Source organism: Pseudomonas sp. SK (assembly GCF_012975065.1).
GTDB classification, from domain to species: Bacteria; Pseudomonadota; Gammaproteobacteria; order Pseudomonadales; family Pseudomonadaceae; genus Aquipseudomonas; species Aquipseudomonas anuradhapurensis.
This window is the reverse complement of sequence record NZ_CP051857.1, coordinates 2,671,174-2,728,844: the sequence shown is the minus strand read 5'-3', so window position 1 is coordinate 2,728,844 and position 57,671 is coordinate 2,671,174. Positions and strand designations below refer to the sequence as shown.

Genomic DNA, 57,671 nt, shown 5'->3' with positions numbered 1-57,671 from the left:
GCCCCTGGCTCAAGGACTCATGATCGAGCGCTCTAATCACGCGTTCTGGTTTTTCAACCTTGGTATTAAAACCAGCCATTTCATCACGACCGAGCGCAAGAATGAGGTTCTTATCCGATTGGGTCAGCGAGCCTTCGTAGAAATAGCCGAGGTAATCGACAAAATCGGTGTCGAGATAGCCCTTGAGCACCAGGAAGATCACCATCTTGAAGTCAGTTAGCCTCTCCCTGACCACACCACCATAGGTTTTTCTGACAGCAACCCTGAAAGGTACCGCTTTGAGGTGACGAATCTCACGCTCCAGTTTGGCAATCTGGGCATCAAGCTCGGGCAACGAATCAGCCAGCACCTTGGCGCGTGCCTCGTAATTCACTTCCTTGAGGATCATTTCCGTTTTCTGAGGATTCCATATGACGTCAGGTCGTTTTTGAATCGATGGCCGGGCGTTGTTAGCCGCTTTGAAGCGCGCAAACCCATCATCTTCGGCGATGTCCTTCAGTGAAATGTAGGAGCCGTCATCTAGCTGCAGTGAGGTTGCCTCCCACGCTTGGTCGCGCCTCATTATCTCGTACCAGACGCGGGCGCGCAGTTCTACAACATCCGTCGCCTGTTCGTGCTGACGGGCTATACGGCGCGCCTGAAGGGCAGAAAGCTCATCCTCTTTGGACTGGAACTGGGAAGCCACCCACGCCGGGTATTCTTCGAAAATTGAATAGAGTGTTCCTCGTCGTTTCGCCAGGTCTGCAAAGGCACGGGGGTAGAGATTTCGAATCGCAACCATGGCAAAGAGCTTGTTCAGGTCGAGTTTCACTTCACCGCAGACAAGCAGGCTCTCGTAGATAGAGTATTCGTTGACGAGATTTTTGATCAGACGCATGTCATCAATGTAGTAGCCGACATTGTCTATGAGCCGCTCATGTAGCCGATGGGGCAGCCGATCGCTTGAAACCCTTTCGCCAAGCAGCTTGGAAAGCAGCTCGTTGGCGTTATCCCCATGAACGACTGGGATGATCGGAATGATGAGGTCGAAAAACTTGGTCTTGTCACCCACCCCAAACATTTCATCCCGAATGGCGTACACAAATCGGACAGGCCGCTTCACCTGAGGAGAGTTACGGATGATGAAATTGATTTCCCTCAGCCGGAAAAAGATTTCCTGAACATCGAACCTGTCCAGATCCTCGATCACCACCACATCGACGTCGCTGCGCTCAAAGCAGTAGATGATCTCATCCACATTTTTGTGAAGCACCGAGCCATGCTGGGTAGCCTCAAGCTTGCCCCCCTTGAGCGTTAACCCATCGATGCTGAATAACGACAGGAGCTTCAAAGCGGTGTGAAGCAACCAGATACCTCCAGCAGCCAGGACGAGCAGGGCCAAAGGCTCGGAAATCAACAAGAGCTTTTCAAGCAGCCAGCTTGAAGCGACGCTCGAGTTATTGGCTATCGTAGGGCTGTACAACCTCAATGCGCAGACAGCGATTGCTGTCATCGCACCGGTACGAAGCGACAAGTGAAAGCTCGAAGTCTGTGTGATCCGCTTCAGGCGGGACTTGGGAACCTTGCTGGCAGGCACTGCATAGAGCAACTGCTGAACAATCGTCTCTTCGATGCGATTGATCAGGACGTCCTTGTCCGCTTTTTCAACCGTGATGTCCTTATCCACCTTGGGCCCGGCAGCATCAGCGCCTTTTTCTGCAGGCGTCTGAGATGACGTGTCCACCTTGGGCTTAGTCCCAGATTCACCGACAAGATCGGGCTTGGTGAAAGTCGCCAAGGATATGAAGGTGTGTTTGTAGGATCGGTGGTTCTCAAAAAAAGTCTTCAGAACGCTGCTCTTGCCAGCGCCATAGCTGCCCGTGATGGCTATGTTCAGAATCTCGGGATTTTCCAGAGCGTGCCTCAGCTCACGCTCGTACCTGCTTGAGACATGTTCCTTCAATAGCACGGGGGTCAACGGCTCAAAGAACTTCTCTTTACTCGAAAGCGTCTGAGACGTGTTATACCCCTCGCCCATTTCGCAGATCCGCGCCGCTAGCGCGTCCCATAAACGCTTCACACGGCCTTTCCGATACTCAACCATCTACCTTGATCCCGATCCCGGCCTTCCGTGTCGCGCTGCGAGCGGATTACCTAGCCTCCATCTGCATGCGCACCAGCTCAAGGGTGCTCACGCTCCGATAGCGGCTATATGCCATAGATGAGCCTGGCTAGCTAGGCTAAAACAACTAATGAAGCTGGGCGACAACCGTCCTGGCGGCTTCATACTCACCTTGGCTTAACGTTATGCCACCATGGCGGATGTCGACCAGGCCACTCAGAGTCAGATCTCCATCATGAAATCTGCGGCAAATCCTGTTCGCTCACCAGGATATCCCCTCGGATTTGAGACGAGTCGGCAGCCGGAGACACTTGTATCAACAGCATGGTGCGTGTGACCAAAGATCCATGCATCCGCGAGCTCAAGCAAATCGTGCCATTGGTTGGAGTAAGCCGCCGCTAGGTGGCCTTCATGGCCATCCCCGGCGACCTCAGCTATCGGGCAGTGGTGTGTAACAACTACCGTCTTGCCGTCAAACGGCTTAGCGAGTTCGCAGGCGAGATACTCGCGGGTAGCGATGTTCCGGGCAATGAGGTCGGCGGGTCTGAGCTTGCGATAACCGTCCCCGATGCGGATTCGTTTGAAGTCGTTCATCCATTGCGCACATTCCCTCATCGCTGCTCTGTAGTCCCCGGTCGAGGTGAAGTCTGTCCAACCAGTCGCCACCAGAAACCGAGTGCCCCCGATGACGAGGCTCTGGTTGTCCAGGATGCGCACATGCGGCTCGGCTGCGTCTCGCATCTTGGTAAGCGTTCGATCAATGTGCCCCTTGTAAAACTCGTGGTTGCCGCAGACGTAGATCACCTGGCATTTGAATGTCTGATTTGCCCACGTCACTCCGAGGCTTCGCACCGAAATGTCGCCCGCGAGTACAACCACATCAGCCTCGACCGGAGGAGGCTCGAACTCAGAAAATTCCAGATGCAAATCAGAGTAGATCGCTATCTTCAATTACCCAGGCTCCGTGTCGTTAGTATCAGGTCGTCGCTTTACATTGCGTCCTGGGTCACCCGCCACCCAACGTTATCGAGCGTCAGTACAGCTGTGAGACTGGTGTGATTGCGAAAGCCGGGCCCCGCCAGGTAATACAGCGTGTCTTTGCTTTCGAACACCGACCCTACCTGCGAGTAAAGAAAGCTGGATCTCAGCCCGCCTGGCCGTGAGCACTGGGTGCGACTGTCGAAAATGATTTCCCGTCCCAATAACACGGTAGGTTGAAGACCTTGCGCCTGCAGAGTCTTCTCGTCGGTGTGAGACACCATCACATCAAGCAAAATCCAACTCCTGATCACGCAGTAAGGCTTGTCTCCCGAACGGGTCTTTGCTAATTCAATCAACTGATCGTCCGAAGATGCCAGTCCTTCTACGTGCTCCGCGCCGTGGAGTAAAAAGTACGCCAACTGTGCTGCTTCCACCGTCCCACCTTTCTCATCATCAGGCCCGACGACTGAATGCTTAGTCGCCTCTATCGCAGTCGGCTAACAAGGGTTACCCTCGCCGCCGAGTAAATTTGTTTGCAAGCTTCTCAACGCCCCATCGACGCTCAGGCCAGCAGCTCGTGTCTTGAGAATCTGGTGTGATAGCGAGCGTTGTCAGATTCGCATCATTAAACTGACGCCACCTGCTGTCTGTTGAATCGCTACCCACGCGTGTACGGATGCCGCAGCTGTTTTTGCGGCTCGATAACCAGGCCGGTCGATAACCTCAGATGGCGGCGCCGACACCCTTCCGTCAACGCATGAGACGGTCTTCAACGATTACAGGAATGCCGTCACCTCCCTCTCCTCTTCAGTTGACCTTCTAGCCCCTATGAACCGATTCAAGCACCGCTACGCTCAACAACTGAATGTTGCGAAACGTGAGTTGAGCTCCACAGAGGCCCAGTCACAGACGACATAGAGGCTCCCGTTCACGGTGCGATAAAGCCGAAATCCCTCCTGCTCCCAACCACCCTCTAACCGAGAACTTCGGATGACGGCGCTATCCTCAAAGCGGCCTCGACGCTCGCCGTAAACGATGCCAACCAAGCAGCCTAGATGCAGATCAATCGCGGTGTGGTACAGGTACCCCGTGACCAATGATGCAAATCCGGTAGCGCGCGCCCGAGTAACGCACTCAGGCTCGCCACAGGCTGCGGCTGCGCGCTGCCGACCTGGCTCGTCCCATTGGTCATCCATCTCAATGCACCTCAAAGAACGGATGTAAACCGCCGTTTTCGTAATACCAATGGGCAATCACATACAGCCCGCCGCCCTGTGCTTGCACAACCAGGTAACCTCCCCGATAGAGACGCTCTACCACTGGGGGCGTCCACATCGGCAGCCCCTCTGGGAAGTCATGGCGATAGTCGCAAAAGATCAGGCCGGTCATCTGCGGCGGCTTGTCCAGCGCGCACATCAGATAGCCAACGACTTCGTCATCGGATATCACCTCCCTGGCGGCCTGGATAACTTTAGGAAGCCGATTGAAGGTAACGTCTGCCTTTGTGGCGCCAAACGTCTTGATCAGGTAACCCAGATCGGTGCCTGCAGTCATTAGATCTCAACCTCAAAATCAGAGCGAAACTGCAGTCGCTCCCCCGGATAGCCTCTTGGGTTCGACACCACACGGCAGTCACGCTCCATGAGGTCGACCGGACAATGCGTATGGCCGAAAACCCAAAGATCTGCCTGGTGAACGAGATCCGGCCAGTGATTGGCATACGCCGCATCAAGGTGGTCACGAGGGCCATTCAAAACACCGACCAACGGAGCATGGTGAGTTACCACTGCGGTAAGTCCTGCAAAGGGTTTGCTGAGCTCCTGGGAAAGCCAAGTGCGTGACGCCAGGTTACGTACAGCCACATCTTCAGGTCGCAAGCGGCGATTGTCTGCTCCAGTCCGAATCACCCGAAAATCATTCATCAGTTCAGCAGCCCTGCGCATGGCAATGTCTGTCGAACCCGTCAATGAAAAGTCAGTCCAGGCAGTGGCGCACAGAAACCGGGTTTGATTCCAAATCCAACACTCGTTTTCCAAGACATGTACATGCGACGCTGCGACCGCCTTCATCTCCTCAAGCGTTCTTTCGAGGTGGCCATCGTAAAATTCGTGGTTACCGCAGACGTAAATGACAGGACAACCGAACGCAGCGTTTGCCCACTGCACGCCCCGAGTTTTCACACCGATGTCCCCTGCCAAAATAACCACATCAGCACCCGTCGCCGGCGGCGTGAAATCTTCGAATTCGGTATGTAAATCGGAATACACCAAAATTTTCATGCAGCTACCCGCAGGACTGACTTTCAGTCCCGTAATTTCGATTAAGCGATATATTGAAATCGCCCCTGGCTTGCGTGTGGACAGGCCGATCTGGTCTTCCGCACGCGCAGCAAATCGCGACAGTTCCACTCATTTGACTATACGACATTGAGTGGAACTGCGCAAACCGGGCATACAGTCGGATTTTAGGGATACGCCCGAATGCTCAGGCAAGCGATCGCCGCAGCGCTGACCCACGTTCGCCAGCAACAGCAAATACTGCTGACCGATCTTGAGGAAGGCGTAACCGCCGCCCACCTCAGTCGCGTCGAGCGCAGTGAGCGTGGGGTTACGGTGGAAAAGCTCGATGCGATCGCGCGACAGCTTGGTGTGCATCCCCTCACCCTTCTCGCACTGGCATACGGCGCTGATGAGGTCGTTCGCCCTACGGAACTGTTGAAGCAGGTGTCTAAAGAGGTGGCTACCCTGGGTGGGTCGATAGCCCCGCTCGCGATCAAGCCAGAGTCCAGGACACACTCCCGGGTGGCAGCGGCCAATGAGCGCCGGGAAGAGGTTCAACGCCTGAGGGGCCAAGGGCTGACCAAGGCTGAGGTGGCTCGGGAGCTAGGCGTTTCCAAACAGACGGTGGCGAGGCATTGGTAATTACGGCAAACACCACCCAGCAGTCATTGCTTCTGGACACCAGGGCGGCACAACGGATTGTCAAGCAGCCACACCAGTGCTAGTCTCCGCGGCCAGGTACTCGGTAGGTGCCTGCAGTCCACACCCGCGAAGCTCTAGCACTATCGTGACAGTTGAATTACCCGACCTGACATCAATCAGGTTGCCTCGTAGTGGACGCCAGGCCAGCCCTCCCGAGAGCTGAAAAAATGCAAGTCACCTCCAGCCACATCAAGCAAGTCAAACGTGTCGCCAAGGAATTGAAAGACACCTACCCCTGGCTAAAGCTGGGTCAGCGTCAAGACAAAGCTGCAGTCCAGGAATTAGGCGTCAGAAATTACCATGAGGCGATCCGCCTTTATGACAAGTGGATCATGCTCCATGTGCACGTCTCTCCTGACCCTCATGGCGTTAGCAAGTGTTCCCTCTGCGATTACAGCTTCGCCTTCGACCTCAAAGAAGATCGCGAATCTCACCGTGAAGTGCATGAGCAATTTCATGAGGCAAGCGAGGCGATGGGCTATTGCCCAGCAAATTTTGTGCTGCGCGAGCAGATGAAAGACAGGGGAAGTAAACAGGCTTTCTCGGATCAGGGCTTGGAGGCACGGATCGAAGGCGTGCTACTGCTTGTGCGTGGTTGGTATGACCGCTCCCTCGCCCATGCGATCTATGGTAACTACTGGCGCAAGCACCCGTCTTTCGAAGCTTATGTTTCCATGATCCAGGATACCCTGGGGGGCATGTACCAGGAGCAGAAAGCCGAACTCAGAATCAGATATGGGTACTGCCCAGGCCATATCCGTCCTGGCGACAGTAACTGGTACCCACGCCCTCACTAAACCTCTCCCAATGGTAGGGGGCTTCCCAGACCTCACTCTGTAACCGGAGTGGGGTCAACAGATCCCACCCTGCCTGAACCTTCACGATCGACGCCTCAGCTATCCAGACGATGCGCCTGCATTCAGTCGCATGTGAAGCCAGTCAGCGGCCAAGCAGCCGGTGCTGTCCACGCAGCGCTCGCGCTACCTTCTTCGCTTGTGCAGTGATCGCTACTACCAATGCGCAGCAGACAATGTAGGGAAGTGTTTCAGCAACCCCCTGCTCAACCGTCAGGCCGTACGTTATGCGTATGAGGTTACGAGATTCGTCTCCCGCCTGGATGAGACATAGCGGAATCAAGGCCCAGGCCACAAGTCGCTTGGCCAGACGGTTTTCGATAATGCGGTTATGGATGGCTTTCATGGTCATGCTGCTCCTGTTAGCGATGCTAGGGTTTGTACGAAAAGTCGCCGAGCGGCGATCAGGCAAGGCGAAAACAGGCGAGGAACGGTCGGAGTCGCGCTCGACTTTGCTGGTGGCAAATGAGCATTCCGAGCCTGTTTTCAACGCAGCATGATCGGCGCGCAGGCACTTTTCGTACAAAGCCGAGGGGCATTCATACTCACACGCTAAATCCTGCTATGCACGCCAAAACAGGCCCTCCAAAATCACGGTACAGAGCAATGCTCTCATTGCCTGTTACGTAGGCTTGGCCAGACATCAAACCGTCACAGTGGTAATCGTTTGTGTCTGCGACTTGAATACCAGCAGATAGCCACCACGTCTGGCTTACCGGATGCGATAAGGATTTCCCAGGATCGCCCGGCTCAGGAACGTAAGACATGGCCAAGGCTAAGACCATCAGCGACATCAACGCCAAATACAGCTACAAGGATGAGAACCCAGGCGGTAAGCGAGACGCCTCACTGGTGTCGTGCGCTCAGTGTGAGGATTACAACGAGTTGAGCTACATCTACAAGACGAAGCTCAAGCCTTTGATCGATGATGACGAGATCACCCACGACGAGGCAATTCAGGCGCTGGACGAAGCCTGTGCCGAACTCAAAAATCCTCGTAGTCGCGAGAAGTTCTACGAGCTGTTAACCAGCAAGCTTGGCCAGACCATCGGCGAATAACCCATGCACTAACGCCTTCAAACTGGGGGCTGCCGCAAGGATCTGCTCCCAGTCTCGTCCACGCAAATCTCTTCCCTGCATAGCACTTTTGCGCGCCATATAGCGGCTCGCTCCTTCTCCATTAGAGACCCGCTTGCCTGCGGACTCAGGCTGTCGGATCATGCCAAACAGCCACCATCCCTTAACACATTGGAAAATGAGAGCGTCACATGGAATACGACGAAGGCCGGGAGATCACTCGCCTGATCGCTGAAGAAATGCTTAACGTAGGACGTAGCTTCCCAAACATTTCATCAGAGAAAATCAATCTCCTCGCCGCGTTGCACCTGACGAAGGGGCTGATCCTGGAAGACAGGTACCGAAGCAGTTTTGAGGATGCCAGGGTACATGTAACCGAGCTGATGAAGCTAAACGAATTCGATGATACAGACGTCAGGGCAGCGTTCAACGAAAAGCTGCTGCACATCCGAGCGGTGTCTAGTGACACGATGGATCGGGAGGTCAGGGTAAAAACGGCGACACATCTCATTGATCTCTTCATCTTTGAGTTCTACAAGATTGCCCCGAGCCATCCAATGGTGGTCGCAGCCTTGGTCGGAAGTATTCATTCCACCTTGTACTCGCCTATTGTCGAGATTGCGCCGACGACGGCTGAGCTGTCTATTGGAAAGTCCTCTGAAATAGACAGCAGTTCTTTCCCGATGCTGTCCCCGACCTCTGCTGGTTTGAAGGCGCTGATTTCCTTAAAACTCATCATCAACCAGATCTACCCTGACTTTATTCATCGTCACGTTCCTGACAGGGTCGCCGACAGTCAGCCGAGCTACCTCGTTGACGCTGGCCCGCAATTCAAATTCACTGCCGTGACGGGACTCATCAACCTCGCCGCATTTGCCTTACAGTACCCTCAACCTGCGCGATTCATGCTTGTACTGCCAGCCAGCAAAGCGAAGTACGGCGGACTACGTAAAGAGCTTGCACCGGCGATCTTCAACGGTCTGCGGTTAGACGCTGCTATCTGTTTTAGCTCCAGCGAAGCGACAGCCGCCGCGCATGACCAAGTCCTGCTGATTTTTAGCCAGCATATTCACTTGATGCGCAAGCCAGCGCTGTACATCGACGTCTCAAACGCTAATAAATCCCTGGAGCGGCTGGATCTTGAAGAACGCGCGATCCTAGCCGGTCATATCTTTAACATCCATGAATCACGCAACATCGACGACCTGCCCAGGAGCATTCCTCCGAAGGTCGAAACTATCTTGAATGCACAGTTTTCAGATGGTTTCAAGGATGTAAAGGGGCTGTGTATCGAGGACAAAAGCGAGCATCAGGAAGCCTGGAAAATCTATTCGCCCAAAAACTTCATCCGAACCAATCAGCTTCAGGGAAGTGTTTTCAACCTTGCGGCCAACCCACAAGACATTCTCAAGCTTTTGAGCGATCCGACTGAGCCTGCCTGCATCTATATCATTGGTAACAACGGTGCAGGGAAGACCCAGTTGCTGTGTGAACTCATCGACAGGGTCGGTGAGCTTGATCGCAGAACTGTTGGCATCTCGACAGGGGTACATGATCGTTTCCCGCTCGGACGCAGCCAACAATACAAACGTTTTGAGTATCGCGGTGCCCGCACCAGTGCAGATGCCATCTCACCCTCCAGGTTGACCAAAGCCGTAACCGCCTTGGCGGCCAGGGTCTTCGTCGATCAGCACATGCTTGAGGCCTTGAAAGAGTGCCAAACGTGCCTGGGCTTCGCCCCACGCTTCTACTTCATGCTTCGGCCAGAAATGGCACTGGACAATGCCCCTAATGAAATTCGCACCTTGAGGATGTCAGATCACGCTGCGGATAACCATGTTCCTGACGAGCTGGCCAAATACGAGTTCGGCGTCGTGCGCCCAGCGATTGACGATCAAAAGGAGCGGATTGTCTCCTACTCATCGCTGAGTTCTGGAGAGCAAAACATCAACCAGTTGCTGCTCAACATCATCACGTCAGCCGAACCAGGGACGGTCTTTCTGGTAGACGAGCCAGAAATCAGCTTGCATCTGAAATGGCAGCAGACACTTCCAAGGGTGTTCCACCTGCTCTCCCGCCGCTTCGGTTGCTCATTCGTCGTCGCAACCCATGCTCCGACCCTCATCACCAATGCGAACGACCAAGGCAGTCACAGCTTCTTGCTCGACACGGGCAAATTGCCGAAGCTGACTGACAAGGAGCGGTACTCCGTTGAGTCGATCATTCTGGAAGGCTTCGGTACCTACACCCCTCACAACCGCGCGGTGCATGAGGCCTGCGCTCGTATCGTTGCCAAAACGATTGAAACAAAAGGCAAGCTTCGAGCTGACCAGCCTTCACCTCTCAAAGAGCTGAATGACATGCTCAAGAAGATGCCGACTCAACCTGGAGCATACGTACCTCCAGGTCAGGAAGAGGACATCGACCTGATCAAGAAGGCCTACACCGCGATTGAGTTGCTACTGGTCGACCAGGAAGCGGCAAGCAAACGTACCGACGAGGCTCAGGTGTAGCATGGCGGATTACTATGTGCTGAAAGATGCCGACATGAAGCCTGCCTACGACGAGTACAAGGCGCAGTGCCATGCCGAGGAGCGCTTCCATAAGGTCGTAATGTTCAACATTCACCGTTTCCACGTGATGGCTCTGCAGCGATTCAAGGCAAGACAGGCTGGCGAAGCAATCAAGAAGCGAAACCTCTGGAACGAATTTTCGAATCCTAAAAAGCCGGTGCCTGCAGCTACAGTGGCCGCAGCGCCTGGCGCGATCGCCGCCCCTGGCACGGTCGCTGCACCCGGCACGATCGCTGCACCTGGCTCACCTGAGGCGGGAGCTGCAGGTTCCCCTGCACCTGCTGAGACGCCCAAGCGCAAGCGAGGCCCAGCGAAGCCGACCGTCAGTGACATCAAGGGAGCTTTCAGGCAGTACATCGCTAAGCAGCAAGGTAACCGTTGCTGCTACTGCCGGCGGTGGTTATTCAACAGCGGTTACTCGAAGCCAATCGAGCACATCCTTCCACGCGAAAGCTACGAACAATATTCCTTCCACTTCTGGAACCTGTCGGTCGCCTGCGTTGACTGCAACAGTTTGAAGACTGACGACGACTGGGCCAGCCCCACCAAACAGGGCTTGGAGGCGTACCCTGCGCCCAATTCTTTCACGGAAATGTTCCACCCTCGCTTCCATCGCTTCGACGATCATGTTCGCTTCATTCGGGTGCAAACCAATGATCACAGCGTCACGCTATACCGAGGCATCACGCCGCAAGGGCAGAAGCTGTGTGAGGATCTGCTGAACAAAATCGCGGGTAAGGAAGTGATTGTGAACGCGAACGCCGACCTCAAAAGCTCGCTGGAAACCATTGAGCAGTTCGAGGTTGAGGAAGGCAGTGAACTGGAGAGCGCCTTGAAAAGCCTGCATGGTGCCCTATCGGGTCGCACGTTCGAGCTGGTGCAGAGCTAATAGGCCAGACGAAGCGAAACGGGTGGGAATTTTTCCACCCGATCGCTTCACCATGCCTTCCCGTGAGATCAACGATGATGACAATGTCTCCGGGTTTTACCGGGCATATCAACCGTGGGTCAGCTTGCCGCTCTCGCATCCAACTCATTGATCACCCAGCCCTGTGCCTGCAGGGCCGCCCTTCGCTCAACTCTCGCCTCCCCCTCACCCAGCGCGCTGCTTCGAATCGCCAGACAAAGCAGATGCGTAGGCCGAGTCATGCCGACATACATGAGCATCCTGTTTTTCCGGTAAGTCACCTGATGTTCTTTCTTAACCAAGGGCTTTCCTTCAAGCCAGGGCAACATCATTTCCAGAAAGTGCTGTCCACTGAACGTTTCCAAGATCAGCGTCGCCGAATGCGTCTTCCCTTTGACGGAGTGCATGGACGCCAGCTGAACGTCGACAGGCTCGTGCCCCCCGGCCTCCCATCGGTATGTGTTAATGGTTTTGCGGGGCACCTGCGACTCGACCTCGACCGTATCGCCTGGTTCTGCCCACGCCAGATAGGCTTCCACATCGGTAGTCATTGAAACCTCCTCCCCAGGATGCAGCTCCTGGATCAGCCGCTTGAGGAGCCCAACGTGGGTCTCAACCCACCGCTTCTCTCGTAGTGGATGCGGATAGAACAAGTAGAGGTAGATACCTCGCTGGTAGGCATTGAGAAGCTTCGCGTTAGCTGCCAAGCTTCGCTCGATGTAGCGGTGTAGCCTTGTTCTGATCTGGACTCGCTTCCTCAACCCAGCACGCTCAGCGAGATGGAGCAGGCACCTCGCGATCATCTCAACGCTTTCGTGCGCGTGACCGCTGATCGCCAGGTGGGCTCTGGCCCTGCGAACACCGTCAATGAATGTCTTGGGCGCATACGTCGAGCCATTAGCGTCTGAGCGGTAGGCGCTCCAATAGTGCTCCAGGGCCTTCGGGAATTGGTTGTCCTTGTACTTCCTCAGTCGGTGAACAGCACCGAGCGCATGCACCCCATCCTTGCGCTGGGTGATGGGTACATGCCGTGACACAAGCTCTGCAAATGCGCCAAGCACACCGCTCGTATCGTCGTCTGGAAAGACAAAAAGGGTGTTGGGACAGTCTTCACCCGTTCTGGCCCGACCGACCAATCCGCCCGTAATGGGAGCGACTGCAAAGCTGTTTGCCAGCGTGGCAATGGCCTGGTTGAATCGAAAGCTTGTGGAGATCTCGATTGTCCCGCCATGCGGGAATGCCCCATCAGACTCTCCGTCACCCTCGAATATCTGCTGATTGGGATCGCCCACCCTGATCACCACTGTATTCGCTGCATCGCGCGGAAATACGTGGTTCAAAAGGCGATTCTGCTCCAAGTCCGTGTCTTGCATTTCGTCGATGAGTACACAGGGGAACCGGGCTTGCAGCGATTGAGCAACATTCGGTTCTTGCTCAATCATGGCCTGGCCAAGCGTGAAAACCTCGTCATAGCAGAAGTAGCCTTCCGAAGCGGCAGCGCCCATGGCTCTGCATAACTTTCCATGAGTAGGTGCATCTGGCGAGCAAATGTAATGCTTACCTTGAAGAGGGGTAGAAAAATCGACCGAGGGCAGTCGAAGATCAGCGAGCGTCTTTTCTTTTTGATCGAGAAAGTACTCTACACCCCAACGATCTTTTCCCAGCGCCCTTCCCCTTGCTCGCCCGGTTGCCTCGTCATCCACCACCGTCAGCGGGTGGCCATTCGAGCGCAGCCAGGGCGACGCAAGAAACCGCATGACAAAACCGTGGATGGTATCGATGAAATGTGGGTAGCGCAGCAGCCTCTGGCCAATCTCTGTGGCGCCCAGCCGGCTCTCAATTTCCTCACGCGCTGCATTGGTGTGCGATAGCACGCAGATCCCCTGCGTTCGACTACGCCAATGACGACCAAGAATGGCCAGCTTGGCAACCACGAGGGTGGTCTTACCGCTCCCCGGGCAGGCCGCTACATCGAGCGTATCGAGACGCTTGAGGAACTCCCTCCGAGGTTCATCCAGGTCGCGCAACGACATAAGCGCGCTCACCCACTCGATGTCTGCATCCGTGACTGGAGGCACAAGATCCTGGAGCCGCATTACGCCAACTCCCCTGCTTCAAGCGCCTCTAGCGGCGTCTCCGCGGTGTTTGTGGCCGGCTGCTCCGGCGCCGAAGGCATGATCCGGCCTCTTGTGGCGTATTCGATCGCTTCAACCACGTAGGCCGGTAACGCTGCACGCAAGCTTGCCCGGTCGAGTTCACCTTCATCAAATGCCGACTGCAGCAGGTCGACCAGATGCTGTGCAGTAATCGACTTGGAGCCCGAATCAACCTGCCGGTAAACCTCGGTGGCACGCTCTTCATTGGTGAGATACTGAGACTTAAGTGCCGCCAGCGCCTTCGTCGCCCTCTCGAGGACTTTCTGTCGCGTCAGCTTTTTTTCGTTCATTTTTACATCATGTAAGGCCAACGTGGCGGCACGGTGTACCCAGTCCATAAGCCCTTCGACAGCCAGGTCATACTCGAGCGTCCAATGATCGGCCACGAAGGTCTTCACGTTTTGGCCATCGCCACGTGTCCGTTTCTGACGATGAGCCGCAAGCTTCGGTTCGCGCTCAATCTCGGTAGCGCCAAAGTCACTGAGCATCCGCCATTGACGACGCGCCGGTTTACCCTTGGCGTTGAGCTTGTGCGGATCCAGCCCCATGATGGCCGGCGCGCAATCCGGCATCACATCCATGTCGGTGATGCAGGCCGTTGGGATCTGGATTATTCCCTCTGTCGCATCAGCTCGCTGCATGATGTGTGCGTAACGGCGTAAGCCAACGCCACCCACATTGACGATTGACACACCATGCTCGGTCAAGTCACACCCAAGCAGCCTGGCCAGTGCCGGCAGCAGGATCGCCTCTGCATCCCCTTCAACGATGAGCAGCCCTTTCGCAAAGAACAGGCTGGCCTTGGTGACATCCAGAAAACGACTCAGGAAGCGATAGTCGTCAGCGGACAGCCTGGTTCGCCCCTGTGCCATGGAGAAGGCACGCTGGCCATGAATGAGCACCAGATTCTCCAAGGCAATCTTAGAGCTCAGGTTGGAACTGTGTGTGGTGAGGATCACCTGCACGGGACGTGTATGCGCTGGTTCCGCTTGGGCTTGATCTGGCTGTTGTGTTTGATCTTGCTGTTGTGTTTGATCTTGCTGCTGGGTTTGATCTTGCTGTTGGGTTTGATTTTGCTGTTGGGGGCGAGGCTGCGATGCGCGCTCGAGGAACTCCATCAGTCTAAGTTGGCGCTGCGGGTGAAGATGCGCCTCCGGCTCCTCGATCAGCAGCAGCGGCAGCCCATCCGGTTCCTTGCCGAGCAGTAAGAGCTCGCAGGCCATGAACAGCAGGTTATTCGAGCCCAGACCATAGCTCCCCCTCGCATTCCCCGATCCCTTGTCCAGCAAACCCAACTCCAGGCGCTCAAGGATCTGCTTGAGCTTTGTGGTTTCACTGCCGGTATCGCCGAAGCCAAGATGGCTATGAAGCGGCTGTCCTGCTAAAGAGAGAGGCTCCAGATATCGGTCGTTGATTGTCGCCTGGGCAACCTTGATGGCTTGATGTCCTCTGACCAGCTCGCGCATGTAATCACCCATGCCCGCAATGCTCAGGCCAGTGGCTTCAGCTGCCGACGCCGGTGGAGCGATATCGACATAGGACTCACCGGCGTCTATACCCGGGAAGCTCGACAGGACTTGGGACAAGCGCGAATTGCGACCCGGTGACATCTCCCGTTCGGCATCTCGCAATGGCTTCAGGTATGCGGTTGCCAGCAACTGGCGCGCGCCGACGTCCAAGGCAGGCCCTTCTCCCCGCTCACCACAGCGAACCTGGATGTCCACCCAGCGACGCGACGCTGTCGGCATCGCGAGTCGACGCGCCGACCAGTGCACATGAAGCAGCCCCTCCCCGCGTGAAAACGTGACGTATTCGGCGAAGGCTCCAAGTTCCAGTGTGGATAGCCCTGCCAGCGTGCAAACCATAGTAATGTCGGTCGCAGGCTCGCCGTCACTCCCGACATGGAAGTCCTCGAGCTCTAGTCGCAGGAAGTCTGAATCCCGGGTTTGCAGGACATGCCGGATGGCGTCGATCACCGCAGTCTTTCCGGCATCATTCTCGCCTACAAGCGCAGTGACGCCCTCGTTGAAGTGGATGGTGAAACCCGGAGTCAGATCGCCAAACTGGCGGAAATTACGGATCGACAGCGCTGAAAGGTACATCCCCACTTCTCCCTAAGCCTGGCTTCTGTCGGCGCTATTGGCCACTTCTCGCTTCTTCTGGCCTCTTTTGGCCAGTGTTGGCTTGGTGGAGTCCTGGCCAAACGCAATGTTACTGGCTATATGCCACAGACTGGGGGCGAGACGCTATCTCTCGCGATAAACGTCTGTTCGACTGGAATGTGTGGAATCAAAGCGTGTGACCGCCAAACGCTGGTCTCGTAAGTCTACCCGCTGTTGCGCACTGGGATGTTGCTTGAAGCCAAGTGATTGATTAATCGATTGACACTATGCTCTAACTAGCTCCCATTCGGATACCATGAGATTTCGCGAGAGCCGCAGCGACCCTCAGGTGAATTTTATGTATGCTTGCCTGATAGAACGCTGCGCGAGAGCCAAACATACCTGGCCCCCATTGATAGAACTCAAAGAGAATGAAATCCGAAAATTCTCTTATTGAACGATATGCTTCACCGGCTGGCCAGGGTGAGTAGATATCCTGACGATTCAATAGCCAGTTTGAACCGCTATGTTTAACTGCTGGGATCAACCCAATAGCTGTACATGCTTTGTGAAGGACTTCAGCCCGCGCAGCCTTTGAGCCCCAATGTATCGAGTACTGGAAGACGTGTATCGTTGGCAGGGAAATGGTACACGAAAGCCAAGCCTCATGATTCAAACCACCAACTCCAACACCGACAACACCCAAAGGTAGTGTCACATTCCCTATATAGGAGTATTTTACTGGCATGACAGCTCCCAAACATTCTATACTCACGACCGAATAGATACCTCAGAAAATCCTTCGATGAATTGTTGCAACAGAGCAGGACTAGGATTTGGCATCCACTCGCGCAGTCGTCTAGCTATAACGTCACTGTGCAGGCTATTGAACACATTACATGCTGCTCCCAAGCTGCGTGCATCATGAAATCCTGCTATAGCACCTGCGCGCTCGATGAACGATTCAACATCAGTGCTCTCGCGGGGTGTAAATAGCTCAAATAGCCATCCGAGCATCAGCATGCCAGCCCATCTTTGAGCTATTCCTGCAACCAATGGCCCAGCGTTAAGAGTCTGTTGAAATAGGGTAGTAATACGATATGAGCTTCGAGGAGCTATAAAACGATTCACCAAGCCAAATCGTGGATACAAAAAAATTGACAGCAAAAGGCGTGGCAGTCCCGTATGCGGCTCACTGCATGACCACATTCCGTTTTGATCAGCTTGCTGCTGAGAAGCTTCCAAGGTTTGAAAAAATAGTTGAGTCTTATAAAGCGCAGTAAATTGTTCGTCAGCATCATGGCTACGAGACGCAGCAACGCATTGAGAAGGATCCTCGGAATATGCCTTGAGGATGCGCATGGCCATACTCGGACTTGAAGCAACAATACCACTTGCATCGAGCAGGGAACACTTGTGAATTTGACATACGACCACACCAACAGAGCACCACTCTTTCCTGTATGAAGGGAGTGAAAAATTCGCAATGTGCTCCTTCATGCAGCTGTAGCAAAAACTGCGTCTGAAGTATCGAGGTATAACCCATTGACTATTCGGCTGGAAGATCTTTGCCTGCTCCTCCCTTGGAATATCCAGCATTTCGCACGCCGCTCGTGAGAATTTGGCATCGTGCGTAAAGTCAGGGTCAAAGTCTTCTGACTGTACGCACGCATGCCAAAGCTCCGCAAGCCTGCTCCTATCGAGCAATGTATGCTGGGAACATAGGCTTTGCCTGTAAACCCAGCAAGAGAAAGCCTCACCATCAAAAATGGGGACATCAGGAGCATTCATTGAAGGGATGACTCCCGTTGACTGCGATAGCCTGGATGGAAGAGCTCCAGCATCGTCCACGCCAAATTGCCGTTTCGTCGATGATAAATGTCATGCAGCAACAGCTTGTCAGCTGCTCGTCCCAGTCCTGACTTCTGATCAATCAATGCTTCAAAAAAGGCTGTAAACTCTGTCCGATCCGCGAATGACCCTAACTCAACAGGCGAGTAGGCACGCTCGTGAGCTCGACACAGTCCGACCATCTCAGCCTGATAGTCAGGACTGCTGACGATGACAAAACTACTATCAGGAAGCGCCTTCAGCAGCCATCCCAGTTGCTTCAATGACTTTTCTTTGGCAAGCGCCGTGAGGGCAAATTTTTCGAAGTCGTGGATGAATATGGTCGGATCTCCTTTCATGGCGCAAAGCTCAGTAACCAATGCAGGAACACCCGACTGTGGCTGAAACTCAAAATCAACGTGTATCTCTTCATAGAACTGACCCAGCAAATCCAGTCCCGCAAGGTCTACGTGATCCCCAACAAAGACTGTAGAGCCAGTAATTTGGCTCAGAACGGCATTGGTGCAGGTGGTCAGACCATTGCCAGGATCAGACATCAAATGGCATACCACGCTACCGTCCTTCAGCGCAGAAACTAAACTTTTCACAGCAACGGCTTGGAAAGGCGCCAGTGTCATTCTGAAACCTCCTTATCCTTGGGATGGTGCAGTTTGTAACCATAGAGCCTGGTCATCGGTTCAAGATTCTGGAACTGACTCGGCGTAATCTGCTCCGTCCCATGCTTGATTGCATCCATAGCAGTGGACTTGATAATTTTGACGATATTGTCAAGGATCCCGTGTGAGTTCACATGAATAAGCGTTCGCAGCTTAGGGCTTGCAAGGTTAGAGGGCAATTTGAGTGGAAGGTAGGTCTCGTATGTAGCAATGAAATCCACAAAATCCTGATCAAGTTTCCAAGGCTTCAGATGCCACGGCACGAATCGCCGATCAATTATTCGATCCAGTGAGATGATTTCACTCGCAACTGAGTTCCCGAACGCAATGACACAGAGCTTACCATCACCCTCTGCGAGTCCACGAAGCAGCGATAATATAGATTTTTTATGGGAATACGCTTCGAGCATGCAATCAGACAACTCATCAACAACGATCGCGCCGATTCCAAGGGCCTTTATCTTCTGTATGATGAGCTTAACACGATTGACCGCAGTGCCACGCTTGCCAATCGGAACATCGAAGACATCGCACAATGCATCGTGTAATTTAAAACGGTTAACGTTTTCGGTAAGTGTAATAAACACGAACCTTTTACCTTCAAGCTCACCGAGAGCCTTAAGCCGGTTGAATAAGGCCGTTTTACCGTCGCCTCCATCCCCATGGATGAAAATGCTAGCGGACTGGATCTGGTTATCGGTATAGAGCATGTTCCTCAAGCTTTCGAAAAGAGGCGCGTAGCGAGGCGTATCAATCCATATATCATGTCGACATATCTTAATTCGCTCCTTCGCAGGCAGATCAGCGTTATTTCTAAGATCGTGCTTGATATGTTCGTAAGCCATCATAGCTCTCCAAGTTAGTCTTTATGCTTATCAACTATAATTACAGGAAGAAAATCAGGCTGATCTGAATGCTCTCTTATGATGCGCGGCACAAAAACATCGTGAGCGTTTTCGTCCTGGGTTAAGATTGTCGGGATAAAGTCTTGCGTGTCTTCGATAAGCCAGTCCTCAACGGGTTCATTGGTTACTGCTTCGGTTGCAGGGATTAGAGTGCTCTGTGGAGCGGGCAGACCTTTAGGCGGTAGATTGGCCATGAAAGCAGTTTTAAGGTCAACGGCCTCTTGAACGATCACTGTCTGATTGGCAAGAGCAGCGTGCGCGAACTCATCGTCGACAGTGCCAGGGGGCAGGTCTTTGAGTAGTGCTTTACGCTTCGAAAGTTGTTTATGGTTCGAGTAGGAATCCCAAGTGTTAGCTAGCCCCACCCGATTATAACTACAAGGAACTTTCAGAAATTTGCCTGGGAGCTTGACCCAGACGTAGCTCAGATCGTGCCGAAGGTACTTGATATCAAAACGCTGACCCACGTAGGGGGCAAGCTCGTAACATGCGTATCTACGGCCAGCAAAATTTATTCCGTAGGGATGCACCTTGTGATCGAAGCTTGTCGGTGAGAAATCAATCAAAAACCTCATTTGATCGTTTGATGCAATGACACGATCATGATCATAAAGACCTTGATTAACGTAATGATTCCAAGCTTCACGCGGAGTGCATTTTAGCGACGAGTGGATTTTGCCATGATAAACAGTTACTTGATTTAGGAACCATACAGCGAACTGCTCATAATCCATCGTTGCATTATATTCGCTATTGAAGTCCTCTCGCTGAACGACGTTACTCCCGGTTGCGCCGGGAAGGAAGTGGACTTCTGTCGTCATAAACGTGCCGATCAAGCGTTCTATAATGCCTCCATACCATTTTTTCCCTATAGGGCGGTGTTCCCAATCCATACCCCACGCCTTGCACTGCTCAATGAACTTTTCACTTGTAAACTCAGCGGCATTGTCGGTAAATATAACAAATGGAATACCAAAGAATGGATACTCATTCGGATTAGTCAAGAAGCGGAATAGATGAAAATCTTTGTTCATCACTGCAAAAGCAAGGGCGGCAGCGACGGTATCAAGGTTAGGGGGATCTAGACTAAGAAAAAAACCTAAGATCACTCTCGACTTATCGCAGATTAACATCGTTACCCATGGCCTACCGATGATAATATTTCTGTTCTGCTCATCGACCAACAAGATGTCGACCATCGTGTGATCCATCGATACTCTGTGCAAAAGCCCATCGATCACAAACTTGTGAGGCTTGAATCCATATTTATGATCCGTCTTTTCTTTCCCGTACCGCTTGAAATAAACCTCTCTTTCCGGCTTGGACATTAAGAATTGCCTGGCCCTATAGCGCGTGACATTTTCACCCTCTCCCTTGAAGTACTCCCGCGCCCACTGGTGGAGCTTACTGAGGGATGCCTTGGGGCCTTCAAATTTCTTCTCGTAGGCTTCTTCAAGAGCAGCGATTTGTGCATCACTGGCCCAGCAACTTCCTATAACCCTGCCTTTCTTGTTTCGCTGGATACTTTCTTCTTTTCTGTGCTTGCGCAGCAAGTTATAAAATTGAGAGTGGCCGAGGCCAAGAACTTCCATGCCTCGCTTGACGGTCATCCCGTTAAACCGCTCAATGACCTGGTCAAAAACGGATGCGCGCTCTTTAGCCACTTCTTGCTCGCGCGCGTCATAAGTTCTTTCCTGGTAGGGAATGTACTCACCTCCAGGAGGTACTCCTGACTCTTTCCAGTCTCTGGGTACTCTTACCTTTGCTTTTTCTTCCGAATCGCTAGGCGCTGCAGGCAGGTTGAGTTCTTTATCCATCTTATCCGGTACTAATCCGATGATTTGACAGGTGAGGATAGTGGAGTGGCAGATGCACGCAAATTTCGGCTAGGCAGCTTCCAAGCGGTGGCAAGGCCAGGAGGAAGTTGAGTATTAGATATATTGACATTTCTTCAGAAATTACAAAAAAACTCCAACTAAAAAAAGCTTATAGAGATCATCAAGTTAAAAATCACGAAATTCACGCACATTCAATATATATTTAACCCGAATGATTAAGTTCTGAACATAAAGCTCGCCTTTTTCATTCCTAAACCGTCTAACCTCCGAACGTAAATATTCGGTCGTTGGAGCAGATCTTGGACGGGAATGGCATTTCCCATACCTGTCGTATTGCGACATACGCATAAAAGTGCGCTTGTGGATCTGCCGTTGGGGCCGGTGTGTTTCTCGGCTTGGGACGACGATTGGTTCCTGGTAGCTACCTGCGGTGGGCGGAACGAGGGAAGAGTTGTGACGAATCTGGTGTAGGTACTGCGTTCTTGTTGTTCATTCTTGAACGCACCGTGCTGGGCGAGTAGAAGGCGCACACCTTGTCATTTCGGTTACGTCCCAGGTTTCAGGGCTTGCGGGCTACCAAGCGCTAACAATCTTCAACGGCTTATCTGGTGTTGGCGCCATACACATCACCACTTTCCTCCCGGTTCACGGGCTTTCGAGTGCAATGGGATCCCCTGAGAAAGACGTCTTGGATCGTAGAGTTTTATCGGTATTGCGCCCATTAGGCTATCCAACCAATCCATGAAACACCTGCGCACCTGGAATCACACTGCGGGCTCAGGAGTACATCGAACCCGTGTGACATAAGACCGGAAGACAGACTCTTATGCGGGATAAGCCCGGAAAAAAGACTTCGTTTTTCCGCCGATATAGCGACAGGAAGGGTTAACATATTGTTTTTAAAAGGGATTGTGGGCGTCCGATTTTATTTCAACGTTTACACCCCACAACCCCCCGTTTCCCAATCTCTGTACATGGCCCTTCACTAAGCTCCGGTTGACCCCACCCGACACTCAACCCCATTCGATCAATGACATCCACCATGGCAATCCTTGAATAGCTACCGTACCCGAATCAAAGATTGCAATCCGGGAATACGGCAACCTGTCATCTGCTTGAGAAACCTCGTTGTATTGCTACAGCGAGGCGTTCAACTCAGAGATGAGCTCTTCCCGATACTTGAGTGCGGCGACTGCGGTCTCGCCCAGGGAGCTGGCGACCGCACTAAGCAGTCCCTGCGCCAGGAGCATGAACGCGCACATGCTGTTGCTGAAGAACAGGCTGTGGTTGGGCACATAAAAGCTGTGCAGCGCGGTCTTGGCCAAAGGCGAACTGGCGGAGTCGGTCAAAGCAACGACCTTCACCCCGTGTCGTTGGGCCACCTCGGCAGTCGCCAGCACGCTCGGGGTATACGGGAAGCAGCTGGCGACAACCAACAGGTCACCGGCATCCAGTTGAGCGAGCGCATCAGCAACGCCTTGGCGACTGGAATCCAGTGCGCTGACATCAGGCCGAAGCATTCCAAGCCCATAAGACATGAACAGCGCCAGGGAATTGAATTGCCTCATTCCATGGATTCGCACGCGCTTGGCGCTGCACAGCAGGCCAACAACATCGTCAAATGCAGCGGGGTCGACCTGCTCGACCATACTGGCGATGTTGGCGCTTTCCTGGCGCCCCAATCGCGCCAACTGGCTAATCGCTCCAGCGCCTTCCGTATTGACCACCAACCGCGAGGCCTGATCGCTGTAGAAGCTTTTGCCCTCTGTCAGCTCTCGTCGGAAGACATCCTGCAATTTGCTGAACCCTGAATACCCAAGACGCCTGGCGAGCCTGGATAGTGTCGAGGCGTTGACTCCGAACTGCGCGGCCAACTCTGTGATTGAAGACACCGCCGCGTGTTGCGGCGATTCAATCATCTGGGTCAGCACTCGCGTCGAACTGCCGCCTAAAGCGATATCCACCTCTTGTCTATCGATGGCAGCCAGCAGCTGTTTCAGCTCAGCCACTGTTTCTGGCAGGTATTCATTGAACTGCGTCATCGGAGCTATCCGCTATTGGATTAACACAACGGCGCCCTGGGCGTCAGGATGATCTGTCACTCGGTGCGCATAAACCCGCCATTCTACAGCGCTGGACGTCAGCGTGAAGATCGACGTGGCAAGCGTATTTTCGTCATCCGGGTCATCTTCCGCACAGCGGTAGACTGGCAAGGTTGCGCTCTCCTCGTCACGCAGGATTTGAAGCGCGAGCGTCAGATCGAGCTTACGGCTTGAGCCGGCTAACAGATGATCGACACGCTGCTGACGAGCACCAGAACTACCTGTCACGATCTGCTTGAAATCCCGGAACGACGAATCGACAAGATGGTTCGAGTGGCCAGTCGATGCTTCAATCTCACGAACGACAACGCCATCGGATGTTGCTTCGACGCTGACGACACGAGCGCTACCAGCTTGCCCGAACGCATGGTGAAAAGCCCCGGCGCGAGGCATCGGGGAGATTGCCGCAATTGCCTCATCCACCGTTCGGGCATCTAGCGAAGCGCGCCCCAGAATCATCCGAGGCACGCCCACGGGGATATCAATCGGGCGGATATTGTTGACCGTCGCAACGACGCCAAACTCGTTGACTGCAAACGTATGACCCGGAATTGAGCCGGGATAGACGAAGCTTATGAACGCCGCACCCTCCTCCGGCTTGGCGTGGACAATCGCACAATCACCGCGCAATTGGGGCAGCCCGTCTTCATTGTGGGCGATCAGTGTTCCCTGCTCTGCCTGACCGAATACGGTGGTACAACCATCCACACTGACCAGCCCAGGAAAATCGCCCCTGCAGTTCCACATGAAGACTTCATCGACGGTCAATTCAAGCCCAGCGGCAAGGCCTTCGATTTCCTGCCAATAACGCGGATACCGTTCACGCACCAGCGCTTTCATTTGCCGCGCCTTATCCGTATCAGCCAACGAAGCGAGGTGTTGCCAGAGCGGCAACCTGCGCAGTTTGCCATGTACGGATTGACGACCGAATTCACCCAGGCGCCGTCCGAGCTCGAACGCATTGCCGGCGATGTGAAGTTGAGTGAGCATCGCATTGCCCCTTATGAAACGTGCTGGAGAAACTCGCGCAAGCGCGGGCTAGGTGGGTTGGCGATCAGCTCTTGTGGCTTGCCGTCTTCGGCGATGCGCCCCTTGTCGATGAAGATCAGTCGGCTGGCTACCTTGCGCGCGAAATCCACTTCATGGGTGACGATGACCATGGTCATGCCCTCCTCTGCCAGCGCCTTCATCACCGTCAGCACCTCATGACGCAGCTCAGGGTCCAGCGCCGAGGTCGGCTCGTCGAACAGCATCATCTTGGGCTTGACCGCCAGTGCCCGAGCAATGGCCACTCGCTGCTGTTGGCCGCCGGACAGCTGCGACGGGTAATGGTCGGCGCGTTCGGCCAGGCCCACCTTGGCCAGCAGCTCGCGACCAAGCGCATGCGCTTCGGCCTTGCTTGCCCCGCGCACCCGGATCGGCCCGAACGCCACGTTTTCCAGCGCCGTCATCTGTGGGAACAGATGGAACTGCTGGAACACCATGCCGGCTTCCTGGCGAATGAGGCGCTCATCGACCCTGGGGTCGTTGACCTTCAAGCCGTCGACGATCAGCTCGCCCTCGGTGACTTCTTCCAGCTTGTTGATGCAGCGCAGCAAGGTGGATTTACCAGAGCCCGACGGCCCGATGATGACCACGACCTCACCGCTGGCAATGCTCAGGTCAATGTTATGGAGCACCTGAGTGCTGCCGAAGTGTTTGGAAACGTTCTTGAATTCGATCACAGGATTTTCAACCTCGCTTCCATACGGCGCAGGATGTAGCTGAGCACCAGGGTAATGATCAGGTAGATCACGGCCACCGCAGACCAGACTTCCATCGCACGGAAATTGCCGGCGATCACTTCCTGGCCCTGGCGAGTCAGTTCGGCCACGCCGATGACGATGAATAACGACGTGTCCTTGATACTGACGATCCACTGGTTGCCCAGGGCCGGAATCATCCGGCGAAACGCCAGCGGTGTGATGACATAGCGAAGGGTGTCGCGGCCAGAGAGACCCAGCGCCAGTCCAGCTTCACGAAAGCCCTTGTTGATAGACAGCACAGCGCCTCGGGTAATCTCGCCGATGTAGGCGCCCGAGTTGATCATGATGGTAAACACAGCGGCCCCGAACGGATCGATGCGCACGGGAATCATCAGGGGCAAGGCGAAATAGATGAACATCACCTGCACCATGATCGGGGTGCCACGAATCAGCTCGATGAATACCAACGCTACCCGACTGCTGAAGAAACCGCCGTAAGCGCGGGCGAAGCCCGCGATCACGCCGATGATTGCGCCGCCGATCAGGCCCAGGATCGAAATCCAGAGCGTGAGTTTGGCGCCTTCCAGCAGAACCGGGAGCGCATCCCAGATGGCACTCCATTGAAAATGCATAACGGTGAACTCTCAGAAAACTTGGGAAGATTTACTGTGGTTGGGTGCCAAACCACTTTTCATAGATTTTGGCGTAGGTGCCATCCTCCCGAAGTTTCTTCAGGGCTGCATTGACTGGCTCACGCAATTCGCTGCCTTTGGGGAAGCCGATGCCGTACTGCTGTGCCATCATCTGTGCGCCCACGGCTTTGACCTGACCTTCGCCGGCGGTCTTGATGTAATAAAGCACGTTCGGCGTATCGTGCATGGCGGCGTCGACGCGCCCTGTGCGCAGTTCCAGGTAGGCGTTGTCGATGTTGGGGAACTGACGCAGATCCTTGGCCTTGAGATTGGCCTTGGCGTAGTCGGCTGCCGACGTTCCGCTCTTCACCGCCAGGCTTTTGCCGGCAATGTCTGCTTCACCCTTGATGGTCTCGTTGTCACTCTTGACCATCAGCAGAAAGCCGCTGTCGTAGTAGCCGTCGGAAAAATCGATGGCCTGTTTGCGCTCTTCCTTGATCGTGATCCCCGCCAGCGCCGCGTCCACGTTATGGGTTTGCAACGCAGGAATGATGCCGTTGAAATCCATCGGCTTGAGCTGGTAGGTCCAACCCAGTTCTTTGGCGATAGCCGCCCACAGATCGATATCGAAGCCCACATACTCATTGCCCTGCTTGAACTCGAAAGGCACGAACGCCGTGTCTGTTGCGATCAGCAGCTCTTTTCCGGCAGCCATGGAGGTGCCTGAAATGGCAAGCGCAAAAGCTGCAAGCGATACCTTAAGAAATGTTTTCATCGTCTTTCCTCTGTAAGGGGGAGGCTCGGTTGCCGTTGGCGGCCCGAGGGAAAGCGGCAGTAGCAAAGTATGGGGCAGGCCCCTGATTGTTATTGGCGGCATTTCCATGCCAGCGGTGCGCGTCACAGCGCAAGGCGAGCCGCGCTCCCTACGGCTAAATGCAAATATCCGTTGCTTATGGTTTATATGCAAGTATTATTTGCATACCCCTTGGAGGTGATCATGAGCCACGTCTTGCATCGAAGCTTCAACCATACCTACCCCACAGCCGTAGCAGGTGATGGGCCCTATCTGATTGATAGCGCCGGCAAGCGCTACCTGGATGCCAGTGGAGGCGCAGCAGTTTCTTGCCTCGGCCACAGCGACCCCGAGGTCATCGAGGCGGTACGTCATCAGATTGGCCAATTGGCCTACGCCCACAGCTCTTTCTTCACGACTGAGGTCATGGAAGAGCTGGCAGACTTTCTCGTCGCTCGCGCCCCGAAGGGTCTGGAGTCTGTCTATTTCGTGTCCGGGGGGTCTGAGGCGGTGGAAACCGCACTCAAACTGGCGCGGCAATACTTCGTGGAAATCGGCCAGCCCAGCCGCAAGCATGTAATTGCGCGTCGTCAGAGCTATCACGGAAACACGCTGGGCGCCCTGGCGGCTGGTGGTAACGAATGGCGACGTCGACAGTTTGAGCCATTGCTGATCAACGTCAGCCACGTAAGCCCGAGCTATGCCTACCGTGATCAGCTACCGACTGAAACCGTTGAGCAATATGCCCAGCGCCTGGGCGAAGAGCTGGAATCGGAAATCTGCCGCCTGGGCCCGGCAAACGTCATGGCTTTCATCGCCGAGCCTGTCGTAGGGGCCACCTTGGGTGCCGTTCCAGCTGTCGCGGGCTACTTCAAACGCGTCCGTGAAATCTGCGATCGCCATGGCGTGCTGCTCATTCTCGACGAAGTCATGTGTGGCATGGGCCGCACGGGTTCATTGTTCGCGGCGGAACAGGAGGGAATCACTGCCGACCTGATCACTATCGCCAAAGGGCTGGGCGCAGGCTACCAGCCGATTGGCGCAACGATGGTCAGCGCGAAGATCCGTGACGCTATCGCCAACGGTTCAGGCTTCTTTCAGCACGGCCACACCTACATAGGCCACGCGACCGCCTGTGCCGCTGCATTGGCAGTGCAGAAAACCATCGAGAAGCGCGGGCTTCTGAGCCGGGTCGTGACGCTGGGAGACACCCTGCAAACACGCTTGACCGAGCGCTTCGGCGAGCACCCTCATGTGGGTGACATCCGGGGGCGCGGGCTATTCCGTGGCATCGAACTGGTCAATGATCGCGCTACGAAAACGCCCTTTGATCCATCGATCAAACTGCATGCACGGGTGAAGAAAGCCGCCATGGCCCACGGCCTCATGTGCTACCCCATGGGCGGTACTGTGGATGGGCAACGAGGCGATCACATTCTGCTGGCACCGCCTTTCATCATCGAATCGAGTCATATCGACGAGATCGTGGACAAGCTGGCGTTGGCGATAGACAGCGCAATCGCGGGGGCCTGAGAGGACACTTATGGACATTCGATCCCGATTGACCTCACTCCGTGAAGACGAGATGAGCCAAGATCAGCGCAAGGTGCTGAGTGACATCCTTAAGGGACCAAGGGGAAATCTTGACGGCCCCTTCCTCGCCTGGATTCATAGCCCGGCACTGGCTGATCACGCCCAGCGGCTTGGCGCTTTCTGCAGATACCACACTCGGCTTGATCTGCGTTTGAGCGAGCTGGCGATCCTGCTCACCGCAGCATGGTGGCAGTCCCAGGCTGAGTGGCAGATTCATGAACCTATTGCTCGCAGCAGCGGGCTGAGCGATGAGGTCATCGAGGCGCTGCGAGTACAACGTGCGCCCACTTTCATCGAGAAAGATGAGGCGATCGTCTACCACCTGGGTGAAGAGCTTTACCGTACGCGCCGAGTCAGCGATGAGCGTTACAAGGAAGCGGTGGATGCGTTCGGCGAGCCAGCCGTAGTCGAACTGGTTGCGATTTTCGGGTACTACGCCCTGGTGGCCATGACGCTTAACGTTTTCGCTGTCCGGCGTCCTACAACCGCACCTTTGCCCTTCCCTGAACCTTGATGACAAGCGCTTGTAGGCAGTGCTCAATTCCTTGATGGCCCAGGCGAGAGCGAGACAGCAGGCCGTTACGGTGGTTTCCATTGAGCATCCCGGTGTCGGTGAGCCTGCGGATCGGTGTTCCAGTCAGCAGGCCGCCTGTACCTGCACTGACTAATTCTGCGCCGGCTCATAAAGGCTTACCGCGCTGGCATCCACCGCTTTTGGCAGTAGCCCCTCGCGATAGAACGCGTCGGCGATGCGCTGCTGCTCGGCCAGGTTCTCCAGCTTCACTGGCTGCACGTCATAACTACGCCGGGCGTTGGCCTGTTGCACCGTGGTGCTGTCCAGGTTGCCCCACAGCGGGCCGAGGATCCGCGCGGCCTGCGCCGGGTTGGCCTTGGTCCAGGCCCCGACCTCGCGCAAGGCCAGGTAGACCTGCTGCAGCACCTCGGGGTGGGCCTTGGCGTAGTCGCTGCTGGCCAGGTAATAACGCTGGTAGCTGGCCAGCTCGCTGCCATCGGCCAGGATGCGCGCGTTCTGCTGGCGCTGGGCACTGGCCACGTAAGGGTCCCAGGTCACCCAGGCATCGACCTTGTGGTTCTCGAAGGCGGCTCTGCCGTCGGCGGGAATCAGGTAGGCCGGGGTAATGTCCTTGAACGTCAGCCCGGCCTTGGCCAGCGCCTGGATCAGCAGGTAGTGGCTGCCCGCCGCCTTGGTCACCGCCACGCGTTTGCCTTTGAGGTCGGCCAGGGTCTTCAGCGGCGAGTCCGCCGGCACCAGGATCGCCTGGGCTGTTGGCGATGGTGTTTCGCGAGCGAAGTAGGTCAGCTTCGCCCCCGCCGCCTGGGTAAACACCGGCACGGTGTCGGCGACGTCCGCCGACAGGTCGACATTGCCCAGGTTCAGTGCCTCCAACAGCGGCAGCCCGCTGGGGAACTCATGCCAGCTGACCCGGATGCCCTCCGCCTGCAGGCGTTGCTCGAGGCTGCCGCGGGCCTTGAGCAGGGTCAGCAGGGTCGAGGACTTCTGGTAACCGATGCGCAGGGTCTGGTCGGCGCTGGCCAGGCTTGGCAGCACGGCGCTGGCCAGCAGCGCCAGAGCCAGCTGGCGTATGGCTTTGAATTGCATGAAGGTATCTCCAGGGTCAGGGTTGCGCGGCCAGCTTGGCGGTTGCAGGAATGGTGAAACCGCTGGCGAAGGTCGGTGCTACATCGAGGCGGTCGTTCATCAGGCCGTGGGCATGATAGAAATCGGCGGTGTCCTGCTGCGTTGCCACGGTCTGTGGATCGATCACTTGCCAGCGCAGATGGCGGCGTTCGAACTGCAGACGGGCGGCGTCCTCGGGGAAGCCGATGATTGCGGCCAGGGTTTTCGAGTAGCTGTCCAGGTGCTGGTTGGCCCACACCTGCGCCTCGGCAAGGCGGTTGAGGTAGTCTTGCAGTGCCGCACGCCGCGCAGGCTCGCCCAGCGCCTTGTCGGTGGCGGCGAGGAAGCTGTTGCCGCTGGACAGACCGCGGCCGTTGACCAGCACCCGGCCCTGCCCGCTCAGCTCGGCCAGCGCGGTGTACGGCTCCCAGGTCGCCCAGGCGTCCACCGCGCCATTGGCCAGGGCGATCTTGGCGTCCACCGGCCCGAGAAAACGGAACTCCACGTCCTTCTCGCCAAGCCCGGCCTGGTCCAGTGCCTTGAGCGCCAGATGATGCCCAATCGAACCTCGGCCAGTGGCAATGCGCTTGCCCTTGAGGTCCGCTGCACCTTGCAGCGGCGCATCAGGCCGGACCAGCAGCGCGGTACCGTAAGGGTCTGACTTGTCCACGGCGACGGCTTTGACCGGCGCCCCCGAAGCCAGCACGAACAACAGCGGCGCATCACCGATGATGCCGGCATCGATCGCCCCGGCATTGAGTGCCTCGGCCAGCGGCGCGGCAGCGGGGAATTCGGCCCAATGGATGTCGTAGGGCAGATCGCGCAAGGCGTCGGCTGCCTCCAGCTGGGCACGCATGTTGCCCTTTTGGTCACCGAAGCGCAGGGTCAGGCGCTCTGCGGCAGTCGCCTGGCCTGTCAGCAACAGGGCCGCGGCAAGGGTCAACAATTTCGTTCGAATGGACATGGCGCTCCTCGCTGCCTGGGCGGGCGGCGTCATGCTGCCCGGTCAGGCGACTCTAGCGAGAACCATCAAATAAACTAAATTGATTTTAGGAATAATCTAATATGCGTTTTAATCACGTCAAACCATGCGGATGGCATTACCCGCCATTGCGATTATGCTAATGCCTTATTTTTCCCGTTCGATCCCGTGAGCGCCGATTATGAAAATCGATGATATGGACGCCTTCGTCGCGGTCATTCGTTGCCAGTCGACCAACCTTGCCGCCGAAGCCTTGCAACTGACGCAACCGGCCATTACCCGCCGGGTGCAGAACTTCGAGGAAGACCTTGGCGCTACCCTCCTCGACCGCAACACCAAACCCCTCAAGCCGACGCCCATGGGGCTGCGGGTGTACGAGCAGTGCAAGGCGATCCTGCGCGAGATCGACTCGCTGCGCGAACTGGTGGCCAATGATGGCGCCCCGTCGGGCACGCTGCGCCTGGGTGTGCCGCAGACCCTGGGCGATGTGGTACTGCTTGACGCCCTGGCACAGATCCGCGAAGCCTACCCACAGCTGCGCACCCAGGTCAGCAGTGGCTGGGGCAGCAGCTTGATCGCGCGCATGGAAAACGGTGAACTGGACGCTGCTGCCGCGTTGTTCCCGCCAGGCAAGATCTTCCCCGAGGGGATCGCCAGCCAGTCCATCGCACGCATGCCGCTGAAAGTGGTGGCGGCCAGGGGTAGCGCAGGCAGGCGCAGCTACAAGCTCAAGGACTGCTATACCCGCGGCTGGGTGCTCAACCCTGACGGCTGCGGTTTCCGCGCAGGGCTGCAGCGAGCGCTGAGCGAACAGGGGCTGAGCCTGTCCATCAACCTGGAGACCTTCGGCACCGAGTTGCAGCTGGGGCTGGTCGCCAATGGCCAGGGCCTGGGGTTGGTCCCGGAACCGTTGCTGCAAGCCAGCCGGCATCGCGATGCCCTGGACGTGCTCAATGTCAGCGATTTCAAGCCGCAGGTAGACCTGTGGCTGTTCCATCCGCGCTACCTGGGCAATTTGCAGGAGCCAGTGGAACTCTTTGGTGAAGTGGCCGGGCATAGACTGCTGGGCTGAGCGTGCCCAGGATCAGCGTGTGCAGCGTCACTAAATGCATTTTTCGCATAACATGATGCTGAATGAATTCTTAAAACAAATAATTAGCATAGAACAAAAAAGACTTTTACAGCCTTCATCCATACGAATACGGTCTTAAGCAACTTACCGTCATTCAGGGATGAAACCTCATGAGTCACCCCTCCGACAGCGCCCTCGCCGAGCTGACGCAGGCCCTCGCCGCCAATGCCGAGCGCTATGATCGCAGCGGCCAGTTTCCGCAGGACAACTTCGAACTGCTGCAACGTCACGGCCTGCTCGGCTTCACCGTGCCCCAGGCCCTCGGCGGCGGCGGTGCCGACCTTGCCAGCGCTCGCCGGGTGATCGGCGCGGTCGGCAAGGGCGACCCGGCCACCGCGTTGATCCTGGTAATGCAGTACCTGCAGCATTTCCGCCTGCAGGACGAAGCGCGCTGGCCCGAGCACCTGCGCCACCGCGTGGCCCGTGAAGCCGTGCAACAGGGCGCGCTGATCAACGCGCTGCGCGTCGAACCCGAACTTGGCACCCCCGCCCGCGGCGGCTTGCCCGCCACCGTCGCCCGGCGCACCGCCGAAGGCTGGCGCCTGAGCGGGCGCAAGATCTATTCCACCGGTAGCCACGGCCTGACCTGGTATCTGGTCTGGGCGCGCAGCGACGATGCCGACCCACTGGTGGGCGGCTTCCTGGTGCACCGCGACACGCCCGGGATCACCATCGTCGACGACTGGGACCACCTGGGCATGCGTGCCACCTGCAGCCATGAGGTGCGGTTCGATGACGTGCTGATCCCTCTTGACCACGCCGTCAGCGCCAGCCCCGCCAGTGCCGCAAGAGCCGAACTCGATGGCCACGGCCTGCTGTGGATGGCCGTGCTGCTGCCAGCGGTGTATGACGGCGTGGCCCGCGCCGCCCGCGACTGGCTGGCGGGCTTCCTCAAGCAGCGCACGCCCTCGAACCTGGGCGCCCCGCTGGCCAGCCTGGCGCGTTTCCAGGATGTGCTGGGCCGCATCGACACGCTGCTGTTCGCCAACCAGAGCCTGCTCGATGCCGCCGTCGCCGGGCAAACGGCGGCTCAGCATGCCGGCCAGCTCAAGCACCTGGTGAGCAGCAATGCCATCCAGGCCGTGGCCCTCGCCGTCGAGGCCGCCGGCAACCCCGGGCTTTCGAGACGCAACCCGCTGGAGCGGCACTACCGCGACGTACTCTGCAGCCGCATTCACACCCCGCAGGACGACGTGGTATTCGGCCAGGTCGGCCGCGCCGCGCTGACGGAGGTTCGCTCATGAGCCATTCGATCATTGCCAGCCAGCTCGACGCCCAGGCCAACCAGCAGCTGCGCGAGCAGTTGCCAGACCATGAAGTGGTCGACATCGCCCCCGGCCAGCTGGCCCTCGAAGCGCCCGCCGATGTGTTCATCCTGCGCCCTGTCAATGTGCGCGGGCAGCGCGTCGACAGCCCGCCGCCAGGTTGGCCCTGGGGTTTGAAATGGGTGCAGCTGGTGTCTTCGGGCATCGACTTCTACCCCGACTGGGTCTTCACTGGCGCGCCGGTGACCAGCGGCAAGGGCGGCAACGCCGAGCAGGTGGCCGAGTTCGCGCTGGCCCTGGTGTTCGCCGCTGCCAAGCACCTGCCAGGGCTTTGGGTCAAGGATGCCGACTGGTGCCTGACCCCGCTGGCGCCGCTGCGTGGCCGCACCCTGGGCATTCTCGGTTTCGGCAGCATCGGCCAGAGCCTGGCGCGCAAGGCCGTGGCACTGGGTATGCGGGTGCTGGCCCTGAGCCGCCCTGGCCAGTCAATCACCGAAGTACCTGGCGTGGAACGTGCCGACGACCTGCGTCAGTTGTTCGCTGGCAGCGACCACCTGGTGCTGGCCGCCCCGCTCACCCCTGCCACCCGCGGCCTGATCGACCGCCAGGTGCTGAGCGGCGCCCGCCCTGGCTTGCATCTGGTCAACATTGCCCGGGGTGGGCTGCTCGACCAGCAGGCCCTGCTGGAGGCCCTCGACAGCGGTTTGATCGGCCGTGCCAGCCTGGATGTCAGCGACCCCGAGCCGCTGCCCGTCGGCCACCCGCTGTATCACCACCCACGGGTATTCCTGTCACCCCATACCTCGGCGATTTCCGAGGAGGGTTACCCCGCCTTCCTCGAAGCCTTCATCGCCAACTTCCACCGCTACCGCGAGCAGGCGCCCCTGGCCAACCTGGTCGACACCACACGCGGCTACTGATTACCGGAGAGCACACCATGAGTTCACTGTCTGCCATCACGCCCCGTTCCGCCAATGTGCGCGAGCGGGTCAGCGCCGAAGAATGGGAGGTACGCGTCAAGCTGGCCGCAGCCTACCGCCTGGCGGCGCTGTTCCGCTGGACCGACCATATCTACACACACTTCTCCGCCCGCGTGCCGGGGCCGGACGAGCACTTCCTGATCAACGCCTTTGGCTTGCTGTTTGACGAGATCAGCGCTTCCAACCTGGTCAAGGTGGATGTAGACGGCACGATCATCGACGACCCACTGGGGCTGGGTATCAACCAGGCCGGCTATGTGATCCACAGCGCCATTCACCGCGCCAGGCCCGACCTCAAGGCCGTGCTGCATACCCACACCCGCGACGGTGCGGCGGTGTCGGCCCAACGCGACGGCCTGCTGCCGATTTCCCAACACGCCCTGGCCTATTACAGCCGGGTGGTTTACCACGATTACGAGGGCGTGGCCCTGGACCTGGACGAGCAGCAGCGGCTGGTGGCCAACCTGGGCGACAGCAACATCCTCATCCTGCGCAACCACGGGCTGCTCACCGGCGGCATCAGCGTGGAGCATGCGTTCCGCGAACTGCATGGGCTGGAGCGGGCGTGCAACATCCAGGTGGCGGCCCAGGCCGGGGGCAATGACCAGCTGTTGCATGCGTCGCAAGCGGCGATTGCCAAGGTGCATGAACAATCCAAGCGGTTTGCCGATGGCCTGGGCGAAGGTATCCAGCGGCATTGGGATGCGTTGATCCGGCTGCTGGATCGCGAGGGCCGCGATTACCAGGACTGACTGCAAGGCAGCCGTCATCTGTGCCGGCCTCTTCGCGGGTACAGATAACCCTCTCTCACCGAAGGACCATCCCATGCCCCCACTGCACCGCCTGTTCGCCACCGGCTGCCTGGCCCTGGCCCTCACCGCCTGCTCGCCCGCCGACGACAGCACCACCAGCAAAACCCTGAGCGTTGCCTTCTGGGGCGACAACACCACCCTGGTCAGCGTCGACCCCTTCCAGGTCTACTGGCTGGAACACCGCGTGTTGCTGCGCAACGTCGCTGAATCCCTCACCGATCAGGACCTGGACAGCGGGCGCATCATCCCGTGGCTGGCAAAAAGCTGGGAGATCAGTGCCGACGCCTTGACCTACACCTTCCACCTGCGCCAGGACGTCACGTTCAGCAATGGCGAGCGCTTCGATGCGCACGCCGTGAAAGCTGCCTTCGACAGCAACAAAGCCTTCGCCAGCCAGTTGCCCGCCACCTTTGGTGCCACCTACCTCGCCGGCTACGACCACGCGGAGGTCATCGACGACTTCACCGTGCGGCTGGTGCTGTCACGGCCCAATGCCGGCTTCCTGCAGGCGACTTCCACCACCAATCTGGCGATCCTCGCCCCGGCCTCGTACCAGCTGACCGCGCAAGAGCGTTCGCTGGGCAAGATCATCGGTACCGGCCCGTTCATCCTCGAGCACTACACCCCCGAGGTCGGCGCACGCCTGGTCAAGCGCCCCGACTACGCCTGGCCGTCGGCCAACATGCGCAACCAGGGCCCGGCCCACGTGGAGGCGGTGGACATCAGTTACATCCCCGAAGAAAGCGTGCGCAATGGCCTGTTCCTGCAGGGCAAGGCCGACATCCTGTGGCCACGCAACCCGTTCTCGGAGGTCGACCTCAAGCTGTTCCAGTCCAAGGGCGCGACCATCCAGAGCCGCTCGTTGCCAGGCCCGGCGCTGAACCTCTACCCCAACACCCGCAACGACCGCCTGCTGGCCGACCGCCAGGTGCGCCTGGCGCTGCAGAAAGCCATCGACCGCACCAGCTACGCGCACACCGTGTACAACGCAGCGTTCCCGGTGGTGAGCGGCGTGTATGACGTCACCACGCCGTATTTCAAGGCACAGGCCAGCAAGCTTGCCTATGACCCCGAAGGCGCCGAGCAACTGCTTGATGCCGCCGGCTGGCGCAAGGGCGAGGATGGCTACCGGCACAAGAACGGCCAGCGCCTGACCCTGCGCTACAACCTCACTCCGGCCGAAAGCGCCGGTGACGTGCTGGTACAGGACCAACTGCGCAAGGTGGGTATCGATCTCAAGCTGAATGTGCTGACCCGTGCCGAATGGGTTGCCGGCAACGCAGCCGGTAACTATGACCTGACCTCCACCTACATGACCCGCGCCGACCCGATCATCCTGCAGACCATCCTCGACCCTCGCTCGGCCAACAGCGCCACGCTGGCCACCAACACCTACGAGCCACACACCCTGGCCAAGGCCCAGGTACTGTTTGACCACGGCATCACAGCCACCGCCGATCCGCAACGGGCTCAGGCCTATGGCCAGCTGCAGGATCTGCTGATCGACGAAGCCTCGGCGTTCCCGCTGTATGAGCGGGTCTGGCAGGCCGCTACCGCGCCGCGGGTCAAGGACTTCCGCTGGACCGCCGAAGGCTTCGCCCTGTTCAGCGACATCCAGGTCGGCCAGCCATGAAGCGCTACCTGACCGGCCGTATCGGCCAGGCGCTGCTGGTGCTGTGGGGTGCCTACACGATCAGCTATTTCATTCTCTACCTGCTGCCCGGCGATACCCTGGCGATCATGCTCAGCGCCTCGGGCCTGGAAGCCGACGGCCTGTCCCCAGAGGACCTGGCCAAGGCCCGCGCCTACTACGGGCTGGACAAAGGGCTGTTCGAGCAGTACTTCGACCTGCTGTGGCGCGCGCTGCACGGCGACCTTGGGCAGTCGCTGTCCCTGGGGCGCCCGGTCACCGCGCTGCTGGCCGAGCGCCTGCCGCAGACCCTGGCGCTGGCTGGCTCTGCCATCGTGCTGTCGTTACTGGCCGGGGTCGGTCTGGCCTACCTGACCGCCTACCTGCAATGGCGGCCGCTGAAGACGGCACTGGCCCGCCTGCCCTCGCTGGGCTTTTCGGTGCCGGTGTTCTGGATGGGCCTGCTGCTGATCCAGGTGTTCGCCTTCGCCCTCGGCTGGTTCCCGGCTACCGGTAGCCAGGGCCTTGCCAGCCTGGTGCTGCCGGCGATCACCTTGGCGATACCGAGCGCCGCCGTCTACGCCCAGGTATTGCAACGCGGCTTCCAGGGGGTGTGGCAGGAACCGTACATCACCACTGCCTTCGCCAAAGGCCTCAGCCGGGCCCAGGTGCAGGCCCGTCACGGCCTGCGCAACGCCGCCTTGCCGTTGCTGACCCTGGTCGGCCTGCAGGTCGGCAATACGGTGTCTGGCGCCGTGCTGGTGGAGACCATCTTCTCGCGTAACGGCGTCGGCCGCCTGGCACAGGAGGCCGTGCTGCGCCAGGACATCCCGGTAGTGCTGGCGATCGTCGCGGTATCGGCTACCGCGTTCGTGGTGGTCAACCTGCTCGTCGACTTGCTCTACCCCTGCCTCGACCCGCGCATCACCCATACGGCCAAGGTGAACTGAGATGACCATCGATATCCCCCTGACTCCGATTGGCACCGCACCCGCCAGCGACGAGGCCCGCCCTGCGGTTACCTGGAAGCGTCGCACACGCTGGCAGCGCGCACGGCAAACCTTGATCCCGTTGCTGCGCCGGCCCGGCTTCAGCCTGGCGCTGCTGATCGTGCTGTTTGCCCTGTGCGCCGCGCTGGCGCCCCACCTGCTGACCAGCTACGACCCTTATGCCACGTCGCCTGCCGACAAGCTCAGCGCCCCCGGCCTGGCGCACTGGTTCGGCACTGACGAGCTGGGCCGCGACCTTTACACCCGGGTGGTGTACGGCGCACGCCTGTCGGTGATGGCCGCCCTGCTGGCGGTGGTCATCGCCCTGTTCGGAGGCCTGGGTGTTGGTGTGCTGGCTGGTTTTGCCGGCGGGCGCATCGACGCTGCGCTGATGCGCCTGATCGATGTGTTGCTGGCCCTGCCCGGCCTGCTGCTGGCGCTGGCCATCGTCACGGCCATCGGCTTCGGCACGGTGCCAGTGGCCGTCGCCGTGGGGGTCGGGATCATCCCGGGTTTCGCCCGCACCACCCGCGCCGAAGTGCTGCGGATCAAGACCCTGCCCTACGTCGAAGCCGCGCGCCTGGGCGGCGCCAGTTGGGCACGCACGCTGCTGCGCCACGTGCTGCCCAACGCCTGGGGCCCGGTGGCGGTGCTCGCCACCCTGGACTTCGGCGCCGCCATCCTGGCCACCGCCGGGCTCAGCTTTCTCGGCTTCGGCGCCGCTCCGCCAGCGGCGGAATGGGGCACGCTGATCGCCAACGGCCGCCACTTCCTCATCACTGCGCCTTGGGTATCCCTGCTGCCGGGGCTGTTCGTGGTGGCCGTGGTGTTCAGCCTCAACCACCTGGCGCGCAGCGCCGAGGAGCATGCCCGATGAGCCCGTCGCCGTTGATCGAGGTACGCGACCTGAGTGTCAGCTACACCTTCGCCGGGCAACGTACCCAGGCCGTGTGCCAGCTGTCGTTCAGCCTGGCCCAGGGGGAAACCTTGGCCATCGTCGGCGAGTCCGGTTCGGGCAAGTCGACCCTGGCCAACGCCTTGCTCGGTCTGCTGCCCGGCAATGCCCATGTCGACCAGGGCCAGCTGTGGGTCGACGGCGTCGATGTGGCCCAGGCCGACGAGCGCACCAAGCGCCAGTTGCGCGGGCGTACCGTCGGGCTGGTGCCACAGGACCCGATGGTCAGCCTCAACCCTACCCAGCGCATTGGCCGGCAGATCGCCGAAGCGCTGGTGCTGGCCCGCGGCCGGCGCTACCCCGAGGTACACAGCGAAGTCCTGGCGTTGCTGGCCCAGGTTGGCCTGGACGAGCCAGCGCTGCGGGCTCGCCAGTACCCCCACGAATTGTCCGGCGGCATGCGCCAGCGGGTACTGATCGCCATCGCCCTGGCTGGCGCGCCACGGCTGATCATTGCCGACGAACCCACCAGCGCACTGGATGTAACGGTGCAGCGGCGCATTCTCGACCACCTGCAACAACTGGTGGCCGAGCGTGGCATCTCGTTGCTGATCATCACCCATGACCTGGGCATGGCATGCGACCGCGCCGACCGCCTGCTGGTGATGAAGCAGGGCAAGCTCATCGATCACGCATCCCCCAGGCGGATACTCTGGAGTGCGCAGCATCCCTATACCCGTGATCTGCTCAATGCAGCGCCGGCCTTCGTGCCGCGGCGCAGGCCTGGCGCGGTGCCAGGCCAGGCGCCGCTGCTGCGCCTGAGTAACGTCGGCAAACGCTTTGCGCTGCCAGGGCAGCATGCCTACTTCACCGCCCTGCATGACCTGAACCTTGAAGTGCACGCCGGGCAGACCCTGGCCATCGTGGGCGAGTCGGGCTCAGGCAAAAGTACAGCGCTGCGCATTGCCCTGGGGCTGGAAAAGCCCAGCCAGGGGCAGGTCGAGTTCGCCGGCGAAGCGGTCAGCACGTTCAGCTGGCGGCAGTTCCGCCCCCTGCGTCGGCACATCCAGCTGGTGCAGCAGAACCCGTTTGCCGCACTCGACCCGCGTTTCACCGTGTTCGACAGCATCGTCGAGCCGCTGGTGTCGTTCGGACTGCTCAAGGGCCAGGCATTGGAACGCAAGGCCCGCGAACTGATCGCCAGGGTGCACCTGCCGGTGCACTTCCTCGACCGCCTGCCGCGGGAATTGTCCGGCGGCCAGCGCCAGCGGGTGGCCATTGCCCGGGCCCTGGCCCTGGAACCGGACGTGTTGCTGCTCGACGAACCGGTCAGCGCACTGGACGTCTCGGTGCAGGCACAGATCCTCGCCCTGCTGGATGAGCTGCAGCGCGAATCGGGCATGGCGTACGTACTGGTCTCCCACGACCTGGCGGTGGTGGCAAGCATGGCCGACCAGGTGCTGGTGCTACGGCGCGGGCAGGTGGTCGAGCAAGGGCCGGCGCTGCAGGTGTTCGGCCAGCCGGCCAGCGCCTATACCCGAGCGCTGATCGAGGCAATACCAGGGCATTCGCGCAGCGTGCTGCCCGTGGCGGTTTGACCGTTGTGCCACGCGGCACGGGCGTGCCGCGCGGATCAGACATTGAGGCCTATCTGGCCAGAGGTAGTGAACGTGAGCAAACGACAGATCCATCTCGGCGCAATGATCCATGGTGTCGGCCACGGCTGGGGCGAATGGCGTCATCCCCAGGCACTGGCCGACGCCAGCGTCAATTTCGGCTATTACCAGCAACAGGCACAACTGGCGGAGTCGGCGAAGTTCGACTTCGCCTTCATCGCCGACAGCCTGCACATCCACGCCCGCTCCAGCCCGCATTACCTCAACCGCTTCGAGCCGCTGACCATTCTCTCGGCGCTGGCAGCCGTCACATCCCGCATCGGCCTGGTGGCCACGGTCACGGTCAGCTACACCGAGCCTTTCCAGGTCGCCCGCCAGTTCGCCTCGCTGGACCTGATCAGCGGCGGTCGTGCCGGCTGGAACGTGGTCACCTCGTGGCTCTCGGGCACCGCTGACAACTTCGGCAAGGATCAACACCCTCCCCATGCCGTGCGCTACCGCATCGCCCGGGAACATGTCGAAGTCGTCCAGGGCCTGTGGGACTCGTGGGAAGACGACGCCTTCACCCGCGACAAACAGACCGGCGAGTTCTTCGACCCGGCCAAGCTGCACACCCTGGGCCACCAAGGCGAGTTCTTCAAGGTCAAGGGCCCGCTGAACATCCAGCGCTCAGCCCAGGGCCAACCGCTGATCTTCCAGGCCGGGGTGTCGGAGGACGGGCGCAATTTCGCCGCGCAGAAGGCCGATGCAATCTTCGTCAACCCTGAGTCGTTCAGTGATGCCCGCGCTTATTACCAGGACCTGAAACAGCGCGCCGCCGGCCATGGCCGCGACCCGCAGCAACTGTTCATCCTGCCGGGTATCCGCCCCATCGTCGGCCGCGATGAAGCCGAGGTCGAGCGCCGCTACCAGCAGGCCGTAGACCTGGTGAGCATCGAAGACGCGCTGGTCGCCCTGGGCCGGCCATTCAACGACTATGACTTCAGCCGGCACGACCTGGATGCACCGTTCCCCGACCTGGGCAGCCTCGGCGACAACAGCCACAAGGGCACCGCCGACCAGCTGAAACAGCTGGCCCGCGACGAGGGCCTGAGCCTGCGCGAAATTGCCTTGCGCTTCTCGCGCCCGCGGCGGGACTTCACCGGTACCCCGGAGCAAGTTGCCGATGCCTTGCAAGGCTGGTTCGAGGGCGCCGCCGCCGATGGCTTCATCATCAACGCGTTGCTGCCTGATGGCCTGCAGTACTTCACCGAACTGGTGGTCCCCCTGCTGCAGGCGCGCGGCCTGGTGCGCAGCGAGTACCCCGGCAGCACATTGCGCGACAGCTTCGGCCTGAGCGTACCGACCAACCGCAATACCCAACGTCGCAACCAGGCCGCCGTTGCCTGACCGCTCTGCCCCTTGAAAAGGAGTTCCAACGCATGACTCTCGAATTCATCGGCCTCATCGGCCCCCAGGAAAGCAGTGAATCCCAGGCTCCGCAGGGCCCGCTGGTTGACCTGGACTTCATCAAGGCGTTCGCCCAGGCCCAGGAATACGCCGGGTTCGACAAGGCCCTGCTGGCAGTCAACACCAGCGCGCCGGATTCGATGATCCTGGCCAGCTACGTCGCTGCACTGACCGAGCGCATCGGCCTGCTGGTGGCACACCGCCCCGGCTTCCAGGCGCCAACCTTCGCCGCCCGCCAGTTCGCCACGCTCGATCAACTCAGCCGTGGCCGAGCCTCGATCAACGTGATCACCGGCGGCGACAGCGGCGACCTGCAACGCGACGGCGACTTCCTCGACAAGGACGCCCGCTACGCCCGCACCGACGAATACCTGGAGGTGCTGCACAATACCTGGACGCAGACCACACCGTTCGACCACCACGGAACGCATTACCGGGTGGAAGACAACCTGACCCTGGTCAAACCCGTGGGCAAGCTGCCCGTGTACTTCTCCGGCGCCTCGGACGCGGCAGTGGAAGTCGCGGCCAGGCACGCCGATGTGTACATGATGTGGGGTGAGCCGCTGGCGCAAGTGCGCGAGCGCATTGCCCAGGTACGCAAGGCCGCTGCCCGATACGGGCGGGAGAACCATATCCGCTTCAGCCTGTCGCTGCGGCCGATCCTCGGTGCAACGGAAGAACAAGCCTGGGCGCGGGCCGAGCGCATCCTGGCCGACGCCCGGCAGCGCATCGGCATTCGCCAGGGCAACCGCCGCGAGAAGAACTTCGGCAAGAGCAACGCCGGCTCCGAACGCCTGGTGCAACTGGCCAGCCAGCGCAAGGTGCATGACACCCGGCTGTGGACCGAAATCGCCGCCCTGGGCGGCGGCGCCGGCAACTCCACCTCGCTGGTGGGCACGCCCGAGCAGGTGGCCGAGGCCGCGCTGGCTTACTACGAACTGGGCGTGAGCACCTTCCTGTTCCGCGGGTTCGAACAATTGCGCGATGCCGTAGAGTACGGGCAGGAGCTGATTCCGCGGATTCGCCAGCGGGTCGAGCAGTACGAGGCGCAGCGCGCGAGCCGCACGGGCTAGAACGCCAGCGCCCGTGCGAGCGCCGCCCAGGCGGCGCTCGCTTCATGCTTCAGCATGAATACCCAACAATATTAAAATCAACATTGCGCATTTATCAGGTGCATAGTTATCAGAGATATACATAATTAAGTTAGAACCAAAAAGACTTTCACATCCATCTGAAAGTCCATTAGGTTCTACATACCGACCCCGACATGGCGGAGGCAAATGGATTCGTGCCAGCCACCGTCGAGCCTTTCACCAGGGCAGCCCAACCGTTGCGCACATCCGGACCCAACCTTTTCGGAGCATGCGACATGGGATTGTCCCGTAGAGACCTGATCACCCGCCTCGCCGCCATTGGCGGCTATTCCGCAGCCCTCGGCGCGCTGGGGCACAATGCCCTGGCCGCCACCTTCCAACCCCTGCAACTGGCTGCCAATGGCGGCAATGGCAAACGCGTAGTGATAGTCGGTGCCGGCATCTCCGGCCTGGTTTGCGCCCACGAACTGCGCAAGGCCGGCTTTTCGGTCACCGTGCTGGAAGCACGCGAACGCGTTGGCGGTCGGGTCTGGACCCTGCGCCAGGGCGACCGCATCGAACACAACGACGGCAGCTCGCAAACCGTCGAGTTCGACCCGGGGTACTTCTTCAACGCCGGCGCCGCACGCCTGCCCAGCCATCACCTGACCATCCTGGGCTACTGCCGTGAGCTGGGCGTGGAGTTGCAGGTGCTGGTCAACAGCAGCCGCAACGCCCTGGCCCAGCCGGACCTGGCCCGCCCGCCCCTGTTGCTGCGTCAGGCGGTCAACGACACCCGCGGGCACTTCAGCGAGCTGCTGGCGCGCAGCATCAACCGCAACAGCCTCGATGCCGACCTCAGCAGCAGCCAGCGCAAGGCCTTGCTGGCGTTCCTCAAGGTCTATGGCGACCTCGACAACCAGCAGCAGTACCGCGGTTCGGTACGCGCCGGCTACACACGCTTTGCCGGTGCCGGCGACCAGACGCCAATCCAGCGCCAGCCGGTGCCGCTGGACCAATTGCTGGACAGCAACCTGCTGCTGCCCCTGGTGTTCGACGAGATCCCCGAGTTCTCCTCGACCATGTTCCAGCCAGTTGGCGGCATGGACCAGATCCCCAAGGCGTTCTACCGCCAGGTCAAGGACAGCGTACGCCTGGGCGCTGAAGTGCTGGCGCTGGACACCAGCACCAGCGGCGCCAGGGTGACCTGGCGCGACCGCAAGCGTGGCCAGCAGCATGTCGAGCACGCCGACTACGCCATCGTCACCTTGCCGCTGCCGTTGCTGGCCAAGCTGCCGAACAACTTCGACCACGCCTTCAGGCAAGCCATTGCCAGCGCCGAAGGCGACAAGGCCAACAAGGTCGCCTGGCAATCACCGCGCTTCTGGGAAACCGATTTCCAGATCTACGGCGGGCTCAGCTACATCAACCATGAAGCGCGCACCCTGTGGTACCCCAGCGATCACCTCAACAGCGCCCAGGGCGTACTGGTCGCAACCTACAACACCGGCGAGGTGGCCCGGCAGTTTGCCGCCAAGTCGCTGCAGGCTCAGGTGGCCTCGTCGCGCCAGGCCGTGGAGTCGCTGCACCCCGGCCACAGCCACAAGCTTGGCCGGCCGGTGGTGGTGAACTGGTCGAAGATCCCGTTCAGCGAAGCCCCGTGGATCGTCCATGACGAAGTCGCACAGCCGGGCTACGACCTGCTCAACCAGCCCCAGGGCCGCACCTGGCTGGCCAGCGATGCCCTGGCCCATGGTGGCGTGGGCATCTGGCAGAACAGCGCAGCCGAATCCGCCCGCCGGGTGGTCGCCCTGATCGCCCGCCATGCCAGCCAGCCCACCCGCGGCGTCGCCGCCTGACCTGCCAGGAACCTTGCCCATGCCTCGTCTTCTTCTGCTTGCCGGAGTGCTCATGTCGCTCAGCCTCAACGCCCAAGCCGACCCCATCAAACGCATCGCGCCACCTGGCTCGAATTTTCCTATCTCGCAGCTGGTCACGGTACCGGCCGGCAGCCAGCTGACGTTCGTCAGTGGCACCCTGCCGGATGTCGCCGACCCCAACGCGCCCAAGGGCAGCACGGCGGCACTGGGCAATACCGAAACCCAGACCCGCTCGGTGCTGAACAAGCTGCGCACGGCGCTGCAGAGCCAAGGCCTGGACCTGGGCGACATCGTCCAGTTGCGGGTGTTCCTGGTAGGCGACCCGGCCAACGGCGGCGCACTCGACTTCGCCGGGCTGCAGGCGGCCTACACCGAGTTCTTCGCCACTGCCGAACAACCCCGCACCCCGACCCGCACGGCCATCCAGGTGGTAGCCCTGCCGCTGCCAGGCGCACTGGTGGAAATCGACGCGATCGCGGCCAAGGCGCCGTGAGCGCGCCTGCCCTGCCAGACAAGGAAATGCATGCATGAAGCAAGCTTTGAAAACGGCCCCGCTGTTCAGCGTGGCCCTGGCCGCCGGGCTGCACACCGCTCCCGGCCTGGCCGAGGAACCCGCCGCCCAGGCCCTCGGCACGGTGATCGTCACCGGCAACCGGGGTAGCGAGAAACGCACCGTCACCAGCAGCCCGGTGCCGATCGATGTGATCAGCGCCAGGCAACTGCAGGAAACCGGCAAGCCCGGCCTGATGGAGGCCCTCAGTGCCAGCGTGCCGTCACTGACCCTGCCGGAGAAGACCGGCTGGGACGCCAGCGGCATGGCCCGCGCACCGAACCTGCGCGGGCTCAATGCCGCCCAGGTGCTGGTGCTGGTCAATGGCAAGCGCCGCCACACCAGCGCTACCCTGAACATCAGCGGCATCAACGCCGGCGCAGCACCCAGCGACCTTGACCTCATCCCCATCGCGGCCATCGACCATGTCGAAGTGCTGCGCGACGGCGCGGCTGCCCAATACGGCTCCGACGCCATCGCCGGGGTGATCAACGTGATCCTCAAGGCCGACACCAGTGGCACGGCGGTGAGTACCGTCGGCCAAGGCTACGACGGCAAGAAACAGACCGTGCAGCAGAACCTGAACAAAGGCTTCGAGATCGGCAGCGACGGTATCGTCCAGCTGGCCCTCGACGCCCGCAGCCAGAACGACGACAACAAGGCCAGCGCCAACGGCTACAGCCAGGCCGAAGCCCTGGACCGGGCCGGCAAGGTCACCTACGGCGGCTATGGCACGCCGAAGATCAACCTGCTGACCCTGGGCTACAACGCCGAACTGCCGCTGCAGGACGACCTTGCCCTCTACTCGTTCAGCACCTGGTCCTACCGCAAGGCCGAGCAAGGCCAGAACTTCCGCCTGCCGACCATCGTCAACACCATCACCACCGGGCCCAACGGGCGCCCTTCCGGCTATACGCCTACCTGGTACATCGAAGAATACGACTACCAGGCGGCGTTCGGCGCCAGGGGCCTGGCCGGCGAGTGGGACTGGGACCTGTCCAGCACCTACGGGCGCAACGAGGCCGAACAAGGCACCTGGAACAACCAGAACCCGTCCCTGGGCGAGGCCACGCCAGACCATTTCGAGTCCGGCACCTGGGTCAGCTCGCAGCTGACCAGCAACCTCGACCTGCGGCGCAGCTTCGAGGTCGGCCTGGCCAGGCCGCTGGACGTCTCCTGGGGCCTCGAGCAGCGCCGCGATACCTACCAGGTCCAGGCCGGCGACTGGGCCAGCTGGGCCGACGGTGGGTACTGTGCGGCGCCTGGCAACTGCGCAGCTTCAGGCGCCCAGGTCACCAACGGCATCTCGCCTGCCGAAGCCAGCAGTGCCAGCCGCAACAGCTACGCCGGCTACCTGGATGTCGGGTTCAACCCGCTACCCCAGTGGTACTGGGGCGCGGCCCTGCGCTACGAGCACTACGACCGCGGCATCGGCGCCACCCGCAGCGGCAAGCTGACCACCCGCTACGAGTTGACCCCCGCGCTGGCCGTGCGGGCCACTGTGAGTAACGGCTTCCGCGCGCCGTCGCTGGCCAACAGCCTGTTCAGCGCGCGCTCCACCACCTACGGCGTGGTCGACGGCGTATACCAGTCGATCAACTACGGCGTGCTGCCGGTGGACTCTGCCGCGGCCCAGGCCCTGGGCGCCGAGCCGCTGAAACCGGAAAAATCCACCAACTACAGCCTTGGCCTGGCCTGGCAGCCCAGCGAGCGCCTGGCCTTCACCGCCGATGCCTACCTGATCAACGTGCGCGACCGCATCACCCTGACCGGCACCCTGCTCGGCCCGGAAGTGACCCAGGCCCTGCTGGCCAACGGCATCGACTCGACCTCGGGCGGCCAGTACTTCACCAACGGCGCCAGCACCCGCACCAAAGGCCTGGACCTGGTGGGCAGTTATGACCAGGACCTGGGCAATGCCGGGACCGTGCAGTGGACGGCGGCCTTCAACTGGAACGACACCGAGATCCTCGCCTACAAGGACAGCGTGAACATCCTCGGGACCTCATACGAGCTGATGAACCGCCAGGCGCGCAACCTGCTGACCGAGGTGCAGCCGCACACCAAGCTGATCCTCGGCGGCAACTGGCGCCTGGACCGCTACCGGGTCAACCTGGGGCTGACTCGCTACGGCTCGTGGCGTGAGGTGAATGCGGCCAACGACCGCTCGCTGGACCGCGAGTACAAGGCGCGCTGGATCACTGACCTGGATGTGGGTTACCAGCTGAGCAAAGACCTGGAACTGGCGATCGGGGCGCGTAACCTGTTCGACGTGTACCCCGAGCGCCAGGCGCCAAGCAGCAAGACCATGGTCAAGGGGTACGGCGTGTATTCGCCGTATGGCTTCACTGGTGGGTACTACTTCGGGCGGCTGACCTACACCTTCTGAAGCAGTCGGGGCTGCTTTCGCAGCCCCGACGATCTACCGGCTGCAGCGCGGGATGGGCAGCCCCAGGCTGTCACGCAAGGTATTGCCTTCATAGGCAGTACGATAAACCCCACGCGCCTGCAACAGCGGCACCACCTCCTGGGTAAACCGGCGGAACTGTCCCGGATGGCCAATGTAGATATTGAAACCATCCAGCGCCCGCGCTTCGAACCACTCAGTCATCTTCGCCGCCACCGTTTCAGCCGAGCCCACGAAAGCGCCCGGCCGCAATTGACGGCCGTACTCGACCGCCTGACGCAGGCTGAAGCCCTTGGCCAGCGCGTGGTCGGCGATACGCTTGGCGTTGGTGAAGAAACTGCTGCGCGCATATTTCAGGCTTTGCTGGGGGAACGGCGCATCCAGGTCGTACTGGCTGAAATCATGCCAGCCAAAATTGCGCCCGAACTCCTTCAGCGCCAGTTCGAAGCTGTGGTCGACCTGGTGGTAGTGGCGCTCGATCTCACGCGCATGCTCGTCGCTATCGCCCACATAGATCTCCGCCCCCGGCAGCACCAGCAGTTGGTCCGGATCGCGGCCCAGGCGCGCGGCACGGGCCTTGATGTCGCGGTAGAAGGCCTGTCCCTGCTCGATACTGGCGGCATGGGTGAACACCACGTCGGCAGTGGCGGCGCCCAGGTCGCGGCCCTGCTCGGAATCGCCGGCCTGGAAAATCACCGGCTGCCCCTGCGGCGAACGCTGGATATTCAACGGGCCGGCCACCGAGAAATGCTGGCCCTTGTGGCCGAGGGCGTGCAGCTTCGACGGGTCGAGGAAGCGACCGCTGGCCCGGTCGCGGGGGAAGGCATCGTCTTCATAGGAGTTCCACAGGCCTTGCACCACCTGCACATGCTCCTCGGCCCGGGCGTAGCGGGTGTCGTAGTCGTAGTGCTCGTCCAGCCCGTAGTTGCCGGCGGTGCCGGCATCGCCGCTGGTGACCACGTTCCAGCCCGCACGGCCCTTGCTGATCAGGTCCAGCGAGGCCAGCCGGCGGGCGACGTTGAACGGTGCGTTGTAGGAGGTGGTGAGCGTACCGACCAGGCCCAGATGACGGGTACTGACCGCCAGCGCCGAGAGCAGGGTCAGCGGCTCCAGGCGGTTGAGGTAGTGCGACGGTGAGCCCGGGGTGATGAACTGGCTGTCGACGATGAATATCAGGTCGAACAGTGCCGCCTCTGCCTGGCGTGCGATGTCGATGTACCAGTCGATGTTGACGCTGGCGTCGGCTGGCAGCTCGGGGTCAAGCCACAGGTTATGCCGGCCCGGGCCGCCGCAGCCCATGGTCAGGGCGCCGAGTTTGATCTGTCGTTTGCTCACGGGAAATCCTTTCAATGGCTGCTGGAATCGGCCGCCTGGAAGGCCGCGCCAAACGAGTTGTCGAACAGGTCCGCCGCTGGGTAGGCCTTGATCAGGCCAAGCCCGGCGAAGAAGTCCACGGTCTTCTGCGCGTCGACGATCACCTGTGGGTTCAAGGGCGCCAGGTCGGTGCGTGCGCGGGCGAACCAGGCACGGGCGATGTCGCGGTCGGCGCGAGTGCGCTGGGCCCAGGCATCGGCGTAGGCTTCGGTATTGGCGGGGTTGTCGAGGGCCCAGTCGCGGGCCTTTTTCAGGCGTTGCAGGAAGTCGGCGATCTGGGCGCGCTTGTTCTCCACGGCCTTGCTGTTGGCCACCACGAAACTTTGCGCCGGGATCACCCCTTCGGCGGTGGCCAGCACCCGGGCGCCCTGGCGCTCCTGCTGGGTGACATAAGGCTCCCAGGTGGCAATCACGTCCACCGCACCGCCATCCAGGGCGTGGGAAGCATCCAGGGCACTGAGGTAGCGCAGCTCAAGGTCATCGCGAGGCACACCCGCCTTGTCCAGGGCGCTGAACAGCAGTTGCTGGCTCCACGAGCCTTTCCAGATCGCCGCCCGCTTGCCACGCAGGTCCTGCAGGCTGTGGATCGCCGAATCCTTGCGCGCCAGGATGGCCACGCCCTGGAGGTTCTGGCGGCTGACCGCGATCACCTTGATCGGCGCGCCCAGGGCACCGAGGAATAGCGGCGGCGCATCACCGAGCAGGCCGATGTCGAGGCTGCCGACGTTGAGTGCCTCGGCCACCGGTGAACCCGCGGTGAACTGCTTCCACTCCAGGGTATAGGGCAGGTTGTCGAGCACGCCGGCCGCTTCCATCACCGCACGGGCATTGTAGCTTTGGTCACCGACTACCAGGCTCTGGGCGGCGGCGGCAAGGCTGAAGGTGGTGGCCAACAGCGTGGCGGCCAGATGTTTGATGTAGCGCACGTTCGTCTCCTGATACCCGCCCGGGGTATGTGAGGCGATCCGCGCGTGCGGTCTCGTCCAAGGTTTATTTATAGCCCTACGGCATTAATTCAGCGTTTTTTATAATCTAAAGCGTGTTGGTCCGCCTGTGAAATGCACATTAGGCATAACCTCATGCTTTCGACTGGCACCATTTCAAAACAGAACAGCGCCTAAGTAAATGCGTTTTTTGCATATTAGCTTATTATCATTTTGCATTTTGAGAATAGAAAAGAGGTTTGCTAGGGTTACTTCAAACCCGAAAGCCGAGCCTGACCCATGACCCAGAACCTGCGCCCGGAGCGCTTGCGCCATTTCATCGACCGCTTCGCCGCGTTGCTCGACCAGCAACCTGACGAAGCCACCCTGCTCGACCATGGCCAGCAACTGCTGGCCGAACTGGTCGCCGAGGACGACTGGTTGCCGGGCGAGCTTGCCCAACCCGATCCGCAGCGCTACCAGCAGTACCTGTTGCATTGCGACTCGCGGCAACGCTTTTCAGTGGTGAGCTTCGTCTGGGGCCCTGGGCAACAGACCCCCATCCACGACCACCGGGTCTGGGGCCTGATTGGCATGCTGCGCGGCGCCGAGCTCGCCCAGGGCTTCGCCCGCGACGCGCAGGGCGCGCTGCGGCCCGAGGGCGCGGCGGTGCGCCTGGCGCCCGGCCAGGTGGAAGCGGTGTCGCCGCGTATCGGCGACATTCATCAAGTCAGCAATGCCTTCAGCGACCAGGTTTCGATCAGCATCCACGTCTACGGCGGCAACATCGGCGCGGTCAAGCGCGCCGTATACGCCGTGGACGGCAGCGAGAAACCGTTCATTTCCGGCTACTCCAATACCCACCTGCCCAACATCTGGGACCTGTCCAGAGAGAACCCCGCCCGATGAGCACCGTCACCACCCGTCACTACCACGACATCCGCCACGCCCTGCTGGCCCGGGAGGAACTGGCACTGATCGACGTGCGCGAAGAAGACCCGTTCGCCCAGGACCACCCACTCTTCGCCGCCAACATTCCGCTGTCGAAACTGGAGCTGGAGGTGCTCGCCCGGGTGCCACGGGCAGACACCGCCATCACCGTCTACGACAATGGCGAAGGCCTCGCTGCCGTGGCCGCGCAACGCCTGTTGGCGTTGGGCTACAGCGACGTGGCCGTACTCGAAGGCGGCGTTGCCGGCTGGCGCGCCGCCGGTGGCGAGCTGTTCCGCGACGTCAACGTGCCAAGCAAGGCCTTTGGCGAACTGGTAGAGAGCGTGCGCCACACGCCGTCGCTGGCCGCCGAGCAGGTGCAGGCGCTGCTGGATGAAAAGGCTGACGTGGTAGTGCTGGATGCCCGCCGTTTCGACGAATACCAGACCATGAGCATCCCGGGCGGCATCAGCGTGCCCGGTGCCGAACTGGTGCTGCGCGTGGCCGAACTGGCGCCGGACCCGAACACCCAGGTGATCGTCAACTGTGCCGGGCGTACCCGCAGCATCATCGGTACCCAGTCACTGGTCAACGCCGGCATCCCCAACCCGGTGGCAGCCCTGCGCAACGGCACCATCGGCTGGACCCTGGCCGGCCAGCAACTGGCCCACGGTCAGCAGCGGCGCTTCAGCGAAGTCAGCGCCGGCACCCGTGCCAATGCCGCGCGCCAGGCCCGAACAGTGGCCGACCGTGCCGGGGTCCTGCGCCTGGACCGCGCCGGGCTGGCGCAATGGCAGGCCGAAGCCGGCCGCACCACGTATCTGTTCGACGTGCGCACGCCCGAGGAATACAGCACCGCGCACCTGCCAGGCAGCCGTTCGGTACCGGGTGGTCAGCTGGTGCAGGAAACCGACCATGTGGCAAGCGTGTGCGGGGCGCGCATCGTGCTGGTGGATGACGACGGTGTACGCGCCAACATGAGCGCCTCGTGGCTGGCACAGATGGGCTGGCAAGTGGCGGTGCTCGATGGCCTGGTCGCGGCGGACTTCAGCGCGACTGGCGAATGGCAGCCAGTGCTGCCGGAATTACCCGCAGTCAGCGCGGTGAGTGTCGAACAACTGGCCAGCTGGCTGCAGGAGGACGGCACCGTGCTGCTCGACTTCACCACCAGCGCCAACTACGTCAAGCGCCATATCCCCGGTGCCCACTGGGCAATCCGCGCCCAGTTGGGGCAAGTGCTGGAACGCCTGCCCCTGGCCAGCCGCTTCGTGCTGACCTGTGGCAGCAGCCTGCTGGCGCGCTTTGCCGCGCGCGATCTGCAGGCCCTGACGCGTACCCCGGTGTACGTGCTCGAAGGTGGCACCGCACGCTGGATCGCGGCCGGGCTACCGCTGGAAACCGGCGAAACGCGGCTTGCCGTTCCACGCAGCGATCGCTACCGGCGCCCTTACGAGGGCACGGACAATCCCCGTGAGGCGATGCAGGGGTATCTGGATTGGGAGTTTGGGCTGATTGCCCAACTCGAGCGTGACGGCACCCATGGGTTCAAGGTGCTGTGAGCCTGGACAAGTGTTCACCTTGGGGGATGTAGCGCCTGTGAGACCGAGCGCCGCCCGCGCGGCGCATCGCGGATGAATCCGCTCATTTGTTGCAACGTGCCGAACCTGTTACGCCATGGTTGCCTGCATTGGCGCATGTCTCAAGGCATGTGAAGCGGCATCAATGCCCATCCAAAAATCCCGTCATGCCAACAAGGCTGACAACCATGGCCTCACAGGCATGGCCACGTTGCAAACAAATGTAGGAGCGGATTTATCCGCGATGCGCCGCGCGGGCGGCGCTCGGTCTCATAGGCAACGAAGAACTTCAGGCAAAAGTTGCTTCACATGAAGTCGATGCGGATTAGAAATCCACCTTCCCCCGCCCCGCCTTGACCGTGCTGCGCCTGGCTTTCCCCTCGAGGCGGCGGGTCTTCGAGCCGAGGGTCGGTTTGGTGGGGCGGCGTTTCTTCTCGGTCTTGCCGGCAGCGATGATCAACTCGGCAAGACGCGCCAATGCGTCGGCCCGGTTCTGCTCCTGGGTGCGGTACTGCTGCGCCTTGATGATCAACACGCCGTCGCCAGTGATGCGACTGTCACGCAGCGCCAGCAGCCGCTCCTTGTAGAACTCGGGCAAGGATGAGGCCGGGATGTCGAAGCGCAGGTGCACGGCGCTGGACACCTTGTTGACATTCTGCCCACCCGCGCCTTGCGCGCGAATGTAGCTCAGTTCGATTTCGGCATCTGGCAGATGTACGTTATTGGAGATGATCAGCATGGCATGGCCCCTGGGAATCGCCCCCATTATCGCCGCCTTCGTCGCTGTCCCATAGAACAACACAAGATTCTTTGAATCAGCATGGCGATGGCAGCGCTCGCCTGGCGCTGACGCCTGACCCCGCGCGGATACGCTGATGGCGGCAGCGACAGGAATGTACGACGTGCCTGCAGTCTCGTAAGGCGAAGCTTGTTGTACCATGCTGAACATCCAGGGTTATGAGAATTGGCCTCCGAGCTACGGGATGAGTTTGGACCTGAGTGCGGTAGAACAGGCGATAGGGCGTGGAATTCAGTTGGAATGATGTCCCGCACCGCTCGTCGTACCAACTGCAGATTGAAACCAACACGCCGGGGCCAGGCCTCTCGAACCGGTATGAATGTTCTCAACTGCAGGAGCTTCTACCATGCGAGACTTCCCTACCCCGCCGTTTCCTTCTCAGCCTCAGAGTGTTCCTGGCTCACAGCGCAAGATGGAGCCCCACCCGGATTGTGGTGAGCAGTCGTACACCGGCCACAATCGCCTCGAAGGCAAGATTGCACTGATTACCGGAGCAGACAGCGGCATCGGACGGGCAGTAGCGATTGCCTATGCCCGTGAAGGTGCCGACGTCGCCATCGCTTATCTGAATGAACATGAAGACGCGCAAGAAACCGCACGCTGGGTCGAAGCCGCAGGCCGTCAATGCCTGCTTTTACCCGGAGACCTGGCGCAGAAACAGCACTGCTACGACATCGTCGAAAAGACAGTGAGCCAGTTCGGGCGAATCGACATCCTGGTCAACAACGCGGCGTTTCAGATGGCCCATGAGTCCCTGGAGGAGATTGACGATGATGAATGGGTGAAGACCTTCGATACCAATATCACCGCCATCTTCCGTATCTGCCAGGCGGCACTGCCTTCCATGCCCAAGGGCAGTTCGATCATCAATACGAGCTCGGTCAATTCCGACGATCCGTCCCCCAGCCTGCTGGCCTATGCCGCGACCAAAGGGGCCATTGCCAACTTCACTGCTGGCCTGGCTCAGCTGCTTGGCAAGAAAGGCATTCGGGTCAACAGCGTCGCGCCAGGCCCTATCTGGACGCCTTTGATTCCGGCAACCATGCCGGACGAGGCCGTCAGGAACTTTGGCTCCAGCTATCCGATGGGGCGACCGGGGCAGCCGGTCGAAGTCGCGCCGATCTACGTGCTGCTGGGCTCCGACGAGGCCAGTTACATCAGTGGCTCACGTTACGCAGTGACTGGCGGCAAACCGATCCTTTAGCGACGATCCTTGGCGAAAGGCTCGCCGTGCTGGCGAGCCTTTCGCTTTTGCATGGCAGTATCAGCGTTTGTGCTGAACGTGATCACGGGCCGTTTTCTGCGCTGTCGAATCATGGGCTGTACCCGTGGATCCATCCGGACGATGGGCATCGTTGTCTCGTTCCTCTTCCCCATGCGGCTTCGTCTGCGCGCCTGCCTTCTGCCTATCACTCTCTTTCTTCATCTTGCGCTCCGAATTTCAGCCTTTGAACAAGGGAAGCCCAAGCGCGGACAAAGTTCATTTTCCTCTATTTGCGCAGCGCTCACACAAGGCGAACCAGACGCCGGATAGCCGTGTCGGAATCAGAACAGGTGATATCGAAGGCACACCGATGGAAAGAGAACCGGTAGAGGCTCAACAGGGTGCACCTCAGCGAGATGAGGGTGGATGGTTGCCCCTGGAGCAGTATGGTGCGCTCGGCGATGGGCGCTCTGTGGCACTGACTGGTCTGGACGGTTCCATCGACTGGTGGTGTGTGCCGCACATGGACTCACCCCCCCTGTTCGACAAGCTGCTGGCTCCCCAAACAGGAGGCTACTTTTCCATTACCCCCAACCAGCCGTTCGTTGCTGAGCGGCGCTACCTGCCAGGCAGCAACGTCCTCGAGACACTCTTCACGACCGACGACGGTCGTGCGCGGCTGACCGAGTCCTTGAACAGTGGCCCTGCCGGGCGTTTGCCCTGGGCCGAACTTGCCAGGCGCATCGAAGGTATCGAGGGTAGGGTCGACTTCGAGATCGCCATCGACTTCGGAACCCAAGCCGACACGGTAAGCCCCTACGTGGCGCCGAATGACAATGCCTGCGTTTTTCATGCGGGCCGAATACTCGGCATGTTCCTGCACGACCATCATGTGCACATCCAACGCAAGGACGACATGGGCGTCCGTGCTGTACTTCACCTTGCTGCGGGGCAACGCTCGGTGGTCGCAATCATCGCGGGGCGTGATGAGCCGCTGGTGGTACCGCCATTGGCCTTGATCGATGAACGCATCGACGGCTCGCATCGGGAGTGGTGCCAATGGTCAAGGGGGCTGCTCTACGACGGCCCGTATCAGGCCCAGGTCATCCGAAATGCGCTGGCCCTCAAACTGCTGCTGTCCTCTCCGAGTGGTTCGATCATGGCGGCAGCGACCTCGTCCCTTCCCGAACGGATTGGCGGCGGCAAGAACTACGACTACCGCTTCGCCTGGATACGCGATGCCGGCTACACCATCGAAGCGTTTCTGGGCATCGGCGCTCAGCCAGAAGCCAAGGCTGCTTTTACCTGGCTATTGCGCCGGCTGGATGAACATGGGCCGCGGGTGTTCTATACCCTCGACGGTGCAATCGGTGATTGCCTGCGCCCGGTCGCTCTGCCTGGCTACAAGAACTCGCCACCCGTTGTCGGCAACGACGCCCGCGACCAACTTCAACACGGGGTGTTCGGTGACATCTTCGAAACAGCGCGCTGCTTCATCGACAGCGGCAACATTCTCGATGCCCCGAGCGCCATGCTCCTCTCAGGCCTTGCCGACCAGTGCGCCGACGGTTGGCGCCAGCAGGACGCCGGTATCTGGGAATTGCCGGAAAAGCAGCACTACACGATGTCCAAGATCAGTTGCTGGCAAGCATTGAGCCGAGCCATCGAACTGGCAGATGGAGGCCATCTTCCCACCACCTGCCGGGAACGCTGGGATCGCGAGCGGCAGCGTATCCAGGAATGGATTGAGGTGCACTGCTGGAATGAGGAACGCCAGGCCTATGTTTTCCATCCAGACAGCGAGCGGCTGGATGCCTCGCTGGCATTGGCCGTCAGGTTCGGCTACCCCAGCAAGAAACGTCTACGCAGCACGCTGGACGCCCTCGACCATGATCTCAAAGCCGGCGCTTTCCACTATCGCTACACCGATGCACAGGGAGAGGAAGGTTGCTTCCTGGCCTGCACATTCTGGTTGATCGAAGCCTGGGCCATTCTGGGTGACCAGGATCGCGCGGTGGTCGCCTATTCAGACGCTTTGAAAGGGCTAGCACACGGGGTAGGCATCTACTCGGAGATGGTCGATCCGCAGACGGGGCAGTATCTGGGCAACCTTCCGCAGGGCTTGACTCACCTGGCGGCCCTAAGAGCTGCGATGGCCATCGGTGGCTACCATCCCGAAAGGTGATAACGCACGCGGCTGGCGACATGATCAACTGGATGCCGCCTCACATATCCCCAGCAGCACAGCGAGCCCGAACCAGAGGCCTGGACGCTGCGAATCAACGAGGGCGCCAGCATTCAGATTTTCAACAAAACGCGGAAAGTCTTCCGGCAATCGCCTTGTTTTTCAGAAAACGCCCAACGGCTAGCCTGTCACCACTTCTCACCTGCAAGGACACCTCCGAATGAAAGCCATCGTCTACGACACCCCAGGCCTTCCGATTGAAGATCCGCAGTCGCTGTTCGAGCACGAACTGCCCAAGCCGACACCGGGCGCCAGGGATCTGCTGGTCGAAGTCAAGGCCATCGCGGTGAACCCGGTCGACACCAAGGTCAGAGCCAGCCGTGGCGGCGACCGCCCTCAAGTGTTGGGTTGGGATGCAGTCGGTATCGTTCGCGAAGTCGGTGCCGCGGTATCGTTGTTCCAGCCTGGCGACGAAGTGTTCTATGCCGGCGCCATCGACCGCCCCGGTACCTACAGCGAATTCCACCTGGTCGACGAGCGCATCGTCGGGCACAAGCCGCGTACGCTGGACAACGCCAGCGCCGCCGCCTTGCCGCTGACCTCCATCACCGCCTGGGAGCTGCTATTCGACCGCCTGGGTGTCCAGGAAAATGGCGGTGCCGGTCAGAGCCTGCTGATCATCGGCGCCAGCGGCGGTGTCGGCTCGATCCTGCTGCAGCTCGCCCGCAAGCTCACCCAGTTGCAGGTGATCGGCAGCGCTTCGCGACCTGAAACCCGGGCATGGGTCACTGAGCTCGGCGCGCATCACGTCATCGATCATTCGGCAGCCATTGCCCCGCAACTGCAGCAACTCGGGCTGCACGCGGTAGATTACGTGATAAGCCTGACCCACACCGACAGTTATCTCACGCAGATCGTCGAAGTACTGCGCCCGCAGGGCAAGCTCGCACTGATCGACGACCCAGCGCAGCTGGACGTGGTGCCGTTCAAGCGCAAATCGCTGTCGGTGCACTGGGAGCTCATGTTCACCCGCTCGTTGTACCAGACCGAAGACATGATCAAGCAGCACCAACTGCTGGAGAAGATATCGTCACTGATCGACGACGGGGTTATCCGGACTACCGTTGGCGAACATTTCGGCAGCATCAGTGCCAGCAACCTCAAACGGGCCCACGCGCTGATCGAAAGCGGCAAGGCGAAAGGCAAGATTGTCCTGGAAGGCTTCTGATCATTCATCCACACGAGGACGCACGGACGTATCGAGAGAACGGCATGGCGTGACGGGGCCAGCAGCCCCGTCATCCTCCTCCGCCACCCGCCAGGACCTGCTCGAAACGCTCCGTCAGGAACGCTCTCAGCGCCTGGACAGCCGGCGTGAGCGCTGTTCGGTGAGCGCATACCAGTTGCAAGGGGGCGGGTTGACCGCAATCACCAGGGAACAGCTCGATCAGGCGCCCTGCGCGCAGGTCCGCCAGAACGTCCAGCCTGGATTTGTAGACGATGCCAAACCCTGCCACGCCCCAGCGCCTTACG

The 57,671-nt window shown here is 59.7% G+C and carries 49 protein-coding genes (2 of these 49 only partly in view); 25 read left to right on the top strand and 24 right to left on the bottom strand.

Going from position 1 to position 57,671, the window contains the following annotated elements; genetic code table 11:
• The 6 genes from HG549_RS12660 to HG549_RS25985 all read right to left on the bottom strand — a co-directional run.
• A protein-coding gene (locus HG549_RS12660; protein WP_170029811.1) for a hypothetical protein crosses the window boundary here: on the bottom strand, positions 1 to 2,059 show its 5' portion. Its footprint begins 1,772 nt before the window's first position; 2,059 of the gene's 3,831 nt are visible here — the first part of the coding sequence; the start codon lies at positions 2,057 to 2,059; the stop codon falls past the left edge of the window.
• A 264-nt stretch (positions 2,060 to 2,323) separates the two neighbouring features.
• Positions 2,324 to 3,052 (bottom strand): metallophosphoesterase family protein, encoded by a 729-nt coding sequence (locus HG549_RS12655; protein WP_060511507.1) that lies wholly within the window; start codon positions 3,050 to 3,052, stop codon positions 2,324 to 2,326.
• A 38-nt stretch (positions 3,053 to 3,090) separates the two neighbouring features.
• Positions 3,091 to 3,516 carry a hypothetical protein gene (locus HG549_RS12650; RefSeq protein ID WP_170029810.1) on the bottom strand — a complete coding sequence of 142 codons (426 nt, stop codon included), beginning with the start codon at positions 3,514 to 3,516 and terminating at the stop codon, positions 3,091 to 3,093.
• 763 nt (positions 3,517 to 4,279) lie between these two features.
• The gene (locus HG549_RS12645) at positions 4,280 to 4,636 is read right to left on the bottom strand and encodes a hypothetical protein (protein ID WP_170029809.1); all 357 of its coding nucleotides are present in this window, start codon (positions 4,634 to 4,636) and stop codon (positions 4,280 to 4,282) included.
• Positions 4,636 to 5,361, bottom strand: a complete 726-nt coding sequence (locus HG549_RS12640; RefSeq protein ID WP_170034172.1) for a metallophosphoesterase — start codon at positions 5,359 to 5,361, stop codon at positions 4,636 to 4,638. The genes HG549_RS12645 and HG549_RS12640 overlap by 1 nt, the downstream gene beginning before the upstream one ends.
• A 129-nt stretch (positions 5,362 to 5,490) precedes the next feature.
• On the bottom strand, positions 5,491 to 5,736 hold the full coding sequence (locus HG549_RS25985) for a hypothetical protein (protein ID WP_256249822.1): 246 nt from the start codon (positions 5,734 to 5,736) through the stop codon (positions 5,491 to 5,493).
• A gap of 494 nt (positions 5,737 to 6,230) precedes the next feature.
• On the opposite strand from HG549_RS25985, the gene HG549_RS12630 reads away from it, so the two are divergent.
• The gene (locus tag HG549_RS12630; RefSeq protein ID WP_060511519.1) at positions 6,231 to 6,860 is read left to right on the top strand and encodes a hypothetical protein; all 630 of its coding nucleotides are present in this window, start codon (positions 6,231 to 6,233) and stop codon (positions 6,858 to 6,860) included.
• Positions 6,861 to 7,002: 142 nt separating this feature from the next.
• Here HG549_RS12630 and HG549_RS12625 read toward each other — a convergent pair whose 3' ends face one another.
• A complete protein-coding gene (locus HG549_RS12625; protein ID WP_170029808.1) occupies positions 7,003 to 7,263 on the bottom strand; it encodes a hypothetical protein in 261 nt (86 codons plus the stop codon).
• Between HG549_RS12625 and HG549_RS12620 the strand changes: the two genes are divergently transcribed.
• From HG549_RS12620 to HG549_RS12605, 4 genes are all read left to right on the top strand, one after another.
• Positions 7,262 to 7,417: a hypothetical protein gene (locus HG549_RS12620; protein ID WP_156340907.1), complete on the top strand. Its 156-nt coding sequence runs from the start codon at positions 7,262 to 7,264 to the stop codon at positions 7,415 to 7,417. The genes HG549_RS12625 and HG549_RS12620 overlap by 2 nt on opposite strands.
• Before the next feature lie 265 nt (positions 7,418 to 7,682).
• Positions 7,683 to 7,976, top strand: a complete 294-nt coding sequence (locus HG549_RS12615) for a hypothetical protein (RefSeq protein WP_060511522.1) — start codon at positions 7,683 to 7,685, stop codon at positions 7,974 to 7,976.
• A gap of 209 nt (positions 7,977 to 8,185) precedes the next feature.
• Positions 8,186 to 10,507, top strand: coding sequence for an AAA family ATPase (locus HG549_RS12610; protein ID WP_218576029.1), 2,322 nt, complete (start codon positions 8,186 to 8,188; stop codon positions 10,505 to 10,507).
• 1 nt (position 10,508) lies between these two features.
• Entirely contained in the window at positions 10,509 to 11,456 is a 948-nt protein-coding gene (locus tag HG549_RS12605; RefSeq protein WP_060511524.1) for an HNH endonuclease, read from the top strand.
• Between the two features lie 119 nt (positions 11,457 to 11,575).
• Here HG549_RS12605 and HG549_RS12600 read toward each other — a convergent pair whose 3' ends face one another.
• The 11 genes from HG549_RS12600 to glnH form a co-directional block, all read right to left on the bottom strand.
• A complete protein-coding gene (locus tag HG549_RS12600) occupies positions 11,576 to 13,507 on the bottom strand; it encodes a UvrD-helicase domain-containing protein (protein ID WP_256666121.1) in 1,932 nt (643 codons plus the stop codon).
• 62 nt (positions 13,508 to 13,569) lie between these two features.
• Positions 13,570 to 15,732: an ATP-dependent endonuclease gene (locus tag HG549_RS12595; RefSeq protein WP_170029806.1), complete on the bottom strand. Its 2,163-nt coding sequence runs from the start codon at positions 15,730 to 15,732 to the stop codon at positions 13,570 to 13,572.
• Positions 15,733 to 16,503: 771 nt separating this feature from the next.
• Positions 16,504 to 17,331, bottom strand: coding sequence for a hypothetical protein (locus tag HG549_RS12590; RefSeq protein WP_156340908.1), 828 nt, complete (start codon positions 17,329 to 17,331; stop codon positions 16,504 to 16,506).
• Between the two features lie 188 nt (positions 17,332 to 17,519).
• Positions 17,520 to 18,200: a hypothetical protein gene (locus HG549_RS12585; protein ID WP_170029805.1), complete on the bottom strand. Its 681-nt coding sequence runs from the start codon at positions 18,198 to 18,200 to the stop codon at positions 17,520 to 17,522.
• Positions 18,197 to 19,084, bottom strand: coding sequence for an ATP-binding protein (locus HG549_RS12580; RefSeq protein ID WP_060511532.1), 888 nt, complete (start codon positions 19,082 to 19,084; stop codon positions 18,197 to 18,199). The genes HG549_RS12585 and HG549_RS12580 overlap by 4 nt, the downstream gene beginning before the upstream one ends.
• A gap of 14 nt (positions 19,085 to 19,098) precedes the next feature.
• Positions 19,099 to 20,961, bottom strand: a complete 1,863-nt coding sequence (locus HG549_RS12575; RefSeq protein WP_082432323.1) for a Mu transposase C-terminal domain-containing protein — start codon at positions 20,959 to 20,961, stop codon at positions 19,099 to 19,101.
• Between the two features lie 1,157 nt (positions 20,962 to 22,118).
• Entirely contained in the window at positions 22,119 to 23,024 is a 906-nt protein-coding gene (locus HG549_RS12570) for a MurR/RpiR family transcriptional regulator (RefSeq protein ID WP_170029804.1), read from the bottom strand.
• 12 nt (positions 23,025 to 23,036) lie between these two features.
• Positions 23,037 to 24,074, bottom strand: coding sequence for a C45 family peptidase (locus HG549_RS12565; RefSeq protein WP_170029803.1), 1,038 nt, complete (start codon positions 24,072 to 24,074; stop codon positions 23,037 to 23,039).
• 11 nt (positions 24,075 to 24,085) lie between these two features.
• Positions 24,086 to 24,808 carry a glutamine ABC transporter ATP-binding protein GlnQ gene (gene glnQ, locus HG549_RS12560; protein WP_170029802.1) on the bottom strand — a complete coding sequence of 241 codons (723 nt, stop codon included), beginning with the start codon at positions 24,806 to 24,808 and terminating at the stop codon, positions 24,086 to 24,088.
• Positions 24,805 to 25,461 carry a glutamine ABC transporter permease GlnP gene (gene glnP, locus HG549_RS12555; protein ID WP_170029801.1) on the bottom strand — a complete coding sequence of 219 codons (657 nt, stop codon included), beginning with the start codon at positions 25,459 to 25,461 and terminating at the stop codon, positions 24,805 to 24,807. Before glnP ends, glnQ begins: the two co-directional genes overlap by 4 nt.
• A 31-nt stretch (positions 25,462 to 25,492) precedes the next feature.
• Complete coding sequence (gene glnH / locus HG549_RS12550) at positions 25,493 to 26,236, bottom strand: glutamine ABC transporter substrate-binding protein GlnH (protein ID WP_170029800.1); 744 nt, start codon at positions 26,234 to 26,236, stop codon at positions 25,493 to 25,495.
• Between the two features lie 222 nt (positions 26,237 to 26,458).
• Between glnH and HG549_RS12545 the strand changes: the two genes are divergently transcribed.
• Positions 26,459 to 27,787: an aspartate aminotransferase family protein gene (locus HG549_RS12545; protein ID WP_170029799.1), complete on the top strand. Its 1,329-nt coding sequence runs from the start codon at positions 26,459 to 26,461 to the stop codon at positions 27,785 to 27,787.
• A 10-nt stretch (positions 27,788 to 27,797) separates the two neighbouring features.
• Positions 27,798 to 28,361 carry a carboxymuconolactone decarboxylase family protein gene (locus HG549_RS12540; protein WP_170029798.1) on the top strand — a complete coding sequence of 188 codons (564 nt, stop codon included), beginning with the start codon at positions 27,798 to 27,800 and terminating at the stop codon, positions 28,359 to 28,361.
• Positions 28,362 to 28,511: 150 nt separating this feature from the next.
• Here the strand turns inward: HG549_RS12540 and HG549_RS12535 are convergent, their stop codons facing one another.
• The gene (locus tag HG549_RS12535) at positions 28,512 to 29,468 is read right to left on the bottom strand and encodes an aliphatic sulfonate ABC transporter substrate-binding protein (RefSeq protein WP_170029797.1); all 957 of its coding nucleotides are present in this window, start codon (positions 29,466 to 29,468) and stop codon (positions 28,512 to 28,514) included.
• Positions 29,469 to 29,484: 16 nt separating this feature from the next.
• A complete protein-coding gene (locus HG549_RS12530; RefSeq protein WP_170029796.1) occupies positions 29,485 to 30,450 on the bottom strand; it encodes an ABC transporter substrate-binding protein in 966 nt (321 codons plus the stop codon).
• A gap of 199 nt (positions 30,451 to 30,649) precedes the next feature.
• Between HG549_RS12530 and HG549_RS12525 the strand changes: the two genes are divergently transcribed.
• The 13 genes from HG549_RS12525 to HG549_RS12465 all read left to right on the top strand — a co-directional run bounded on the left by HG549_RS12525 (position 30,650) and on the right by HG549_RS12465 (position 47,128).
• Positions 30,650 to 31,540, top strand: a complete 891-nt coding sequence (locus tag HG549_RS12525; protein ID WP_170029795.1) for a LysR family transcriptional regulator — start codon at positions 30,650 to 30,652, stop codon at positions 31,538 to 31,540.
• A 170-nt stretch (positions 31,541 to 31,710) separates the two neighbouring features.
• On the top strand, positions 31,711 to 32,844 hold the full coding sequence (locus tag HG549_RS12520) for an acyl-CoA dehydrogenase family protein (RefSeq protein ID WP_170029794.1): 1,134 nt from the start codon (positions 31,711 to 31,713) through the stop codon (positions 32,842 to 32,844).
• The gene (locus tag HG549_RS12515; protein WP_170029793.1) at positions 32,841 to 33,785 is read left to right on the top strand and encodes a D-isomer specific 2-hydroxyacid dehydrogenase family protein; all 945 of its coding nucleotides are present in this window, start codon (positions 32,841 to 32,843) and stop codon (positions 33,783 to 33,785) included. The genes HG549_RS12520 and HG549_RS12515 overlap by 4 nt, the downstream gene beginning before the upstream one ends.
• Positions 33,786 to 33,802: 17 nt before the next feature.
• Positions 33,803 to 34,597, top strand: a complete 795-nt coding sequence (locus tag HG549_RS12510; RefSeq protein ID WP_170029792.1) for a class II aldolase/adducin family protein — start codon at positions 33,803 to 33,805, stop codon at positions 34,595 to 34,597.
• A 73-nt stretch (positions 34,598 to 34,670) separates the two neighbouring features.
• Positions 34,671 to 36,290 carry an ABC transporter substrate-binding protein gene (locus tag HG549_RS12505; RefSeq protein ID WP_170029791.1) on the top strand — a complete coding sequence of 540 codons (1,620 nt, stop codon included), beginning with the start codon at positions 34,671 to 34,673 and terminating at the stop codon, positions 36,288 to 36,290.
• Complete coding sequence (locus HG549_RS12500) at positions 36,287 to 37,237, top strand: ABC transporter permease (RefSeq protein WP_170029790.1); 951 nt, start codon at positions 36,287 to 36,289, stop codon at positions 37,235 to 37,237. Before HG549_RS12505 ends, HG549_RS12500 begins: the two co-directional genes overlap by 4 nt.
• Before the next feature lies 1 nt (position 37,238).
• Entirely contained in the window at positions 37,239 to 38,153 is a 915-nt protein-coding gene (locus HG549_RS12495; protein WP_170029789.1) for an ABC transporter permease, read from the top strand.
• A complete protein-coding gene (locus HG549_RS12490) occupies positions 38,150 to 39,769 on the top strand; it encodes an ABC transporter ATP-binding protein (protein WP_170029788.1) in 1,620 nt (539 codons plus the stop codon). Before HG549_RS12495 ends, HG549_RS12490 begins: the two co-directional genes overlap by 4 nt.
• Positions 39,770 to 39,841: 72 nt before the next feature.
• On the top strand, positions 39,842 to 41,176 hold the full coding sequence (locus HG549_RS12485) for an LLM class flavin-dependent oxidoreductase (RefSeq protein ID WP_170029787.1): 1,335 nt from the start codon (positions 39,842 to 39,844) through the stop codon (positions 41,174 to 41,176).
• Between the two features lie 32 nt (positions 41,177 to 41,208).
• On the top strand, positions 41,209 to 42,309 hold the full coding sequence (locus tag HG549_RS12480) for an LLM class flavin-dependent oxidoreductase (protein ID WP_170029786.1): 1,101 nt from the start codon (positions 41,209 to 41,211) through the stop codon (positions 42,307 to 42,309).
• A 296-nt stretch (positions 42,310 to 42,605) separates the two neighbouring features.
• Positions 42,606 to 44,168 carry an FAD-dependent oxidoreductase gene (locus tag HG549_RS12475; protein WP_170029785.1) on the top strand — a complete coding sequence of 521 codons (1,563 nt, stop codon included), beginning with the start codon at positions 42,606 to 42,608 and terminating at the stop codon, positions 44,166 to 44,168.
• A gap of 19 nt (positions 44,169 to 44,187) precedes the next feature.
• On the top strand, positions 44,188 to 44,682 hold the full coding sequence (locus HG549_RS12470; RefSeq protein ID WP_170029784.1) for a RidA family protein: 495 nt from the start codon (positions 44,188 to 44,190) through the stop codon (positions 44,680 to 44,682).
• A gap of 34 nt (positions 44,683 to 44,716) precedes the next feature.
• Positions 44,717 to 47,128: a TonB-dependent siderophore receptor gene (locus HG549_RS12465; RefSeq protein ID WP_170029783.1), complete on the top strand. Its 2,412-nt coding sequence runs from the start codon at positions 44,717 to 44,719 to the stop codon at positions 47,126 to 47,128.
• Between the two features lie 33 nt (positions 47,129 to 47,161).
• Here HG549_RS12465 and HG549_RS12460 read toward each other — a convergent pair whose 3' ends face one another.
• Positions 47,162 to 48,481 carry an LLM class flavin-dependent oxidoreductase gene (locus HG549_RS12460; RefSeq protein WP_170029782.1) on the bottom strand — a complete coding sequence of 440 codons (1,320 nt, stop codon included), beginning with the start codon at positions 48,479 to 48,481 and terminating at the stop codon, positions 47,162 to 47,164.
• Positions 48,482 to 48,492: 11 nt separating this feature from the next.
• Entirely contained in the window at positions 48,493 to 49,446 is a 954-nt protein-coding gene (locus tag HG549_RS12455) for an ABC transporter substrate-binding protein (RefSeq protein ID WP_170029781.1), read from the bottom strand.
• Positions 49,447 to 49,743: 297 nt separating this feature from the next.
• Here HG549_RS12455 and HG549_RS12450 point away from each other — a divergent pair, with 297 nt between their 5' ends.
• The gene (locus HG549_RS12450; protein WP_170029780.1) at positions 49,744 to 50,352 is read left to right on the top strand and encodes a cysteine dioxygenase; all 609 of its coding nucleotides are present in this window, start codon (positions 49,744 to 49,746) and stop codon (positions 50,350 to 50,352) included.
• Positions 50,349 to 51,932 carry a rhodanese-related sulfurtransferase gene (locus HG549_RS12445; RefSeq protein WP_170029779.1) on the top strand — a complete coding sequence of 528 codons (1,584 nt, stop codon included), beginning with the start codon at positions 50,349 to 50,351 and terminating at the stop codon, positions 51,930 to 51,932. The genes HG549_RS12450 and HG549_RS12445 overlap by 4 nt, the downstream gene beginning before the upstream one ends.
• Positions 51,933 to 52,275: 343 nt before the next feature.
• On the opposite strand, the gene arfB is transcribed toward HG549_RS12445, so the two are convergent.
• The gene (arfB, locus tag HG549_RS12440; protein WP_170029778.1) at positions 52,276 to 52,689 is read right to left on the bottom strand and encodes an alternative ribosome rescue aminoacyl-tRNA hydrolase ArfB; all 414 of its coding nucleotides are present in this window, start codon (positions 52,687 to 52,689) and stop codon (positions 52,276 to 52,278) included.
• A gap of 406 nt (positions 52,690 to 53,095) precedes the next feature.
• Here arfB and HG549_RS12435 point away from each other — a divergent pair, with 406 nt between their 5' ends.
• From HG549_RS12435 to HG549_RS12425, 3 genes are all read left to right on the top strand, one after another.
• Positions 53,096 to 53,953, top strand: coding sequence for an SDR family oxidoreductase (locus HG549_RS12435; RefSeq protein ID WP_170029777.1), 858 nt, complete (start codon positions 53,096 to 53,098; stop codon positions 53,951 to 53,953).
• 430 nt (positions 53,954 to 54,383) lie between these two features.
• Positions 54,384 to 56,138 (top strand): glycoside hydrolase family 15 protein, encoded by a 1,755-nt coding sequence (locus tag HG549_RS12430; protein ID WP_170034168.1) that lies wholly within the window; start codon positions 54,384 to 54,386, stop codon positions 56,136 to 56,138.
• 220 nt (positions 56,139 to 56,358) lie between these two features.
• Positions 56,359 to 57,366 carry a zinc-binding alcohol dehydrogenase family protein gene (locus tag HG549_RS12425; protein WP_170029776.1) on the top strand — a complete coding sequence of 336 codons (1,008 nt, stop codon included), beginning with the start codon at positions 56,359 to 56,361 and terminating at the stop codon, positions 57,364 to 57,366.
• 70 nt (positions 57,367 to 57,436) lie between these two features.
• Here the strand turns inward: HG549_RS12425 and HG549_RS12420 are convergent, their stop codons facing one another.
• Positions 57,437 to 57,671, bottom strand: partial view of a LysR family transcriptional regulator gene (locus tag HG549_RS12420; protein WP_170034166.1) — the 3' end only. The gene runs 680 nt beyond the window's last position; only the last 235 of its 915 coding nucleotides appear in the window; its start codon lies off the right edge, out of view; the stop codon is at positions 57,437 to 57,439.

Excerpts from the sequence above, each read along its gene's own strand:
- HG549_RS12645 (WP_170029809.1), bottom strand. The coding sequence starts at position 4,636 with ATGACTGCAGGCACCGATCTGGGTTACCTGATCAAGACGTTTGGCGCC.
- HG549_RS12640 (WP_170034172.1), bottom strand. The coding sequence starts at position 5,361 with ATGAAAATTTTGGTGTATTCCGATTTACATACCGAATTCGAAGATTTC.
- HG549_RS25985 (WP_256249822.1), bottom strand. The coding sequence starts at position 5,736 with ATGCACACCAAGCTGTCGCGCGATCGCATCGAGCTTTTCCACCGTAAC.
- HG549_RS12630 (WP_060511519.1), top strand. The coding sequence starts at position 6,231 with ATGCAAGTCACCTCCAGCCACATCAAGCAAGTCAAACGTGTCGCCAAG.
- HG549_RS12620 (WP_156340907.1), top strand. The coding sequence starts at position 7,262 with ATGGTCATGCTGCTCCTGTTAGCGATGCTAGGGTTTGTACGAAAAGTC.
- HG549_RS12625 (WP_170029808.1), bottom strand. The coding sequence starts at position 7,263 with ATGAAAGCCATCCATAACCGCATTATCGAAAACCGTCTGGCCAAGCGA.
- HG549_RS12615 (WP_060511522.1), top strand. The coding sequence starts at position 7,683 with ATGGCCAAGGCTAAGACCATCAGCGACATCAACGCCAAATACAGCTAC.
- HG549_RS12610 (WP_218576029.1), top strand. The coding sequence starts at position 8,186 with ATGGAATACGACGAAGGCCGGGAGATCACTCGCCTGATCGCTGAAGAA.
- HG549_RS12605 (WP_060511524.1), top strand. The coding sequence starts at position 10,509 with ATGGCGGATTACTATGTGCTGAAAGATGCCGACATGAAGCCTGCCTAC.
- HG549_RS12600 (WP_256666121.1), bottom strand. The coding sequence starts at position 13,507 with ATGTCGTTGCGCGACCTGGATGAACCTCGGAGGGAGTTCCTCAAGCGT.
- HG549_RS12595 (WP_170029806.1), bottom strand. The coding sequence starts at position 15,732 with ATGTACCTTTCAGCGCTGTCGATCCGTAATTTCCGCCAGTTTGGCGAT.
- HG549_RS12590 (WP_156340908.1), bottom strand. The coding sequence starts at position 17,331 with ATGCTGGATATTCCAAGGGAGGAGCAGGCAAAGATCTTCCAGCCGAAT.
- HG549_RS12585 (WP_170029805.1), bottom strand. The coding sequence starts at position 18,200 with ATGACACTGGCGCCTTTCCAAGCCGTTGCTGTGAAAAGTTTAGTTTCT.
- HG549_RS12580 (WP_060511532.1), bottom strand. The coding sequence starts at position 19,084 with ATGGCTTACGAACATATCAAGCACGATCTTAGAAATAACGCTGATCTG.
- HG549_RS12575 (WP_082432323.1), bottom strand. The coding sequence starts at position 20,961 with ATGGATAAAGAACTCAACCTGCCTGCAGCGCCTAGCGATTCGGAAGAA.
- HG549_RS12570 (WP_170029804.1), bottom strand. The coding sequence starts at position 23,024 with ATGACGCAGTTCAATGAATACCTGCCAGAAACAGTGGCTGAGCTGAAA.
- HG549_RS12565 (WP_170029803.1), bottom strand. The coding sequence starts at position 24,074 with ATGCTCACTCAACTTCACATCGCCGGCAATGCGTTCGAGCTCGGACGG.
- glnP (WP_170029801.1), bottom strand. The coding sequence starts at position 25,461 with ATGCATTTTCAATGGAGTGCCATCTGGGATGCGCTCCCGGTTCTGCTG.
- glnH (WP_170029800.1), bottom strand. The coding sequence starts at position 26,236 with ATGAAAACATTTCTTAAGGTATCGCTTGCAGCTTTTGCGCTTGCCATT.
- HG549_RS12545 (WP_170029799.1), top strand. The coding sequence starts at position 26,459 with ATGAGCCACGTCTTGCATCGAAGCTTCAACCATACCTACCCCACAGCC.
- HG549_RS12540 (WP_170029798.1), top strand. The coding sequence starts at position 27,798 with ATGGACATTCGATCCCGATTGACCTCACTCCGTGAAGACGAGATGAGC.
- HG549_RS12535 (WP_170029797.1), bottom strand. The coding sequence starts at position 29,468 with ATGCAATTCAAAGCCATACGCCAGCTGGCTCTGGCGCTGCTGGCCAGC.
- HG549_RS12530 (WP_170029796.1), bottom strand. The coding sequence starts at position 30,450 with ATGTCCATTCGAACGAAATTGTTGACCCTTGCCGCGGCCCTGTTGCTG.
- HG549_RS12525 (WP_170029795.1), top strand. The coding sequence starts at position 30,650 with ATGAAAATCGATGATATGGACGCCTTCGTCGCGGTCATTCGTTGCCAG.
- HG549_RS12520 (WP_170029794.1), top strand. The coding sequence starts at position 31,711 with ATGAGTCACCCCTCCGACAGCGCCCTCGCCGAGCTGACGCAGGCCCTC.
- HG549_RS12515 (WP_170029793.1), top strand. The coding sequence starts at position 32,841 with ATGAGCCATTCGATCATTGCCAGCCAGCTCGACGCCCAGGCCAACCAG.
- HG549_RS12510 (WP_170029792.1), top strand. The coding sequence starts at position 33,803 with ATGAGTTCACTGTCTGCCATCACGCCCCGTTCCGCCAATGTGCGCGAG.
- HG549_RS12505 (WP_170029791.1), top strand. The coding sequence starts at position 34,671 with ATGCCCCCACTGCACCGCCTGTTCGCCACCGGCTGCCTGGCCCTGGCC.
- HG549_RS12500 (WP_170029790.1), top strand. The coding sequence starts at position 36,287 with ATGAAGCGCTACCTGACCGGCCGTATCGGCCAGGCGCTGCTGGTGCTG.
- HG549_RS12495 (WP_170029789.1), top strand. The coding sequence starts at position 37,239 with ATGACCATCGATATCCCCCTGACTCCGATTGGCACCGCACCCGCCAGC.
- HG549_RS12490 (WP_170029788.1), top strand. The coding sequence starts at position 38,150 with ATGAGCCCGTCGCCGTTGATCGAGGTACGCGACCTGAGTGTCAGCTAC.
- HG549_RS12480 (WP_170029786.1), top strand. The coding sequence starts at position 41,209 with ATGACTCTCGAATTCATCGGCCTCATCGGCCCCCAGGAAAGCAGTGAA.
- HG549_RS12475 (WP_170029785.1), top strand. The coding sequence starts at position 42,606 with ATGGGATTGTCCCGTAGAGACCTGATCACCCGCCTCGCCGCCATTGGC.
- HG549_RS12470 (WP_170029784.1), top strand. The coding sequence starts at position 44,188 with ATGCCTCGTCTTCTTCTGCTTGCCGGAGTGCTCATGTCGCTCAGCCTC.
- HG549_RS12465 (WP_170029783.1), top strand. The coding sequence starts at position 44,717 with ATGAAGCAAGCTTTGAAAACGGCCCCGCTGTTCAGCGTGGCCCTGGCC.
- HG549_RS12450 (WP_170029780.1), top strand. The coding sequence starts at position 49,744 with ATGACCCAGAACCTGCGCCCGGAGCGCTTGCGCCATTTCATCGACCGC.
- HG549_RS12445 (WP_170029779.1), top strand. The coding sequence starts at position 50,349 with ATGAGCACCGTCACCACCCGTCACTACCACGACATCCGCCACGCCCTG.
- arfB (WP_170029778.1), bottom strand. The coding sequence starts at position 52,689 with ATGCTGATCATCTCCAATAACGTACATCTGCCAGATGCCGAAATCGAA.
- HG549_RS12435 (WP_170029777.1), top strand. The coding sequence starts at position 53,096 with ATGCGAGACTTCCCTACCCCGCCGTTTCCTTCTCAGCCTCAGAGTGTT.
- HG549_RS12425 (WP_170029776.1), top strand. The coding sequence starts at position 56,359 with ATGAAAGCCATCGTCTACGACACCCCAGGCCTTCCGATTGAAGATCCG.